Source organism: Methylophaga thalassica MP (assembly GCF_000214595.1).
Classification (GTDB): Bacteria; Pseudomonadota; Gammaproteobacteria; order Nitrosococcales; family Methylophagaceae; genus Methylophaga; species Methylophaga thalassica.
The window spans coordinates 634,386-692,056 of the sequence record NZ_AFIG01000003.1; the positions used below are offsets into that span (position 1 = coordinate 634,386).

The 57,671-nt window shown below is 42.9% G+C and carries 62 protein-coding genes (2 of these 62 cut by a window edge); 37 read left to right on the forward strand and 25 right to left on the reverse strand.

What is annotated here, in order from left to right; all coding sequences use genetic code 11:
• The 3 genes from alkB to MAMP_RS14640 all read left to right on the forward strand — a co-directional run.
• Positions 1-339: the 3' portion of a DNA oxidative demethylase AlkB gene (alkB, locus tag MAMP_RS14630; RefSeq protein WP_007146873.1), read on the forward strand. It extends 294 nt beyond the left edge of the window; 339 of the gene's 633 nt are visible here — the last part of the coding sequence; its start codon lies off the left edge, out of view; it ends in the stop codon at positions 337-339.
• 169 nt (positions 340-508) lie between these two features.
• Positions 509-1,642: an HD domain-containing phosphohydrolase gene (locus MAMP_RS14635; protein WP_007146874.1), complete on the forward strand. Its 1,134-nt coding sequence runs from the start codon at positions 509-511 to the stop codon at positions 1,640-1,642.
• The gene (locus MAMP_RS14640) at positions 1,626-4,199 is read left to right on the forward strand and encodes an ATP-binding protein (protein ID WP_007146875.1); all 2,574 of its coding nucleotides are present in this window, start codon (positions 1,626-1,628) and stop codon (positions 4,197-4,199) included. The genes MAMP_RS14635 and MAMP_RS14640 overlap by 17 nt, the downstream gene beginning before the upstream one ends.
• Here MAMP_RS14640 and MAMP_RS14645 read toward each other — a convergent pair.
• The 3 genes from MAMP_RS14645 to MAMP_RS14655 all read right to left on the reverse strand — a co-directional run bounded on the left by MAMP_RS14645 (position 4,189) and on the right by MAMP_RS14655 (position 8,804).
• Positions 4,189-5,079 (reverse strand): crotonase/enoyl-CoA hydratase family protein, encoded by an 891-nt coding sequence (locus tag MAMP_RS14645; protein WP_007146876.1) that lies wholly within the window; start codon positions 5,077-5,079, stop codon positions 4,189-4,191. The two genes, MAMP_RS14640 and MAMP_RS14645, sit on opposite strands and share 11 nt — an antisense overlap.
• A gap of 222 nt (positions 5,080-5,301) precedes the next feature.
• A complete protein-coding gene (locus tag MAMP_RS14650; RefSeq protein WP_007146877.1) occupies positions 5,302-7,695 on the reverse strand; it encodes an EAL domain-containing protein in 2,394 nt (797 codons plus the stop codon).
• Positions 7,696-7,859: 164 nt separating this feature from the next.
• Positions 7,860-8,804, reverse strand: a complete 945-nt coding sequence (locus MAMP_RS14655) for a YbgA family protein (protein WP_007146878.1) — start codon at positions 8,802-8,804, stop codon at positions 7,860-7,862.
• Positions 8,805-8,897: 93 nt separating this feature from the next.
• On the opposite strand from MAMP_RS14655, the gene MAMP_RS14660 reads away from it, so the two are divergent.
• Both MAMP_RS14660 and hemH read left to right on the forward strand, forming a co-directional pair.
• Positions 8,898-9,797, forward strand: a complete 900-nt coding sequence (locus tag MAMP_RS14660; RefSeq protein ID WP_007146879.1) for a TIGR01777 family oxidoreductase — start codon at positions 8,898-8,900, stop codon at positions 9,795-9,797.
• Between the two features lie 9 nt (positions 9,798-9,806).
• Positions 9,807-10,817: a ferrochelatase gene (gene hemH, locus MAMP_RS14665; RefSeq protein ID WP_040576634.1), complete on the forward strand. Its 1,011-nt coding sequence runs from the start codon at positions 9,807-9,809 to the stop codon at positions 10,815-10,817.
• On the opposite strand, the gene MAMP_RS14670 is transcribed toward hemH, so the two are convergent.
• The 3 genes from MAMP_RS14670 to flgA all read right to left on the reverse strand — a co-directional run bounded on the left by MAMP_RS14670 (position 10,814) and on the right by flgA (position 12,382).
• Entirely contained in the window at positions 10,814-11,302 is a 489-nt protein-coding gene (locus MAMP_RS14670) for a flagella synthesis protein FlgN (protein WP_007146881.1), read from the reverse strand. The genes hemH and MAMP_RS14670 overlap by 4 nt on opposite strands.
• Before the next feature lie 13 nt (positions 11,303-11,315).
• Positions 11,316-11,618 carry a flagellar biosynthesis anti-sigma factor FlgM gene (gene flgM, locus MAMP_RS14675; protein ID WP_007146882.1) on the reverse strand — a complete coding sequence of 101 codons (303 nt, stop codon included), beginning with the start codon at positions 11,616-11,618 and terminating at the stop codon, positions 11,316-11,318.
• A gap of 65 nt (positions 11,619-11,683) precedes the next feature.
• Entirely contained in the window at positions 11,684-12,382 is a 699-nt protein-coding gene (flgA, locus tag MAMP_RS14680; RefSeq protein WP_007146883.1) for a flagellar basal body P-ring formation chaperone FlgA, read from the reverse strand.
• A 134-nt stretch (positions 12,383-12,516) separates the two neighbouring features.
• Between flgA and MAMP_RS14685 the strand changes: the two genes are divergently transcribed.
• Positions 12,517-13,437 (forward strand): chemotaxis protein CheV, encoded by a 921-nt coding sequence (locus MAMP_RS14685; protein ID WP_007146884.1) that lies wholly within the window; start codon positions 12,517-12,519, stop codon positions 13,435-13,437.
• A gap of 31 nt (positions 13,438-13,468) precedes the next feature.
• Here MAMP_RS14685 and MAMP_RS14690 read toward each other — a convergent pair whose 3' ends face one another.
• From MAMP_RS14690 to MAMP_RS14705, 4 genes are read right to left on the reverse strand one after another with little or no spacing between them, the layout of a single operon-like run.
• Positions 13,469-14,602, reverse strand: a complete 1,134-nt coding sequence (locus MAMP_RS14690) for a DUF4340 domain-containing protein (RefSeq protein ID WP_007146885.1) — start codon at positions 14,600-14,602, stop codon at positions 13,469-13,471.
• Positions 14,603-14,640: 38 nt separating this feature from the next.
• Positions 14,641-16,554, reverse strand: a complete 1,914-nt coding sequence (locus tag MAMP_RS14695; protein ID WP_007146886.1) for a Gldg family protein — start codon at positions 16,552-16,554, stop codon at positions 14,641-14,643.
• Positions 16,555-16,569: 15 nt separating this feature from the next.
• Entirely contained in the window at positions 16,570-17,310 is a 741-nt protein-coding gene (locus MAMP_RS14700; protein ID WP_007146887.1) for an ABC transporter permease subunit, read from the reverse strand.
• Entirely contained in the window at positions 17,310-18,257 is a 948-nt protein-coding gene (locus MAMP_RS14705; RefSeq protein WP_007146888.1) for an ABC transporter ATP-binding protein, read from the reverse strand. The genes MAMP_RS14700 and MAMP_RS14705 overlap by 1 nt, the downstream gene beginning before the upstream one ends.
• A gap of 168 nt (positions 18,258-18,425) precedes the next feature.
• Between MAMP_RS14705 and MAMP_RS14710 the strand changes: the two genes are divergently transcribed.
• A complete protein-coding gene (locus MAMP_RS14710) occupies positions 18,426-19,481 on the forward strand; it encodes a DUF2333 family protein (protein ID WP_007146889.1) in 1,056 nt (351 codons plus the stop codon).
• 133 nt (positions 19,482-19,614) lie between these two features.
• A complete protein-coding gene (locus MAMP_RS14715; RefSeq protein ID WP_007146890.1) occupies positions 19,615-20,022 on the forward strand; it encodes a c-type cytochrome in 408 nt (135 codons plus the stop codon).
• A 51-nt stretch (positions 20,023-20,073) separates the two neighbouring features.
• Here MAMP_RS14715 and MAMP_RS14720 read toward each other — a convergent pair whose 3' ends face one another.
• On the reverse strand, positions 20,074-21,414 hold the full coding sequence (locus MAMP_RS14720; protein ID WP_007146891.1) for an OprO/OprP family phosphate-selective porin: 1,341 nt from the start codon (positions 21,412-21,414) through the stop codon (positions 20,074-20,076).
• Positions 21,415-21,534: 120 nt separating this feature from the next.
• Between MAMP_RS14720 and MAMP_RS14725 the strand changes: the two genes are divergently transcribed.
• Complete coding sequence (locus MAMP_RS14725) at positions 21,535-22,605, forward strand: substrate-binding domain-containing protein (RefSeq protein WP_007146892.1); 1,071 nt, start codon at positions 21,535-21,537, stop codon at positions 22,603-22,605.
• Here the strand turns inward: MAMP_RS14725 and moaC are convergent.
• Positions 22,602-23,078 carry a cyclic pyranopterin monophosphate synthase MoaC gene (gene moaC / locus MAMP_RS14730; RefSeq protein WP_007146893.1) on the reverse strand — a complete coding sequence of 159 codons (477 nt, stop codon included), beginning with the start codon at positions 23,076-23,078 and terminating at the stop codon, positions 22,602-22,604. The genes MAMP_RS14725 and moaC overlap by 4 nt on opposite strands.
• Positions 23,079-23,125: 47 nt before the next feature.
• Here moaC and moaD point away from each other — a divergent pair, with 47 nt between their 5' ends.
• From moaD to MAMP_RS14745, 3 genes are read left to right on the forward strand one after another with little or no spacing between them, the layout of a single operon-like run.
• Positions 23,126-23,353, forward strand: a complete 228-nt coding sequence (gene moaD, locus MAMP_RS14735; protein WP_007146894.1) for a molybdopterin converting factor subunit 1 — start codon at positions 23,126-23,128, stop codon at positions 23,351-23,353.
• 1 nt (position 23,354) lies between these two features.
• Positions 23,355-23,792, forward strand: coding sequence for a molybdenum cofactor biosynthesis protein MoaE (locus MAMP_RS14740; RefSeq protein ID WP_007146895.1), 438 nt, complete (start codon positions 23,355-23,357; stop codon positions 23,790-23,792).
• An 18-nt stretch (positions 23,793-23,810) separates the two neighbouring features.
• Positions 23,811-24,206 carry an MAPEG family protein gene (locus MAMP_RS14745; RefSeq protein WP_007146896.1) on the forward strand — a complete coding sequence of 132 codons (396 nt, stop codon included), beginning with the start codon at positions 23,811-23,813 and terminating at the stop codon, positions 24,204-24,206.
• Between the two features lie 2 nt (positions 24,207-24,208).
• On the opposite strand, the gene ubiD is transcribed toward MAMP_RS14745, so the two are convergent.
• Positions 24,209-25,681, reverse strand: coding sequence for a 4-hydroxy-3-polyprenylbenzoate decarboxylase (gene ubiD / locus MAMP_RS14750; RefSeq protein WP_007146897.1), 1,473 nt, complete (start codon positions 25,679-25,681; stop codon positions 24,209-24,211).
• Between the two features lie 215 nt (positions 25,682-25,896).
• Here ubiD and MAMP_RS16330 point away from each other — a divergent pair, with 215 nt between their 5' ends.
• The 5 genes from MAMP_RS16330 to MAMP_RS14770 all read left to right on the forward strand — a co-directional run bounded on the left by MAMP_RS16330 (position 25,897) and on the right by MAMP_RS14770 (position 28,648).
• Positions 25,897-26,436, forward strand: a complete 540-nt coding sequence (locus tag MAMP_RS16330; protein WP_007146898.1) for a hypothetical protein — start codon at positions 25,897-25,899, stop codon at positions 26,434-26,436.
• On the forward strand, positions 26,391-27,059 hold the full coding sequence (locus MAMP_RS16335) for a sterol desaturase family protein (protein ID WP_007146899.1): 669 nt from the start codon (positions 26,391-26,393) through the stop codon (positions 27,057-27,059). Before MAMP_RS16330 ends, MAMP_RS16335 begins: the two co-directional genes overlap by 46 nt.
• A 73-nt stretch (positions 27,060-27,132) precedes the next feature.
• Positions 27,133-27,399, forward strand: coding sequence for a DksA/TraR family C4-type zinc finger protein (locus MAMP_RS14760; RefSeq protein WP_007146900.1), 267 nt, complete (start codon positions 27,133-27,135; stop codon positions 27,397-27,399).
• A 174-nt stretch (positions 27,400-27,573) separates the two neighbouring features.
• Positions 27,574-28,011: a helix-turn-helix domain-containing protein gene (locus MAMP_RS14765; protein WP_007146901.1), complete on the forward strand. Its 438-nt coding sequence runs from the start codon at positions 27,574-27,576 to the stop codon at positions 28,009-28,011.
• 220 nt (positions 28,012-28,231) lie between these two features.
• Complete coding sequence (locus MAMP_RS14770; protein WP_007146902.1) at positions 28,232-28,648, forward strand: hypothetical protein; 417 nt, start codon at positions 28,232-28,234, stop codon at positions 28,646-28,648.
• A gap of 49 nt (positions 28,649-28,697) precedes the next feature.
• Here MAMP_RS14770 and prlC read toward each other — a convergent pair whose 3' ends face one another.
• Positions 28,698-30,737, reverse strand: a complete 2,040-nt coding sequence (prlC, locus tag MAMP_RS14775; protein ID WP_007146903.1) for an oligopeptidase A — start codon at positions 30,735-30,737, stop codon at positions 28,698-28,700.
• A gap of 142 nt (positions 30,738-30,879) precedes the next feature.
• Between prlC and MAMP_RS14780 the strand changes: the two genes are divergently transcribed.
• From MAMP_RS14780 to MAMP_RS14825, 10 genes are all read left to right on the forward strand, one after another.
• Complete coding sequence (locus tag MAMP_RS14780; RefSeq protein WP_007146904.1) at positions 30,880-31,674, forward strand: UDP-2,3-diacylglucosamine diphosphatase; 795 nt, start codon at positions 30,880-30,882, stop codon at positions 31,672-31,674.
• Positions 31,674-32,726 (forward strand): glycosyltransferase family 4 protein, encoded by a 1,053-nt coding sequence (locus MAMP_RS14785; protein ID WP_007146905.1) that lies wholly within the window; start codon positions 31,674-31,676, stop codon positions 32,724-32,726. The genes MAMP_RS14780 and MAMP_RS14785 overlap by 1 nt, the downstream gene beginning before the upstream one ends.
• 136 nt (positions 32,727-32,862) lie before the next feature.
• The gene (locus MAMP_RS14790) at positions 32,863-33,588 is read left to right on the forward strand and encodes an MlaA family lipoprotein (protein WP_007146906.1); all 726 of its coding nucleotides are present in this window, start codon (positions 32,863-32,865) and stop codon (positions 33,586-33,588) included.
• 97 nt (positions 33,589-33,685) lie between these two features.
• Positions 33,686-34,672: a calcium/sodium antiporter gene (locus MAMP_RS14795; RefSeq protein WP_007146907.1), complete on the forward strand. Its 987-nt coding sequence runs from the start codon at positions 33,686-33,688 to the stop codon at positions 34,670-34,672.
• A gap of 2 nt (positions 34,673-34,674) precedes the next feature.
• Positions 34,675-35,649 carry a KpsF/GutQ family sugar-phosphate isomerase gene (locus MAMP_RS14800; RefSeq protein ID WP_007146908.1) on the forward strand — a complete coding sequence of 325 codons (975 nt, stop codon included), beginning with the start codon at positions 34,675-34,677 and terminating at the stop codon, positions 35,647-35,649.
• A 9-nt stretch (positions 35,650-35,658) separates the two neighbouring features.
• Positions 35,659-36,180: a 3-deoxy-manno-octulosonate-8-phosphatase KdsC gene (kdsC, locus tag MAMP_RS14805; protein WP_007146909.1), complete on the forward strand. Its 522-nt coding sequence runs from the start codon at positions 35,659-35,661 to the stop codon at positions 36,178-36,180.
• Positions 36,164-36,736 carry an LPS export ABC transporter periplasmic protein LptC gene (gene lptC / locus MAMP_RS14810; RefSeq protein WP_040576635.1) on the forward strand — a complete coding sequence of 191 codons (573 nt, stop codon included), beginning with the start codon at positions 36,164-36,166 and terminating at the stop codon, positions 36,734-36,736. The genes kdsC and lptC overlap by 17 nt, the downstream gene beginning before the upstream one ends.
• Complete coding sequence (gene lptA / locus MAMP_RS14815; protein ID WP_139031945.1) at positions 36,720-37,586, forward strand: lipopolysaccharide transport periplasmic protein LptA; 867 nt, start codon at positions 36,720-36,722, stop codon at positions 37,584-37,586. The genes lptC and lptA overlap by 17 nt, the downstream gene beginning before the upstream one ends.
• On the forward strand, positions 37,586-38,311 hold the full coding sequence (gene lptB / locus MAMP_RS14820; RefSeq protein WP_007146912.1) for an LPS export ABC transporter ATP-binding protein: 726 nt from the start codon (positions 37,586-37,588) through the stop codon (positions 38,309-38,311). Before lptA ends, lptB begins: the two co-directional genes overlap by 1 nt.
• A 63-nt stretch (positions 38,312-38,374) precedes the next feature.
• Entirely contained in the window at positions 38,375-41,065 is a 2,691-nt protein-coding gene (locus MAMP_RS14825; RefSeq protein WP_007146913.1) for an ABC transporter substrate-binding protein, read from the forward strand.
• Position 41,066: 1 nt separating this feature from the next.
• On the opposite strand, the gene MAMP_RS14830 is transcribed toward MAMP_RS14825, so the two are convergent.
• Complete coding sequence (locus tag MAMP_RS14830; RefSeq protein ID WP_007146914.1) at positions 41,067-41,903, reverse strand: peptidoglycan DD-metalloendopeptidase family protein; 837 nt, start codon at positions 41,901-41,903, stop codon at positions 41,067-41,069.
• Positions 41,893-43,401, reverse strand: coding sequence for an exodeoxyribonuclease VII large subunit (gene xseA, locus MAMP_RS14835; RefSeq protein WP_007146915.1), 1,509 nt, complete (start codon positions 43,399-43,401; stop codon positions 41,893-41,895). The genes MAMP_RS14830 and xseA overlap by 11 nt, the downstream gene beginning before the upstream one ends.
• Positions 43,402-43,464: 63 nt before the next feature.
• Between xseA and guaB the strand changes: the two genes are divergently transcribed.
• From guaB to MAMP_RS14880, 10 genes are all read left to right on the forward strand, one after another.
• Positions 43,465-44,928 (forward strand): IMP dehydrogenase, encoded by a 1,464-nt coding sequence (guaB, locus tag MAMP_RS14840; protein ID WP_007146916.1) that lies wholly within the window; start codon positions 43,465-43,467, stop codon positions 44,926-44,928.
• Positions 44,929-44,988: 60 nt separating this feature from the next.
• The gene (gene guaA, locus MAMP_RS14845) at positions 44,989-46,566 is read left to right on the forward strand and encodes a glutamine-hydrolyzing GMP synthase (RefSeq protein ID WP_007146917.1); all 1,578 of its coding nucleotides are present in this window, start codon (positions 44,989-44,991) and stop codon (positions 46,564-46,566) included.
• Positions 46,557-46,832: an acylphosphatase gene (locus MAMP_RS14850; protein ID WP_007146918.1), complete on the forward strand. Its 276-nt coding sequence runs from the start codon at positions 46,557-46,559 to the stop codon at positions 46,830-46,832. Before guaA ends, MAMP_RS14850 begins: the two co-directional genes overlap by 10 nt.
• 105 nt (positions 46,833-46,937) lie before the next feature.
• Entirely contained in the window at positions 46,938-47,369 is a 432-nt protein-coding gene (locus MAMP_RS14855; RefSeq protein WP_007146919.1) for a DUF6524 family protein, read from the forward strand.
• A 33-nt stretch (positions 47,370-47,402) separates the two neighbouring features.
• Entirely contained in the window at positions 47,403-48,719 is a 1,317-nt protein-coding gene (locus MAMP_RS14860; RefSeq protein WP_007146920.1) for an MFS transporter, read from the forward strand.
• Between the two features lie 121 nt (positions 48,720-48,840).
• Positions 48,841-49,149, forward strand: a complete 309-nt coding sequence (locus MAMP_RS14865; RefSeq protein ID WP_007146921.1) for a DUF3144 domain-containing protein — start codon at positions 48,841-48,843, stop codon at positions 49,147-49,149.
• A 349-nt stretch (positions 49,150-49,498) separates the two neighbouring features.
• Entirely contained in the window at positions 49,499-49,648 is a 150-nt protein-coding gene (locus MAMP_RS16225) for a hypothetical protein (protein WP_007146922.1), read from the forward strand.
• A 12-nt stretch (positions 49,649-49,660) separates the two neighbouring features.
• Entirely contained in the window at positions 49,661-49,885 is a 225-nt protein-coding gene (locus MAMP_RS14870) for a hypothetical protein (protein ID WP_007146923.1), read from the forward strand.
• Between the two features lie 259 nt (positions 49,886-50,144).
• On the forward strand, positions 50,145-50,540 hold the full coding sequence (locus tag MAMP_RS14875; protein WP_007146924.1) for a phosphate-starvation-inducible protein PsiE: 396 nt from the start codon (positions 50,145-50,147) through the stop codon (positions 50,538-50,540).
• Positions 50,541-50,711: 171 nt separating this feature from the next.
• On the forward strand, positions 50,712-51,590 hold the full coding sequence (locus MAMP_RS14880; protein ID WP_007146925.1) for an SdiA-regulated domain-containing protein: 879 nt from the start codon (positions 50,712-50,714) through the stop codon (positions 51,588-51,590).
• 42 nt (positions 51,591-51,632) lie between these two features.
• Here the strand turns inward: MAMP_RS14880 and gnd are convergent, their stop codons facing one another.
• The 9 genes from gnd to MAMP_RS14925 form a co-directional block, all read right to left on the reverse strand.
• On the reverse strand, positions 51,633-53,099 hold the full coding sequence (gnd, locus tag MAMP_RS14885; RefSeq protein WP_007146926.1) for a decarboxylating NADP(+)-dependent phosphogluconate dehydrogenase: 1,467 nt from the start codon (positions 53,097-53,099) through the stop codon (positions 51,633-51,635).
• On the reverse strand, positions 53,096-54,055 hold the full coding sequence (locus MAMP_RS14890; RefSeq protein ID WP_007146927.1) for a nucleotidyltransferase domain-containing protein: 960 nt from the start codon (positions 54,053-54,055) through the stop codon (positions 53,096-53,098). The genes gnd and MAMP_RS14890 overlap by 4 nt, the downstream gene beginning before the upstream one ends.
• A 41-nt stretch (positions 54,056-54,096) precedes the next feature.
• Positions 54,097-54,816, reverse strand: coding sequence for a PepSY-associated TM helix domain-containing protein (locus MAMP_RS14895; protein WP_007146928.1), 720 nt, complete (start codon positions 54,814-54,816; stop codon positions 54,097-54,099).
• 3 nt (positions 54,817-54,819) lie between these two features.
• On the reverse strand, positions 54,820-55,350 hold the full coding sequence (locus MAMP_RS14900) for an FMN-binding protein (RefSeq protein ID WP_007146929.1): 531 nt from the start codon (positions 55,348-55,350) through the stop codon (positions 54,820-54,822).
• Positions 55,351-55,387: 37 nt separating this feature from the next.
• The gene (locus MAMP_RS14905; RefSeq protein WP_007146930.1) at positions 55,388-56,650 is read right to left on the reverse strand and encodes a porin; all 1,263 of its coding nucleotides are present in this window, start codon (positions 56,648-56,650) and stop codon (positions 55,388-55,390) included.
• A 124-nt stretch (positions 56,651-56,774) separates the two neighbouring features.
• On the reverse strand, positions 56,775-56,990 hold the full coding sequence (locus MAMP_RS14910) for a hypothetical protein (protein ID WP_007146931.1): 216 nt from the start codon (positions 56,988-56,990) through the stop codon (positions 56,775-56,777).
• Positions 56,991-57,011: 21 nt separating this feature from the next.
• Positions 57,012-57,266, reverse strand: a complete 255-nt coding sequence (locus MAMP_RS14915) for a hypothetical protein (protein ID WP_007146932.1) — start codon at positions 57,264-57,266, stop codon at positions 57,012-57,014.
• Complete coding sequence (locus tag MAMP_RS14920) at positions 57,263-57,451, reverse strand: hypothetical protein (protein ID WP_007146933.1); 189 nt, start codon at positions 57,449-57,451, stop codon at positions 57,263-57,265. Before MAMP_RS14920 ends, MAMP_RS14915 begins: the two co-directional genes overlap by 4 nt.
• A gap of 100 nt (positions 57,452-57,551) precedes the next feature.
• Positions 57,552-57,671, reverse strand: the 3' end of a protein-coding gene (locus MAMP_RS14925) for a Slp family lipoprotein (RefSeq protein WP_007146934.1). 402 nt of this gene lie beyond the right edge of the window; 120 of the gene's 522 nt are visible here — the last part of the coding sequence; the start codon falls outside the window, past its right edge; it ends in the stop codon at positions 57,552-57,554.

Sequence of the window (57,671 nt, forward strand, 5' to 3'; positions counted from 1 at the left end):
TTGGTAGAGTTTCAACATTTCCAGCCTAATGCTTGTCTTATCAATCAGTACACTCCCGGTGTCGGTATGGGCTTGCACCAGGATAAGGACGAAAAAGACTTCACTCAGCCTATTGTTTCCGTCTCTCTCGGCGTACCGGCCATATTTCAATTTGGTAGTAATAAACGCAATGAAACACCTAATTACCATTTACTTGAGCATGGTGATATCGTCATCTGGGGAGGCGTTGACCGTTTACGCTTTCATGGTATAAAACCGATCAAACTCGCTCATCACCCTCTAACCGGTCAATTTAGATATAACCTGACATTTCGCAATACAGGGACGACTATCGACTAGACTAAAAAAAACGTTATACGCATAATGATTAGATTTAGAGTCTGAAAGCCAAGTTTAATTGAGGCATTTTGATACTTTTAACTAGCAGCCTACAGGTTTCGTAAGCTGTCTTTAGTGGCTTTATTGCAGGATGCGCGGTCAGAAGTGCCACATAATCAGGTAAACCATCTTGATTCGCGAAGACAAACTAATCACTCAGAGTCCCTATGCAAAAGCCAGGAGGCAAAGCATTCTGAAAAAATCAAAACACGTATTGATCATTGATGACCAATCTACAGGGCGCACAATTCTAGAACGCATTATTCAACAAATTGCTGACAATATTGTTGTTACGTCGTTAAGTAGTCCGGGAGAAGGTCTAATATGGCTTAACGATAATGAACCGGATCTCATCGTCACCGACTATCGTATGCCGAATATGAATGGTGTGGAATTTATTCAAAAAATTCGCGTCATGCCTCATTGTCAGACTGTACCTATTGTGATGATCACTGTTGTTAGTGAAAAATCTGTTCGCTACGATGCTCTTGAAGCAGGTACTACCGCATTCCTAACCCGACCAATAGATCAGATTGAATGCCGAACCACTTGCCGAAATCTACTTCAAATGCAGGAACAGCACCTGATTATTCAAGACCGTGCAGACTGGCTGGCAAGGCAAGTTGAGATTGCCACAAAGAAAGTGGTCGATCGCGAAAAAGAAACCTTATTACGATTAGCTCGTGCTGGCGAATATCGAGATGAAGGCACAGGAAATCATGTTATTCGTATGGCGAAGTATGCACGCGTGATTGCTGAGTCGCTTAATACTTTCAGTCAGAGAGAGTGTGAGGAATTAGAATATACCGCTCCCATGCATGATATTGGGAAAATTGGTATTCCTGACGGTATATTGCTTAAAGCAGGCCCGCTAAGTGAACATGAGTGGGGAATCATGCAAACCCATACGACTATTGGACATGCCATTTTATCGGACAGCCAGTCTCGCTACATGCAAACGGGCGCTATCATCGCCTTGAATCATCATGAACGTTTCGATGGAAAAGGTTATCCGAATGGATTAAAGGGTGATGAAATTCCCCTCATCGCACGTGTTGTTGCTGTAGCCGATGTATTTGATGCCCTTGTCTCTGAAAGACCATACAAAGTGGCATGGCCATTTCAAGACGCCATTGACTATATAAGAAAACAATCTGGCAGCCATTTTGACCCTGAATGTGTTGATGCGTTTATCGAAAGTCTCGATAAGATAAAAGCAATTCAGGCTGAGTATGCGGATGAACCTAATGAACGATTCAGATAACGCTAAGCCCAATCGTAAACACCGTTTTTTAGCTCGCTTAGAACACTTTCGTTCCATCCTAAATAACACCGGTGACAGTGAGCCTGAGCAAGCCATCAAAGTACGCTTAACTATTGGTCTTGGTATTCTTTTCTATTTCGCCTTGCCATGGAATGATGGTGAGCAGCTACAAGATACGTTGCTTTCTCATCCCACCTTAGTCACTTTAATTTATTATGCTGGCGCTATGGCCATTGCCATAGCGATATTGCGCCATCCTCATCCCTCTCCTTTCAGACGCTTTGCCGGTATCCTCTTAGATCTGGGCTCTTTGTCGATTCTGATGTTTTATTCAGGCGATGAGAGTGTGTTTCTGTTTATTCTCTATCTCTGGGTAATTTTGGGTAATGGCTTCCGCTATGGCACTCGATACCTTTATCTTTCACTCTGCGTGGGATTGATTGGCTTTAGTATCGCGGTGGTTTACGGTCCTTATTGGCAGGATCTCCAGCACAAACCCATTGGGTTTAGCTTACTGTTGTTATTGCTGGTCATCCCTGTCTACTCGGCATTTTTAATCAATAAACTGCATGTCGCTATAAAAACGGCAAAACTTGCCAATGAAGCTAAAAGCCGTTTTCTAGCGAATATGTCCCATGAATTAAGGACACCCCTAAACGGTGTAATAGGCATTGCAGACTTGCTAGGTGAAACCAAGCTAAGCCCACAACAGTACGAATTCGTTAATATCATGCGTAATTCAGCGCAGACCTTATCGGGTTTAATTGAAAATGTGCTGGATATTTCAAAAATCGAAGCTGGCAAGATACATATTGCTAAAGAGAGTTTTGATTTACATTCTTTGATTAATAACATTATCGAATTACAGGCCGTAATGGGTGAGTCTAAGGACCTCCGCGTCAGTTATCATATCGACTCAAATATTGATTATCGACTGATAGGCGATCCACAACATTTACGTCAAGTTCTAATTAATCTATTGGGAAATGCCATTAAATTTACGGACTCTGGTTCGGTAAAATTACTGTTAGAAAAATTAGCGACTGATACAATAAGTCAAAAAATAACGATACGGTTCGAAGTACGTGATACTGGCATCGGCATAGCTGAAGAATATCTGGATAAGATATTTGATAACTTCACGCAAGCCAATATGTCAAACACGTCGAAATACCAGGGTACAGGGCTCGGAACCACGATCTCTAAACAGCTCGTAGAACTCATGGGAGGAGAGATAGGTGTAAAAAGTGAACTCGGCAGAGGAACAACGTTCTGGTTTGAACTGCCTTTTGACACCCACTCTGAATATGAATTGGAATTAAACGAACATAAAGTACTCGTTCTCGCTACAGAAAAAATCACTTCATCTTTATGCCAAAGCTTTGACACATGGAATTTGGAATATCAATGTGTACAGTCTTCAGCTCAGGCAATGTCAGCCTTAATGACCGCAGCAGAAAATGAACAACCTTTTTCTACTTTAGTCATCGATAGTGATTGTATGGCTGGAATCAGCCCCGTTCAATATGCACAACTTTTAACTCAAGAAGACAGTCTTCAACATTTGTCGTTAGTGTTAGTCAATCATAATGAAGATGTGCTTCAGGACGAAGAGCTTAACCAGTTTTATCGTTCTTCAGTAAAAGATGTGTTGGATAAAAGAGCTTTATTTAATGCGCTGCATTCAGCTGAGTCTACATTCTATAACGCTGATAAGGTGGTTAAGCTCAATGAATACTATCAATCCGAAGCTAACTCCCAGACTCAATTAACTATTCTTATCGCAGAAGATAATGTTGTTAATCAGCGGGTATTATCAGGCATCTTGAGTCAAATAGGACACAAGCTTATCTTAGCCAATACCGGTGAAGAAGCGATGAGTCTTATCAGCGAGCATTACGACGAGATTGATTTAATGCTACTGGATATGAATATGCCCGGTTATTCTGGAATTGATATCATCAAAGCAACTCAATTCATGGACACATCAAGAAAAATACCGTCCATAATCCTTACCGCTGATGCCACACCTGAAGCTAGACAAAACAGCATTGACGCCGGTGCTGATATTTTTCTGACAAAACCTATCAATTCAAAAGCACTATTGTCAGAGATAGCAAGTTTCACAAAACAATCAAAACAAAAGCAGTCATCGCCTCCGTTCAGTGAGAGTATTTCAACACCAGACAATGAACAATTACTCGATTACAGCCTCATCTCCGAATTAGAACAACTTGGCGGAGGTGAACAATTTATCAATAGCCTCGTCAGTGGCTTTGAGTACGATGGCCGCAAGCACATTGATATTATCAACAGTGCCGTCTTCGATGACTATTATCAATATCGTGAAAGTTTACATGCCCTTAAGGGCTCTTCCACTGAAATTGGCGCCATCAAACTTGCCGGGTTAACACGTCAGGCTGAACAGATAAAACCCGATCAAATCAACAGTCACGAGATCAAACAAATCGCCCGAGATATCAGCCAGGTATTTAATGACTCATTAGTTGCCCTCAAAAAAACCATTACCGACCATAATTATGAAACTAAACATTAGCCGATGCTAAGACATCTGTTTTACTGGATTGACGATGGACTAGACGTTGCATCATACGTAAATCACGAGGTTGCAATTTCAATGCTGACTCAGCCCAAATTTTAGTGATCGTCAATAATTCGTCATAACTAACCGCACTACAGGCATCCTTAACCTGTCTCATAGCCCGATGGCTATTCGCATTTTTGTTCGATTTTTCAATATAACGATAAACTTCCCATTCGCCTTGTCCAGGCTCAGCGAGAATATCGACAACGCCCATCTCGTAAAGCTCTTCAGCAGAATATAACTTACCGGCCAGAATCATTTTTTCTGCTTTTGATGCGCCAATTTTTCTTGATAAAAGTGAGAATGCACCCATACCAGGGAATAAATTAAATAAGACCTCGGGAAGCCCGAGTTTGGCGCCCTTTTCAGCAATCAATACATTACTTGATAGCGCTGACTCGAAGCCCCCTCCCAGTGCATCACCTTTGACTAAAGCGATAGTGGTCAGATCGCTATCGAGATGGGACATATTGGCATATAAAACGTCAATGCAGCTCACTGCATACGCCAGCAAACCATCGGCATCTTGCTGCTCAATAAGATTTGCAAACAGCCCCAGATCACCTCCCAAATTAAAGATGCCATCAACATCTGAGGCTAGCACCAGGTAATCGTATTTTTGCCCCTGAGATAATCGCATGTCTTGTTTAACACTCGAAAAATAGCTAGCAATTTCACTCAGTAAGGTCGGTGTAAAACAAGGTCTGGGCTCTCCATGCATACGAAACCAGCCTGTACGATATTTTTTATCATAATGTGTAGATAGTTGTGAAAACTGATTTTGCTCCTGTTGTAATTGAGCGGCGTCATCCATTTTTGCCAGGGCATTCATACATCATCTCCTATACAGACTTAATTACCAAAAAAGTAAAACATGCTGGATAGTTAAGCTTTTGCAGGAACCATGCCCAAACAACAAGATAGCAATAAAATATATTTTTATATAATTATCAATAACTTAAATTAAAAATAAAGCGATAGCAATCGATTATGTAACTGTCAATTATCTGACTAGAAATATCACGCGCAACTTTCTTGCTAGAGTCTTATCAAATTATGCTACAGGCTCAATGGTTTGAGTATGATGAAGAATGCCATCAATAGGTTCAGGTTTTCCTAAATGATATCCCTGACCATAATCAACGCCAATGGCTTTTAACTTTTGCCAGATTTTTTCATCCTCAACAAATTCAGCAATAGTTACCAATCCCATAACATGACCGATATCATTAATCGATTTAACCATTTCATAATCAAGTGGGTCGATGTGCATATCTTTCACAAACATTCCATCAATTTTAATACTTTGTACGGGTAAATTTTTCAGATAGGCAAACGATGACAAGCCACTACCAAAGTCATCCAAAGAGAATTTGCAGCCTAACTCCAATAAGCTTTTAATGAAGTAGTGAGCTTGTTTCAAATTACCAATAGCGGCGGTTTCAGTAATTTCAAACTTAATCATTTCCCGACGAAAAGACGCTGAGGATAATTTTGTCTTGATAAAGTCCAACATATCCTCATTACCTAGGCTCGTACCTGAAAGGTTAATAGCTAAGTATTTTAAATGGGGTACGGAAGTGTAATGTTCCTCCAACCATTCAAATACATGGCTTACAACCCATTTATCAATTCGTTCAGACAAATTGTAACGCTCTGCCGAGGATAGAAATGCGCCCGGTGGGAATAATCGACCCGCTCTGTTTCTCAGTCGGACGAGTACTTCATACATGTCCAGTGAGCCTGTTGCAGTGCTAACAATAGGTTGTGCATACAACTCGAATCTATTCTCGGTCAATGCATCCTTTATCTCATTGACCCATTTAAACTCTCCCTTCTGAGTGGTTAACTGCTGATCTTGTTCCTGATAAATGTAAACGCGGTTTCTGCCAGAATTTTTGGCCGCATAGCATGCACTGTCGGCCTGTTTAAGCGCCTCAGTTCTATCTCGAGTGTGGGAGGTCACCATCGTGACACCAATACTGACACCGACAGTAAAAACTTGAGACTCCCAGATAAACTGGAATTGCGATATCAATTCTTTAATTTCATTTGCAATAAACTCGGCTTTTTCCAGCTCACAATCTTCCACAAGAATCGCAAACTCATCACCGCCAAGTCTTGCTAACGTGTCGCTTTTTCGTGTGGAATTACCGAGTAACGATCCTAACTGCCGAAGCAGTTCATCTCCTGCAATATGACCACAGGTATCGTTAATGACTTTAAATTGGTCCAAATCAAGGAAACATAAGGCATGTTCAGTTCCTATTCGCTGAGCATCATTCACCAGCATCGACAATCGTCGCTCAAATTCAGTACGATTAATCAAACCAGTCAAATCATCATGTGTTGCTTGAAATGACAATTTCTTCGCTAGTTTTCTTGACTCGGTGATATCCTCATAAATAGCGACATAGTGACTAATCTGTTGTTTGTCATCATAAACTGCTGCGAGATAAAGCTTAACCCAGTAGAGACTGCCATCTTTCCGGCGGTTTTCGATTTCTCCTGACCATTGCCCATCAGAAGCAACCTGATGCCAGATTTCGTCAAAAAATGCTGAAACCATTTTGTTCGATTTGTAGCTCTCGAGTCTCTGGCCAATCATATCGGTGGCAGAATAACCTGATACCTGTTCGCATTTTTTGTTGACATACTCAATCGTACCCTTTGCATCCATAATCAGAATAGAATTTGGACTTGACTCTACCGCCCGAGATAACTTGAGCATGTGCGCCTGACTGGCTTGTAATTTTTCATTACTCAGTTGTAACGCTTTGGTTCGCTCTTCAATAAGCTCTTCGCGTTTTATCATTTCATCATTAAGTTGATCTACTAAATACTGATTTTTCTCTTGCAGGTTCAAGCTTCTGATCAGATTGTGGTTCGCCCGCTTCGCCATAGAAAACATCAAGGCATAAAAAGCAATAAAACCAAACATTAGGATGTAAACCAATTTATCCGCTGACGTAGTCTCGATCTGATAAATTGACATACTGGTAAGTAATACTAATTGGGGAAGGGTGTACGCCAGAAAAGTAGCGAAATAAGCACTTAGTACAGGCACAGCAGCAGCTATCACAGTGCTGATTAGAATATAGAATAAGGTATTGATTTGAACATCGTCGATAATGACATAAAAAATACTTGCCAACCCCCAAACGATCCCAACACACCCCGTCAGAAAGGTATAGAGAATAATCCATTTTTTTGGCGTAAAACCAAAAATATCATTATGTTTTTTATATAGAAACAGAACTATCAGCCGTATTGAAGACAATAGGCAAATAGTAAGACTCCAGCTAAATAATAATATTGAGTGGGACTGGACATGATCAAAAAACACGATAAAAACCAGTATGGAGACGCCCATTACTGTGAGGTTAGAAAACAACACTTCGTCGTATAAGCGATCAGCTTGTTTTCTTAGTATAACTTGAGCATCCATATCTAGCTTATCTATCCGTAACGTTATGAATACATGAGAATATCATTGATTAGAATCTCATTACTAACCCCATGTCACCGGAATAAACTAAGCAGCAGAAGTTTTTGCTAAATTCTCCATCACTAAACGGAACTCACCCTCATCATAATTCATCATTAATAACGTCAAATAGCATTCCTTAAGCTTAAATCATCTGGATAAGGCTGCAAGTATGCCTGTTTGTTTATGTATGGATCTGGATGATTGTTAAAATGATGCCGTAACAGTGTCACAGGCACTATCAAAGGAATTTGCGCAGTTCTGTATTGTTCAATTATCGTCGCCAGCTCTTGTTTTTCAGAGCTCGAAATTTTTTTCTTCAAGTACCCCTGTAAATGCATCAATACATTTGTGTGGGTTTTTCTTGATGCTAATGTTTTCAGTGTCGTCATTAACTCTGCAAAATAACGCTCACCCAATGCATCTGGTTCATGATTACCCGCATCCGCTAACATACGGCCCAACTCGGCATACTTCGATGGAGAATGTGCCATCAAGGTATATTTATAACGGACATGGAAATCTAAAATGGCTTTTACCGTTAAGCCCTGCTTTTTGAGCTGAAGCCAGTTCGCATAAGCAAAAACACGTGTTACAAAGTTCTCTCTTAGTAAAGGCTCACATAATCGCCCCGACTCTTCCACCGGTAATAAAGGATGTAAATTGGTAAACGCTTTGGCATACAAGCCTCGTCCAGGAGTAGCAGAAGGATAACCATTTTCCTGATAAACCTTTACCCTGAACAAACCACAGCTCGGTGAATTTTTCATAAAGATATATCCACACAAGTCTTGATGTTCTGCTGCTTTTTTTTCTCCAAAAGCCGTCAGTGCATGACTGTAATCTAACGTCTCATCATGAACGGCAACCGCATCCGGGCTCTCAGGGTTACCCACCAAACGTATTGGTTTGCGTGGAATAGTCATGCCTATTCCCACCTCTGGACACTCAGGTACAAAATCAAAATAACGCGACAAACTCTCTGTAGCCAGACGCAAATGTTTATGCGTACCGTCATAACGTACTTCATGACCTAGCAAACAACTACTGATGCCGACTTTAATTTTCATCTCTTCACGTCCATCTCATCTTGTGTAAATTATATTAGCATTGGAATTACTAAAAAATGTGAAGGTCTGGCGAAGATTATTAAGGACATCAATATGCATTATCTAATTACTGGTGGTACAGGACTCATTGGCTCATCACTCTGCCAGCATCTCTTAACATCGGGTAATGATGTCACTGTTCTAAGCCGAGACAGACAAAAAGTCTACAACCTCTTTAGTGACAAGGTAAAAACCGTAGAATCTCTTGATGAAATCGATCAGAAACATGCTGTAGATATTGTCATTAATCTTGCCGGTGAACCTATTGCGAATAAGAGATGGAGTGAAAAACAAAAAACAATTTTGGAAAAAAGCCGAATCGACTTGACCAGAAATTTAGTCAACTGGATAAAAAGTCTTCAGCATAAGCCACATACATTAATCAGCGGCTCAGCCGTTGGCTGGTATGGCGATCAGGGGGCTCAACCGTTGACTGAGGATAGCGCTTACAAAAGTGACTATGCTCACGAACTTTGTGAGAAGTGGGAGCAAGCCGCATTAGCCGCTGCGGATGATATCAGAGTCTGTATCATTCGTACCGGACTCGTTCTGAGCATGGATGGTGGTGTTCTTCAACGTATGCTATTACCCTTTAGACTCGGGTTTGGCTGCACGCTCGGAGATGGACACCAGTTTATGCCATGGATTCATATTACTGACATCGTTCAACTTATTATTTATATCAGCCAGAATCCTTCAGCAACAGGGGTATTCAATGCTACAGCTCCTCATCCGGTCACAAATAAAACGTTTACCCACACTCTGGCCGAGCAGCTACATCGCCCCACATTCCTAAAAGCACCCGAATCAATTTTAAAATTGGCATTAGGTGAAATGTCTCAACTTTTATTAGGGGGGCAAAGAGCGTATCCGGAAAAAGCCAAGGAAATTGGTTATCAATTCCAATATACTGAGCTAGATAATGCTCTCTACAATCTTTTGAATAAACCGTAAACTAATCCTATGACAAAACGTGCCATCTTATTAGCTAACCTTGGTTCTCCTGACGCACCTACGACAACAGCCGTACGCCGATATCTTAATCAGTTTTTAATGGATCCATATGTGATTCAACTGCCCTGGATACTACGCAGGATGATTGTCAGCCTGTTTGTCTTGCCCACTCGGCCAAAGGCATCAGCAGAAGCCTATCAAAGTGTATGGATGCCTGAAGGTTCTCCGCTAATCGTTTTATCAGAAAAGTTGAAAAATGCACTTCAGGCTAGACTAACAATGCCTGTAGAAATGGCAATGCGTTATGGCAATCCTAGTATTGAACAGCAGCTATTAAAAATTACCGCAGATAAATCGATAGAAGAAGTACTCTATATCCCACTTTACCCGCATTACGCAGACAGCACGGTGACCACATCTATAGAGGAAGCTAAGCGTGTTATCAAAAAACATGGATTAGATATTACGCTGACGATCATCCCTCCCTTTTACGATCACCCTCAATACATAGAAGCTTTAGTGACAAGTGCTCAGCCTTATCTCGAACAACCTTATGACCACGTGGTATTTAGTTATCATGGGCTGCCCGAGTCACATATCACTAAATTGGATAGTTCGGGTTCACACTGTCTAAAACAGAATAATTGCTGCCAGGGGAGTCATCCCGCTCATAAAACCTGCTATCGACATCAGGTTATGAGAACCACTGAATGTTTCGCCACGCAAGCCGGTTTAGAAAGACAGCGTTATTCCGTCGCATTCCAGTCTAGATTAGGCCGGGCAAAATGGTTAGGACCAAATACAGAAGACACCTTGCGAGATTTAGCTCAACAAGGTGCAAAACATGTCATGGTTTTATGTCCGGCATTTGTCACCGATTGTCTCGAAACATTAGAAGAAATTGCCATTCGTGGCGAAGAAGTCTTTAAAGAAGCCGGCGGCGAGAAATTGACGCTCATTCCATGTATGAATGATGATCCGGCATGGGTAAATGTGCTAGCAGATTGGTGTCAAAATTAGACGCGACCAATTAAAGGTTGTCTGACAACTTGGCTGGTATATTCACCACCGGGTCCGTAAGCGCCAGTTTCGGGATCGCGTCCACGGAGAATAGATAAAGCCCTGACCAAATATTGCCGGTTTACATTGATAATGCCACCGTTTATTTGATTAAACTCCCGGCAAGTTTTTGCCACTTCACGAAGCCGCGATACCTGCATAGACATACGAGTTGCGTCGGCTTCTTCCTGGTTTGCAATAAAGGCCTCTAAACCAGACTTTCCTGCTGGGAAACCGACAGCAGACAGTAACTGCTCACGCTGTCGGGCAAGTTGCTCCAGCTTTAACAGGTACGGCTGTTTGAGTTTGGTTATTTCAGAGACTTTATCAACATCTGAAATTTTTAACGCATCACGTTCCTGCTTTAACAGGCTTGCAAGTGCAGTACTATTGCTGATTTCAGATTGTAAAATCGTACTCAGCTGCTGCATGGCATTCATTGACATGAGGATGTCCTTTCTACAAGTTACCCTCAAAATCAATCATTTTTCGTGCCAACTGTTGACTGTCCACCTGATAAGTGCCGTTATCAATTGCCGCTTTAATACTATCGACTTTAGTCTGATTTACAGTAGGGACATCAGCTAAGCTTTTTTCTACCTGCGACAGTGTATCGCTTAAACTCACTTTATCACTTTCCGTGTTTGGGCTTGATGTTGTCACTGACGGTGATTTTTCTGCCGTCTCATTGCGTTCACCTACATTTCGTGACGGGTTATATTCCGTCTGAGATGGTGGTTTAATACTATTAATATCAGACATATAAGCTGTCTCCGTTTATCTTATGTTTGTTGTATCGGCAGCAAAGAAAGAAAGTTGAGAATTTTTTACATTGTCACCTGAACAATGCCTGGCGCCTGTACGACACCTTCTACCACCCGGTTTGAAGAATTATTTTTTACTTTAATTTTATCACCTAAAACGGCATCTTCCATCGCCATGCCATTCATCCTCACTTCCATGGATCCTGCTTGCGCAACAAGTATGACTTGTTCACCTCGCTGAACGACTTTCTGTTGCTTGAGACTACGTGGAGTCAGCGCTGTTCCCAAAGCAACGGGATACTTTAACTGTTGACCCAATACCTTGTTAGTTGAAAGTAAAAAACCTTGCCGTAAGTCACTAATATCCTGCATAACAATTTTAACATCGGATGCTTTCAAAGTCTGATTTGCTGACAACGCTTTCGCTGCCACAACGACAGGGCGCATGACTTTGACTTGAACAGCTACGTATACAGTCCACTCTATTGGCGCAAGACAGCGGATGCCGATAGTTCTTTTTCCGACTGTATTAGCATTGGATGTAGAAAAAGCTTCTAAATCACCAGAACAGGCTTGCAGTCGTAAGCGTTTATCCATAGCATCAACAATCACTTGAGGATTGTCGTAATAGGCTTGTGCATCGTTCATGGCAAAAACGTAAGCAGTTTGCTCAATTCCGGCTAAAGCTTGTAAAGATTCGGCATTTACAGAAGGCGTCAAAAAAACGACACTTAGAAAGCATAAAAAAAATCTACGAATCATGCGAGTTTACCTAATATGTGAGGTTAAAAAACTTCTTGATTTCAATGCTGCAAGTTATATGCCTAGACTCAATCGCAAAAACTCAAGACTTGTTAAGCATTGCCGATAGCATCATTAAGTATAGAGGAGTCAACATGAGCAGCATTATTGATGGTGTAGACCAACGTACCAACCTTGCCGGTACGAATCGTCTGGAGTTATTGTTATTTCGTCTAGGCACCGCTCAGCTTTACGGCATTAACGTTTTTAAAGTTCGTGAAGCGATTGCTTGTCCGGCCTTAACCAAGCTTCCACAGTCTCATCCTAATATTAAAGGTATGGCCTCTATACGTGGACAGACCGTCAGCATTGTTGATTTATCACAAAGCATCGGACGTCGACCTATACAAGATATGGCAGAGAGTTTTGTCATCCTCGCCGAATATAACCGTTCTGTTCAAGGATTTTTAGTCACCTCTGTTGAACGTATTATTAATATCAGTTGGTCTGATGTATTACCGCCACCAGCAGCATCGGGTGCCAGCAGTTATCTGACTGCTATTACCAAATTTGAAGACAAGTTAGTCCAGATTATTGATGTTGAGCAAGTTTTAGCCGAGGTGATGGGTATTCAGGCTGACGTATCTTCTGAGTTGGTCAATAATTATTCTGAACATAACCAAGAGATACGACAACATATTCTGGTGGTTGATGACTCCAGTGTGGCCAGAAATCAGATTAAACGCACGCTTGAGCAAATTGGTTTAGAAATTACCTTAGCTAAAAATGGTAAGGAAGCTCTGGATATGCTCAAGGCGTGGAAAGCGAATGGTGAAGATATCTATGAAAAAATCGCCTTAATGATATCCGATATCGAAATGCCAGAGATGGATGGTTATACACTGACATCTGAAGTTAGAAATGACCCGGCAATGAAGAGCTTGCCCATTCTATTACATACCTCAATGAGCGGCACATTTAATCAGGCACTGGTTTCAAAAGTCGGTGCAGATAAATTTATCCCTAAATTTTCTGCTGATGAACTAGCGGCAGCAGTACAGTCAATGCTGAAATAAAAAAAGGCTCTTTTCAGAGCCTTTTTTATGCCTAGCGGAGTGGTCCAAAACCATTTAAATCAGCCGGCATTGGGATAACATTATTTTTTTCTGTAACAATATCGGCTTTCGCTCTCATCAGATTAGTCCCTGTAAAACCACTTACACGATATACCCAGTCAGACAGTTTTTTATTTAAGGCTTCCGCTTCAGTTTTGACTTGTTCTTCTGATTTCAGTACATCAAGCGCTTTAATATCATCAGATGCTTCGCTGATCAGTTCCGGCTGATAATCCGCAGATAACGTTGAATAGTAGAAACCATCAATAAATGACGTTTTGGTGGTTATCACCAAACCATCAAATGTAATAAACCGCGCAATGACCACGTCCGCGTCGCCCCGATTAAAATCTTTTTTCGGTAACACGTCTTCCATACGCAACTGGTGTAATGATCCCGCTATGTCGTACCCCAACTGAGGATATTTAAATACGGTTTTTTCACCCGACTCAGGTGTGCCAAATTTGTCTTTTTTGCCTAAATTTACCAGCGTAGCAATATCACCATTAGGCTGAATAATTTCCACCCGAGCAATACGTTCACGCGCTAAATCAATAACCTGACTATCAATCCAGTTCAACATCACTGGACTAATCAGCAAGTAGCCTTCGGCTAACCAGCTTTGCTCGTCACCTACACGCCTGACATAAAACTGTTTAGGGCCAGCACTGGCGACAGTCACGTCACGTTGCTTACCTAATAGTAAGCCTGCAATGTCATTATCTCCATGCTTTAACAACACTTTGATCGAATCACCATCAGGCGTTTCAGGCTTAGCACCATCCACGCCCAGCACAGCATATTGCTCTGGATTAGAGGTCTTTTTCTCCATCAGCTTTGCTTCTGATAGATCAATCAACATACGCTTCACTTCATCAAAGTTTGCTGGATAGTTGTAGTGATCAGGAATAAACCAGTCTTCCCCTTCTCGATGCAGTGAAAACTGATCTTCACCACTGCTGAATTGAATATTATCTACCTGACTCAATTCACTGAATAAATCAGGAAACAACAATCCATAATCATCATCATTATCATCAGTTCGATAAATGGTTACTAACATCAGCAATACCATCACGACCGTAATAATGAAAAGAATAGTCAAACTGTTGAATTTTTTTGTCATGTTATAAACCTATTATCGAGTCGACTAAAACAGCATCGTTATTGCTGGCTACGTGCTTTATTGCGTTTCCGGATACGCATCCAGCCAGTGAAAACCGCTAATAATCCGACTAATATCGGTACCAAACCTATATTGAAAAACTTCAGCTGTGCATCAAGTTTATCAATATCTTTACGCAAGTTAGCCTGTACATCACGAAGTTGTTGCTGAGTCTTATTGGCGGTAAGACGGAATTCAGCAATTTCCTTTTGTTGCTCAGGAGATAATATTTGTTGTCCTGAACCACTACGCTGGACTTGCATACGGGCGATACGTTGCTGCGTTTCTTTCAGCTTGTTCTGTAATTCACGCTCTTTGGTACGGAAGCGTTTTTCGGCATCACGTTGCAGCTCAATTACCTTGTAAAAAGGTCTGGAAAAACCTGCTCGGGAACGGATACTGATTAACCCTTCACTGCCAGTCATATCCTCAATAGCATTAATCAGAAAATCAATGTTATTTGATGTATTAAAGGCTAATTGCTTGCCATAAAAGTCCTGAGTTTCGACCCAAAAACGATCATCCAGCATATCGACATCAGCAATGGCGATAACATCAATATCACTCTTAGCTTTATCTAAATGGCCTGGCATTTTTTTCAACTCACCAGACACCGTTTTCGCGCCATCAGGGAACGCTGTTTTTACCTCGCCTTGGGCGCGAATAGCCATTGGATAACTAATTGTCCCCGGTTGATATTTGGTCAACAGGGCAACAGGATCATTACGGAATTGAACCACCCGCTTATCCACCAGCATCGCTTCGTTGCTTGATGAGAATAAAGGCGTAATTTTTGTGGTATGACCATCCAGAATCTCAAAACGCCCTGGAGTGGCAACATTCAATTGACGTAAAGCTGAGGTGATACGCTCATCTTTATTAAAGTTGCCTTTGGTCAACTTCTGCCAGAGTACATAATCGATGGGCTGATAATCTGTCTTAGCACCAAAATCCACTTTCGTTGCGGTTTTACGATCCGCTACGACATCAGTATTGGAACGCTTAAAGCCCCATGCCTCAAATAATTCATCCATATTTGAGCTGCGAGGCGCCAACATGGCACTCATTGGATTGTCCGGATCCTTTTTCGGCTTATCGACTTCTGCGTAAGGATCAACAAAGGTAATCAACTTACCACCAGCCAACACGTACTGATCGATCGCATAGAGTGTACTTTCAGACAGCTCTTTGGGATGAATCACCACTAAAGCATCCATACTTGAGGGAATACGGCGAACGTCGGTAGGTAGCATAGAGACATTAAACATCTGACGTAACTCAGCCATCATAGCCCAAGGTTTGGCACCATCAGCAGAGGCGACTTCACCTTTTAAAGGATCGTACTGCTCACCATCAACTTCCAGAGAGCTAATCACACCCACCGTTTTTCTGTTGTTGTTAGACAGTTTGTATATCAATTTTGTCAGATCATATTCCAGCGTATCTTCTTTTTCTGGCTGAAAGAAAGGAATCGTCTCAACACCATCTACTTCATTGGTACCAGCCAAACCAAAATATAATGGATCTGATTCGCCATCAATCGGCACAGACTGCAAACCATATTGATCAGCACGCTGTTCATCGGATGAAAAAGGTTCAGGGTTCATCACAAACAAACGAATCTTGCCATTCGAAGCTCGTTGATATTCAAGCAATAGTTCCTGCACACGTTGTGCATAGGATTTCAAACTAGGCAACGCCTGAGCTGCTTTTTCTGTGTAGTAAAAACGCAGACTAATCGGCTCTTTCATCGATTTGAGAATGTTAACCGTGCCATCGGATAAGGTGTAAAGATTATCCTCAGTCAAATCAACACGTGCTGATTTGAAGTTGCCATTGACCACAATATTGAATGATACAAACAGAATGATGGCCAGAATCAGACCTGTTGCAGATAATAGTTGTTTATTCATCGTCGCAATTCTCTCCTAGTCAGCCTTACGAGCATTGACGATAAGGGCGTTAGCAAACAGCCAGATAACGATTAATGAAATGAAATACATCATATCTCGCATATCAATTACGCCTTTGCTGATAGCGTCAAAATGGGTCAAGAAACTAAACGAGCTCACTGTTTCCACTAATGTCTTAGGTGCCCAGCCGCTGAAAAAGTCAATGACGATACCATAGCCGCTCAGTACAAATACCAAGCTAATAATCAGGCTAATCACAAAGGCAATCACCTGATTTTTGGTAATCGCTGAGATACATGAGCCAATGGCCAGAAAACCGCCCGCCATTAATAAACTGCCTAAGAAACTCGCCACAATGACACCATTATCAGGATTACCCAGATAATTCACGGTAATCCACAATGGAAAATTCAAAAACAACGCTAAGCCAGTAAACGCCCAGGCCGCGAGGAATTTACCAATAACGGCTTCAAAAACAGAAACAGGTAAGGTCATCAATAACTCAATTGAGCCACTCTTACGTTCTTCGGCCCATAAACGCATTGATATGGCCGGAATCAACAAGATGTACAACCATGGATGCATGGAGAAGAAAGGATAAAGGTCGGCTTCACCGCGTTCGAAAAAGTTACCAACATAGAATGTTGAAAAGCCGGTTAACAACAAGAAAATGATAATGAAAACATAAGCCACCGGTGTAGCAAAATAGCCATTAAACTCACGTTTCATAATGAACCAGATATTACGCATATTCATCAGTTTTTGGCTCCCGTACTAGGCATGGTAATACTACGGAAAACTTCATCCAGGCGACCTGCTTCCGCATGCAAGGCATCAATGCTCCAGCCATTCTCACGAATTTTCTCTGATAAGTCGGCGGTAATTTGCTGTCCATCTTTTGGATAGACTCTGAAGCCAGCCCCTTCCACAGGTTCAACTTGAGCAACAAACGGCAATGAGTTCAAGAAGGTCTCGAATGCCTTTTGTTCGACATTAGCGACATTGACCACAACTGCATGGTAATAGCGTGATTTTGATTCCAGTTGTTGAGGTGTGCCGTCAAACTTCACTTTACCGTTAGCAATAACGACGTTACGCGTACACAGAGCGTGTACTTCTTCGAGAATATGGGTAGAGATGATAATGGCTTTATCTTCCGCCATTTCGTTAATTAATGTTCTGACTTCGTGTTTTTGATTCGGATCGAGACCATCTGTAGGTTCATCAAGAATTAACACCGGCGGATTATGCAAAATAGACTGAGCCAGACCAACACGACGCTTGTACCCTTTCGACAGGGTTTCAATCGGTTGATACATGACATTGGTAATTCTTGCCCGCTCAGCTGCACTGTCTACAGCACGACGTCTGTCAGCCCCTTTAATACCTCGAATTTCAGCAATAAACTTCAGGAAACTATCCGGCGTCATATCCGCGTAAGCCGGTGCCCCCTCAGGAAGATATCCTAAATGTGCTTTCACCGAAATAGGGTCTGTCAGCACGTCATAACCACAAACTCTTACCGTACCTCTTGTTGGTGTCAAAAACCCGGTAATCATTTTCATCGTCGTTGATTTGCCGGCACCATTCGGGCCTAAAAACCCTAGCACTTCGCCTTTACTGACAGAAAATGACACACCATCAACGGCTTTGATCGCACCAAAATATTTGGCCAGATCATCGATCTCAATTCTCAATGTCATAACAAAAGCGTCCCCCGCTTCCTAATCATTTTTGCAAACCTGTCATTATTCTGAGGTGAAGCAATTTAAGTCAAGCTTGAATTGTCTTTCATCAACCCCATTGTCTTAAAGATTCATAGCGCATAAGCTGTCACATAACACTCCCACTTATTCAGATATGAGATGTCAATGAAACGCTTAACACATAAAATCCGTGATTTCGGCTGGTCAGTCAGCGACAGTTTTGCCGATACCACAACTCGTCAACGTATCATTAAGACCACCGGCGTCATCATAGGTGTGATTGCATCCATTATGGTCATTCTGATGGTGTGGTGGAGCATCGCCCCCAGTGAATTTGACCCCACTGAAAATGCCCGAATTATGGCATCTCAACAGCAACAACAACTGGTAACCGGTTATACATCCACAGCGACACTCATCACACTCGCTGAAAAGCTACTGGATAAACCGGGTGGCTACTTGAGCAATGATGTCATGCCACCATCCGTGTGGATGGACAATATCCCTCGCTGGGAGTTCGGTGTGCTGGTGCAGATTCGTGATTTTGCTCGGGTCTTGCGCAATGACATCAGTCGTTCACAATCACAATCACGTGAAGATGAGGATCTGGCGATTGCTGAACCTCAGTTTAACTTTAATTCCAACTCCTGGTTATTCCCGCCCACTGAACGTGAATACCGTGCAGGCATTAAGTCTCTTAAATCCTACTTAGCGAGATTGAGCAGTAATCAGGATGATGCTCAATTTTATGCCAGGGCCGATAACTTAGTCGCCTGGTTATCCGTGGCAGAAAAACGTCTTGGTAGCTTGTCACAGCGCTTAACCGCCAGTGTGGGTCAGGTCCGGATTAATACTGACTTAGCCGGTGATGCTGAGGCGCTGCAATCAACCCCTTTAGCAGATGAAGTGGTGACAAAAACGCCTTGGAATAAAATCGACGACGTATTCTACGAAGCGCGAGGAACAACCTATGCCCTCATCCATTTATTGAAAGCCGTCGAATATGATTTTTCTGATGTCTTAAGGAAGAAAAACGCTCTAGTCAGCCTTCGTCAGATCATTCGCGAACTGGAAGCCACACAGGAGCCGGTGTTAAGCCCGGTCATTTTGAATGGGAATGGTTTTGGCTTATTCGCTAATCATTCATTAGTGATGGCTTCTTACGTGTCTCGGGCCAATGCGGCTTTGATTGATTTAAGAGATCTGTTAAATCGAGGATAAAATCCTACAAAAGAAAGGTATTTGACCTATACATCATGGCAAATCACCCAACCAGGTCAAAAAATAACATCTTATTATTGAATTATCCGGCCCCGAAACAGGGGCTGGAAGTTCAGATTTAATGGAGATGTTCATGTTGTTTCAACTTAAATCAATTAAGCCAGTTTTGCTTTCAGCAACACTGCTGCTTATTTCAGCACCATCAGTTTTTGCTGATGACAAACCTTACACCGTAACGAATGGCAATGAACTTGATGCCTCAAGTTATGCTGGCTTCAAACTGTATAGAAACTTCTGCGCCCGCTGTCATGGCACCTATGGTCAAGGTATGGTTGGGCCTAACTTAGCGGAAAGCCTGAAGGTAATTTCCAAAGACGAATTTTTTAATACGGTAGAGCATGGGAAAACGGGCACTATCGGCAGCATGCCGGCCTGGTCATCAAATGCAAAAGTCATGAAAGGCAGAGAAGACATTTATAACTATCTTAAAGCCAGAGCAGACGGCGCAATTGGCGAAGTAAAACCTAAAAAAGCCAATTAAAACCAGAAACAGCATTGAGGGCTGTAAACAGCCCTCAATAGTTAAGTTATCTTAGAACGCCCATTGGCTTCGAACCTGAAATACGGATGGTTCATCATTATCATTCGGCCCACCATCGACTTCCAGCACGTCCACATAGTTAGCAGAGAAACGTAATGTTGGTGTTGGATACCAGTTCACACCATACGTCATTGCATCCGCTTCCCCACCATCAATACCGGCATCACTTAAATCAAGCGAGCTATAGCGCAAGGCCAACTCCCAAGCACCATAACCACCTTCACCGACAATCGAGCTTGGTTTCACGCCACCCATCACACCATTTTTGTATTGGCGGGTCTCGCCGGTCAGGATATAACCCGCTTGCAGATACCAGCCATCAAAGTCGGCATCTTTACCGTTATTGCGATTCACCTTTGTGGTGATATATTCACCTTGTACAGAGTATGGCCCGTGACCAGCAGCCAGTTCAGCACCGATATTGTAATAATCTGCAACTGAAGTAATATCTCCGGTATCAATAATGCTCACACCAGATACATGTGATTCAGCCTCACTATCGAAGCCCACTTTTCCACTATCGCCAGTATCACGGTAGTTAAGGCCAAGACCTAAATGCACAAAATGCACACCATCGTTAATGGGAGCCCAGGTGCCACGAGCCGTTGCCCCCCAGCCTTCATCATTTTGACCACCTTTATTAGTGATGGAGTCACCGAAGATGCCTGTCGCCCATGACCAGTGCGTTGTTTCATTACTCGCCATGATTCCCATCTTTCTTCCTGAAGAAAAAGCGTTAGGCAGCGCGCGTTCCATAAATAATGTGTTATTTGCACTGGTCAGATAATCTAAGCTGAACGGTGTTTTAAAATTACCGACAGTGATATCCATTGGCTCAAAGCCTGTATAGGCCAGGTAAGCATCCGTTATCCCCCTGCCATTTGACCCGGTACTGGCAAAATCATATTCGAGCTTAAAGTCCCACACGTTATACATTGTGCCCGAATAGGAAATCCTGGCACGGCGAAATTCTGAACCATCCCCCATTTCAGGTTGACCACTATAGCTTGCCGCATCGGCTTGTAAGCGACCACCTAACTTACTTTCAAACTTACCGTCACGGGTCTTAACACCAATCCCTCCCTTGACGGTGACTTCAACATCTGAAGGCTTGGTCGCTTCAGCGAGTTTGGCATCGACTTGTTGTTTTTCTTGTTTTGCCTGAGCCTGATTTTGTTTTAATTCTGCCATCAAGCGACCATACTGGTCATCATTGACCATACCGTTTTCATGCAGCATATTAATCAGAGTTTCAATTTCAGATCCCGCATAGGCAGGACCCGATAATGCCGCCAGAACACCGGCAGCCAGCAGGCTTCTCTTTATCGTCATGTTCTTCTCCTTGTCTGAATTTTTAACACTACATAGCTGCAAAACAGCTTGTAATCTTAGTTAGCGGTTAAAAGGCGCTTATCATGACAGTTTTGTTACAACAATTACCCGATGTAAATCATGGAAATTAAAATAGACTTTCACTGGCAACTGACCCAGCACGGAAAACCGCATCACATTGATGACATTCTGTTTCAGATGCTGGAAGCCATTCAGCAGGAAGGATCGTTAAAACAAGCCACCGACAAACTTGGCGTGTCATATCGCTTTGCCTGGGGCTTATTGAATAAATGGGAAGCGTTACTTGGCCAGCCTTTAGTTATTCTTGAGCGAGGCCGAGGTGCGCGATTAGCTGTTGTCGGGGAGAAACTAATGCATGCGAACCGGCATCTCAGCGCCTCATTTTCTCCGGAATTGGATAACTTTTCCACCGAATTGAAACGTGAATTTGAAGCCATCTTGGATCATAGCCCCCGCGATACATTTAAAATTTTTACCAGTCATGGTCTAGCCGTTGGTGCACTAAAAGAATTACTCGATCAGCAATCTGACTTTTTATTGGATTTACATTTTCACGGCAGTCAGGAAAGTCTGAAAGCATTAAAAGCTGGTGATTGTCATATTGCAGGCTTCCATCTTCCGATTGGCGAGTTAAGACGTCACTTAATGAGCGACTATTTAAAACTACTTGATGAAAAACAACATCAATTGATCTATGTGGTTCGTCGGAATCAAGGTCTGATGGTTACCAGGGATAACCCGAAACACATCAACGATCTCAGCTCGCTGACTCAGGATGGGGTCACTTTTATCAACCGGCAAACGGGGTCGGCCACCCGCACATTATTTGATCAACTTCTTGTAGCGAATGCTATTTCCAGTGACCATATTAAAGGCTACTCACATGAAGAGTTCACACACATGGCAGTGGCAGCCATGGTGGCTAGTGGTGCTGCCGATATTGGCTTTGGTATCGCTCCCATTGCCGATAAATTCAATCTGGAGTTTATCCCCTTGGTATGGGAACACTACTGCTTGGCAGTACCGCAGCTATTAGTGGATGACCCAAGAGTACAGGCCATTATCAGTTTATTGAAAAGCCCGTCTTTCCATCGAAAAGTGAAAGATTTTAAAGGCTATGACACAACACGTTCTGGTCAGCTTGTGAGCTTTGATGAAATCTTCGCTTAACTACGCTGCCAGTGCCCGCTTTTCCCACCTGCTTTTTCCAATAGACGAATATTGGTCATCGTCATACCTTTATCAACCGCTTTACACATATCGTAAATGGTCAGAAGCGTGACTTGTACCGCGGTAAGCGCTTCCATTTCTACGCCCGTTTGACCACTGGTTCCCACTGTTGCCCGGCAATGTATAGAAGCTGTTTCACTGTCTAATACAAAATCGACTGACACCTTGGTCAACGCCAATGGATGACATAATGGCACTAAATCCGCTGTTTTTTTCGCCGCCATAATCCCAGCAATCCGGGCAATCCCTAATACATCGCCTTTTTTATGTCCGCCCTGTTCTACTAAATTAAATGTCTCCGGTAACATAACGATGGTGCCCTCAGCAATGGCAACACGGTCTGTCGTGGCTTTACCGCCAACATCAACCATATGTGCTTCACCTGCTTGATTAAAATGGGTCAAATCCGTCATCGCAAATGTTATCCTCTAACTTTAAATTAGCTGAAACGATCAACCAGATGAGTATTCAAGTCAAATTTTTTGCCAGTCTTCGAGAAAAACTCGGTCAAGCCGATATGGAACTGACTACTGCCAGTACCGCTCTAGATGCATGGAATCAGGCCACCCAAAATAAGCCTGTGCCGGATAATCTGCTTGTCGCTATCAATTTAGACTACGCAAAACTCAACACACCAGTACAAGACGGCGATGAAGTCGCCTTTTTCCCACCGGTAACCGGAGGCTAATATGGCGAGTTGGGTAAGTGACCATCTTATTGAGCCGTGGCAAATCATTGCTGAGCAACAGTCAGCGCAGAACTTAGCAGGTCAGTATGGCGCGACGGCCAGCTTTATCGGTTCTATGCGAGACTTTAGTGATCGTACTGATATAAAAAAGATGGTGCTTGAACATTACCCAGCGATGACCGCCCGCTACCTGGAAAAGTTAGAAGATATGGCGAGGCAAAAATGGCCATTACTCGATTGTCTGATAGTTCATCGTGTCGGGGAAGTCCATCCCGGAGATGCCATTGTCGTCATTGCTTGCTGGTCAGCGCATCGTCGTGCCGCGCTGGATGCTTGTGACTGGTTAATTGAAGAGCTGAAGTACAAAGCACCGTTCTGGAAAAAAGAGTTTACGAATGAAGGTGGACATTGGGTCACAGGGAACACTGATGGCCACTAACAAACAAGGAAAGTCATTATGATTACAGCATTGTATGCCAGCCTCTGCGCCTTACTGATTGTTAAATTATCACTGGGCGTTATCGCCGTCCGTCGCAAGCATAAAATCGGCTTGGGCGACGGTGGTAATGATGAATTACAAGCCGCTGTCCGTGCCCAGGGAAATGCTACCGAATATATTCCGATCACCTTAATTTTGATGTTTCTACTGGAAAATATTGTGGTGTATAACTGGATAATTCACCTTGCTGGCATCACATTGCTAACCGGTCGGATCATTCATGCTATTGGCATCAAAAACCAGGATATAAAGAAGCGTGTTCTTGGCATGAAAATCACGCTTTATCTGATTATTGCCTTATCGATATTAAATATCGTCTATTTTGCTTTAGCCTATTTGATGCCGATCAATTGACTTTAATCGCTACTTAAACCGAGCTCATCCCATATAGCATCAATGCGTTTGACCACTTCAGCATCTCGCACGATCGGCCGTCCCCATTCTCTATCGGTTTCACCAGGCAGTTTATTGGTGGCATCCATACCCATTTTAGAACCCAGTCCTGAGACCGGCGAAGCAAAGTCTAAATAATCGATGGGTGTATTTTCTACCAGCGTGGTATCCCGGGCAGGATCCATCCGCGTGGTGATCGCCCAAATCACATCTTTCCAGTCTCTTACATTGACATCATCATCCACCACAATCACAAACTTGGTGTACATAAACTGACGCAGGAAAGACCATACGCCCATCATCACGCGTTTGGCATGGCCGGGATACTGTTTTTTCATACTCACCACCGCCATTCGGTAAGAACAGCCTTCTGGTGGTAGATAGAAATCAACAATTTCTGGAAATTGTTTTTGTAATATCGGCACAAACACTTCATTCAGGGCAACACCAAGAATAGCCGGTTCATCTGGTGGGCGACCGGTATAGGTACTGTGGTAAATCGGATTCTGGCGTTGTGTTATTCGTTCGATAGTAAAGACAGGAAAGCTATCCACTTCATTGTAATAACCCGTATGATCGCCATACGGCCCTTCTGGTGCCATATCATCGGGATAAATAAAGCCTTCCAGTACAATTTCCGCATTAGCCGGTACTTGTAAATCATTACCCATACATTTGACTAATTCGGTTTTACTGCCACGCAGTAACCCTGCAAAAGCATATTCGGACAAAGTATCAGGCACAGGTGTGACAGCACCTAAAATGGTGGCTGGATCGCAACCCAAAACCACGCTAATAGGAAACGGCTCTCCCGGATGGGTCTGTTGCCACTCTTTAAAATCCAGTGCACCGCCACGATGTGATAACCAGCGCATAATCACTCGATTTTTGCCGATGACTTGTTGGCGATAAATGCCCAAGTTCTGCCGTTCCTTGTGCGGGCCTTTGGTCACCACCAGCCCCCAGGTAATTAAAGGCGCGGCATCTTCCGGCCAACATAGTTGGATTGGATACTTTGCCAAATCAATATCATCGCCTTGAAGCACCAACTCCTGACACGCTGCCTTTTTGACTAGCTTGGGTGACATGGTCAGCACTTTTTTAAAGATGGGGAGTTTCTCCCACGCATCTTTCATGCCCTTGGGTGGTTCAGGTTCTTTCAGAAAAGCGAGTAACTTACCGATTTCACGTAAAGCCTCGACAGAGTCTTCTCCCATTCCCATCGCCACTCGTTTGGGTGTACCAAACAGATTCACTAACGCAGGAATATTAGATCCTTTCGGATTTTCAAACAGTAATGCCGGACCACCGGCTCGTAATACGCGATCAGCAATTTCCGTCATTTCCAGTGCTGGATCGACTTCGGTTTTAATCCGTTTTAATTCACCCTGCTGCTCCAGGCCATTGATAAAGTCACGTAAATCGGTGTATTTCATTCAGATACTCAGTTAACTACAGATTCAAGCTCTGATGAGCTTACGTCAGAATCTTACTGGATAACAAAGATCGGCTAAAGCCATAATACTAAAGTATCTATCTAAAACACGCCTTTTTGCTACTCAACTCATATTAGAGTCGTCGCTAAGCATATTGAAGAAATTCAGTAATACCGACATTATGTCTGCCAAGTTTAATAATCTCAGCTCAAATCATGACAGAACATTACCAATATCAATCGAGACAGATTGAAAAAAATCCAGCGAAAGAATTCCGTTTTGGCGAGGGTCGAATTAGCTGTTATTTATCGTTTACACTCAGTGTATTAAGCCTTTTGGCCGTACTGGCCTATCTATATCCAGCTTATTTAACAACCGCCGCTCTGCGCGAGGTCTATGATGCTGAGCAGTTACAACAAGTTTTGAAATACGCTATGTATTTCTCATTATTTTTTGCTGTATTGACCTTTGTCTTAAACAAGGGCAAATACAAAGCGTATGGTTTAGGCGCTATCACTTTAACCTTAATCGGCTTTGCTTTAGGTGGTTACAGCATCCCTATCGGTAATGTAGAGCCAAAAGAATTATCTTTGGGCATCGATTGGTTAATCCTGGCCTTTTTGGGTTCCGTTGCTATTTTCATGACAATGGAAAAGCTGTTTCCCAAATATCGAGATCAAGTTATCACCCGCCTGAGTGGGGAATCGATATGTTTTATTTCTGCTTTAACCATCTGGCTATCTCCGCGATTTTGATTTTTGCCAACTATCATGCCAGCCATTTTGATTGGGCCGTGAGTCCATCGGTGCAGTCTGCCGTTCAAGCTATGCCCGTTTGGTTGCAAGTCATATTAATCGTCCTGGCAGCAGACTTTGTATTGTATTGGGAGCATCGGGCCTATCATGAAGTTAAAAGTCTCTGGCCTATTCATGCAGTTCATCACTCTGTTGAACATCTGGACTGGTTAGCAGGATCTCGTGGTCATTTTGTGCAGGTATTTTCCGAACGTGCCATGGTAATGATCCCACTCTATTTACTGGGTGCGGATGAGTCGGCATTAAATATATACGTCACCTTTGCTGCTCTTCAGGCCATTCTGATTCACTGTAATGTGGATATTCCTTTTGGCCCCCTCAAGTATCTTTTTGTCACACCACAATTCCATCATTGGCATCACAGCTCAGAGAAACCGGCTATTGATACCAACTACTCAGCTCACACAGTGTTGTTTGATCGCTTATTCGGTACCTATCATCTCTCAGGAAATTACTGGCCTGCCGAATACGGCACAACAGTTCGGCTACCACGACATATTCTCGGACAGACTTGGTACCCGATCTATCGCTGGAAACAACGGCTAGGCAAAAAAGTCTCTTGAATAATGACTATTGGGTCTAAGATAACTTAGGCCTATAATGAAAAATAATTAAATCAGTCAGTTGGAGGTTGTTATGGCTGGAGGATGGTCCCGAGATGGGGCAGTACAAGATCAAATAGATGCCAGTGTTGATGACGCGATTCAACAAGCGCGCTCACGTTTACCACAAGGCGAAAGTCTGACGCATTGTGAAGAATGCGATGCTGAAATACCTGAAGGTCGCCGTAAAGCCATTCCAGGCGTTTACCTGTGTGTAAAATGCCAGCAGGAAATAGATAACGAAAATAAAGCCGCTAGTATGTTTAACCGGCGAGGCAGTAAAGACAGTCAACTACGCTGAGTAGAAATGTACTCAAATAAAAAAGGGCAAATAGCCCTTTTTTAATGCCAGTAAACAATTAAGTTTTTCTCACCATTTCATTTGTCACAAAAATGTCATACGCTTCATTCATAATCGTAATATTTTGATATAGCCGCTATTTAGTTCTTTTTCGGTCACTTTATGGAGTTGACAATGACAAGCACAGAACAGGTAAGCAGTCCCCGCAAAAAATTACTCACCCCAGCCCAGGTTAAACGCTGTAAAACGATAGCTGCTTCCACCAATGACTATAGTGCTCGAGCCAATGTTTTACTTGCTCTCCATAGCGGTGCCAGTCAAATGCAGGCAGCAACACAAACTGGACTGACTATCGGTCAGGTACGTTATTGGGCTGCTCGGTTTCGTCAACTCGGTATGGATGCCTTCCCTTCCAGCTCAAATGAAAATCCAGCCCAAAGTGCTCAAACAGCAGATGCCTTAACTGAAGAAAAACCTAAAAAAGTCAAAAGCAAAGATAAGAAAAAATCAAAAGCCGACAAAACCAAAAATAAAGATAAAAAATCTAAAAAAGATAAGTCCGCTAAAAAAGACAAGAAAAAAGCCAAAGATAAAAAGAAAACTAAAAAATAGTCGCATTTTTCAGTACCGTAATTACTACGGAGAAACAAACTCAGTTGGGCGAAATCTTCGACGTCTGTTTTTCAAAGACGCTGACGATCATAGTATTTGGTTTTCATTATTGATATCACTTGAGCTTGAGCATGCAAATATAAATTGACTGTGAGCGATTTATTGTTCAGCCTGATCAGTCTCTAGCTGAAAATGACCTATATTTAAGAGAGAATAGATAATGAAAAAATACCTTGCTTTAATCCCTCTGCTTTTTCTTGCACAACAGGCGTTTGCTGTAGATGCAGAGCATGAAGAAGCCTACAAAAAACACTACAGTGAGCAACTCCGTCCCATGGTGATCAAAAAGCTCGGTATGGACAGACCCGATCTGAGTGCAGCGGCAATTAAAAGAGAAGCCGATGCTTATGTGCAGAAAATGGCAGGATGTCAGCTGGAAGGCTTAGGCATCTTCCCTGAAAAATATCGCGAAAAAGCGATTATGCCTGTTGCGAAAGGCGGTGATGTCGCACAAGCCACACAAGCCCTGAATGAAGAACTTAAAAAAGATATTGATGCTGGCAAAATTTCTAAAGATGAAGTGATGACCATTATCCAGTCAGCACAACAAACTGTGCAGATTTGTGCAAACTCTTAATAAAAATAACGCGATAGAATAAAAAAGGGCCTTTCGGCCCTTTTTTTATTTATGCAGCAATACCAGAATGTCTTAATAAGGCATCTATTTCAGGCTCGCGGCCACGGAATGCAATAAATAATTCCATCGGTTCTTTTGAACCGCCCTGCTCCAGAATATTATTCAAAAATTCCAGCCCCGTTTCGCGATCAAAAATGCCTTTTTCTTCAAACTTAGAAAATGCATCGGCTGATAATACTTCTGCCCACTTATAGCTGTAATAACCAGCGGCATAACCACCAGCAAAGATATGACCAAAGCTATGAGCAAAGCGATTAAATTTTGGTGGCTGTACCACGGCAACCTGATCGCGTACTTCGGCCAGAATTTTATCCACTTGATTTCCACCTTCTGGATCAAATTCCAGATGCAAACGGAAATCAAAAATAGAGAATTCGAGCTGACGCACCATCATCATCGCTGACTGGAAATTACGCGCCGCAATCATTTTTTCATACAGTTCTTCAGGCAGTTTTTCACCGGTTTCATAATGACCAGAAATGAGATCTAAGGCTTCTCTTTCCCAACACCAGTTTTCCATAAACTGACTAGGTAACTCGACCGCATCCCAAGCCACACCATTAATTCCTGACACACCCGCATAATCAATTTTTGTCAGCATATGATGCAGACCATGACCAAATTCATGGAATAAGGTCGTAACTTCATCATGGGTAAATAAGGCTGGTTTATCACCGACAGGCTCAGAGAAATTACAGGTCAGGAAAGCCACTGGCGTTTGCAGCCCCTTGGCCGTTTTCCGACGCACCAGACATTCATCCATCCAAGCGCCACCACGTTTGTGCTGGCGAGCATATAAATCCAGATAAAACTGACCACGTAAGTTGCCGTTTGATTCGCGAATTTCAAAGAAGCGGACATCTTTATGCCAGGTATCAATATCGGTACGTTCACTGATAACCAAACCATATAGGCGGTTGACGACAGCAAATAAGCCACTGACGACTTTATCTTCGGGAAAGTATGGCTTTAACTCTTCCTGAGAAATGCTGTAGCGCTGCTGGCGTAATTTCTCAGCAAAGTAAGTGACATCCCAAGCTTGTAATTCATCCATGCCTGCTGTTTCTTTTGCGAAGACTTTCAGTTCTTCAAATTCTTTAACCGCAATCGGTTTACTACGCTCGGCCAGATCAGTCAGAAAGTCCATGACTTGTTCCGGACTTTGTGCCATTTTTGTTGCCAGTGATCGCTCAGCATGGTTAGCAAAGCCAAGTAAGTTAGCTAAACGATGACGAAGTTTGAGAATATCCGCCATGACCTGCGTATTGTCCCACTGTCCGGCATTCGGTCCCTGGTCAGAGGCTTTGGTCGCAAATGCGGTGTACATTTCTTCGCGGAATTCACGATTATCCGCATAAGACATGACCGGCATATAAGACGGGAAATCCAGTGTGAACACCCAGCCATCAACATTATCACGTTTGGCGAATTGCTCTGCCATGGCAATGGTGGATTCGGGTAATCCAGATAACAATTCTTTATCCGTAACATGCTTTTTCCAACCGTGTGTCGCATCCATCAGATTTTCTTCAAACTTAGCACTCAATTCGGTCAGTTTTTGCGTGATATTTTTATATTCATCGCGATCGGCCTGATTTAGCTCAACCCCGGATAAACGGAAATCCCTGACCGCATTATCAATGACTTTTTTCTGAGCCGTATCGAGTGACTGATAAGCCTCACTCTCAGCCAATTGTTTATATGCGCGATACAGGTCTTCATTCTGACCCAGCTCGGTACCGAACTCACTCAGCATAGGCAAACACGCATTGTAGGCTTTTCTTAACTCATCAGAATTCACCACTGAATTCATGTGACTCACCGGCGACCAGACACGATCAATTGATACATCGATATCTTCCATCGGCTCGACAAGGGTTTCCCATGTCGGATGACTGACTTGAGTGAGTAGTTTATCTACTGCTTGCCGAGCCTGACTGATGGCTTGCGTCACCGCAGGCTCAACATGCTCAGGTTTAATCTCAGAGAAAGGCGGTAATACATAATTTTCTAATAATGGATTGCTCATTGGGCGTCTCAATTTTGGCTGTTGTTTAATGATACGACAATTAATTCAATAAGTTATCGTCATCATTCTGCAACATAATATTCATCATGCTGCAATATTTATTCGATAGTGTGCCCTCAAAATACTAAGGAAACGACACATTATGCAAACACAAGTGAGTCATAAAGAGAAGTTAAAAGTTCGCAGCGTCTGGATTTCTGATATCCATCTGGGATTTCGTGGTTGCAGCGCAGACTTTTTACTGGATTTTTTGCATAAGGTCGAATGCGATTATTTATACCTGGTAGGAGATATTGTTGACGTCTGGGAAATGAAAAAACGTATGTTTTGGCCTCAGGCACATAACAACGTTGTCCGTACCTTATTAGGTAAAGCAAAACATAACACCAAAGTCATCTACGTACCTGGCAATCATGATGAGTTATTGCGTGATTTCAATGGCGCGGTATTCGGTAATATCGAAATTCAAAATGAAATGATTCACACCACGGCGGATGGTAAAAAACTGCTCATTCTGCATGGTGATCAATTCGACAGTGTGGTCAAAATTTCTCCCTTACTGGCAAAATTAGGCGGACGACTCTATGACTATCTGCTGAGAGCGAACCGGCTTGTTAATTATGTTCGCCGTAAAATGGGTTTCTCTTACTGGTCACTGGCAGCATTCTTAAAACATAAAGTGAAAAATGCGGTGCAGTACATCAGTAATTTTGAAGAAGCGGTGGCCCATGAAGCAGCCAAACAAGGAGTTGATGGTGTTGTTTGTGGTCATATTCATCGCGCAGAAATCACTCGTATTAATAATGTCGATTACTTCAACTGTGGTGACTGGGTAGAAAGCTGTACAGCTTTAGTTGAACACCCTAATGGCAAAATGGAAATTTTGTACTGGGCCGACATCATCGAACAACCACAAGCCATCGCTCAGGCAGCCTAATGAAAATCGTCATCATCACCGATGCCTGGGAACCTCAGGTAAATGGGGTGGTACGCACCCTGAAGCAGACCCGTAAACATTTAATCGAGCTGGGTCACGATGTTCATCTAATTACCCCTGAACAGTTTAAGACTGTCCCCTGCCCGACTTATCCGAGCATTCCATTATCGTTATTTCCAGGCAGAAAGGTTAGTAAATTACTCGATTCCTATCAGGCTAATGCCGTCCATATTGCTACTGAAGGTCCTTTAGGGATGGCAGCAAGAAGATGGTGTATTAAAAACGATGTGCAATTTACCACCTCTTATCATACGCAGTTCCCTGAATATGTCCGTTTGCGCCTTCCCATTCCATTGAGATGGAGTTATGCCTGGTTTCGACGTTTTCATGGCAAAGCCGTGCATACACTGGTTCCAACAGCCTCTCAAAAGCAACGTCTGATTTCTCATGGTTTCAAGAATGTTGAAGTATGGGGACGAGGTGTGGACACAGATATATTCTCACCTGATAATCCAAAACAGCTTGGTTTAACCGGTCCTGTGTTTATGAATATGGGACGCGTAGCTATTGAGAAAAATATTGAAGCCTTTCTGCAGTTAGACATTGACGGTAATAAGGTGGTGGTGGGTGATGGCCCGGATCTCGAACACCTGCAGCAAAAATATCCTGACGTTACCTTTACTGGAGCTAAATTTGGCAGAGAGCTCGCCTCTTATGTCGCTGCAGCAGATGTCTTTGTTTTCCCAAGTAAGACAGATACTTTCGGTCTGGTATTACTGGAAGCGATGGCCTGCGGAGTTCCCATCGCAGCCTACCCTGTCACAGGACCGGCTGACATCGTACAACAGGGGGTGACCGGATTTCTTGATGACGATCTCACAACAGCTGCGAAAAAAGCCTTAACACTGTCTGCTGACGATTGTATTGAGTATGCAAAAAATCATAGCTGGATGGCCTGTACAAGAGTATTTTCAGACTTCATGTTCAATAATCAGCAGAGCAGTAAACTGGAAGATACCGATATCACAAATCACTCATTTTGGTGTCTTTAAAATCCGTCCTGTTGTTTTTTTGCAACTCAGTTCACATTACCATGTCATAAACGCAACAGATGACTTGCATTGCTATAAGTCCGCGTGCGATTATTTCTCGGGTCGATAAGAATAAAATTTAAAGGATCATAATTCGATGTCTACCCTGAGCTCAGTTTTCAAACTCGGTTTTTTGGCAACAGTATTGCTGCTCACTGGCTGTGCCACAAGCAACAATCCCAAAGACCCTCTTGAGGGATATAACCGTGCAATGTACAAGTTTAACGACACAGTGGATAAAGCCATCCTGAAACCTGTAGCTAAGGGATACGACACGGTAATGCCTGCCCCACTTAGCCAAGGCGTGAGCAACTTTTTTAGTAACCTCAACGACATCACTGTGATTATCAACGATTTATTACAGTTCAAATTTAAACAAGCGGCTAACGATACTGGCCGTTTTGTATTGAATACAACGGTTGGTGTCGCCGGTATTTTTGATGTGGCTAGCCTCAGTGGTAACTACAAAAATAATGAAGATTTTGGCCAAACGTTAGGAGCTTGGGGAGTAGAACCAGGTGCTTATATCGTGCTGCCATTTTTCGGACCAAGAACGGTACGTGACTCATTTGGTCTGGTAGGTGATTACTACACTGATCCCGTGACCTATGTTGAGGGTCCTGGTGCTCGTAATGCATTCCGTGGTGTTCGCATAGTTGATAACCGTGCCAATTTATTAAAAGCTGAAAAAGTACTTGATGAAGCAGCAGCTTCAGATGAATACAGCTATGTAAGAGATGCCTATCTTCAGCATCGAGAATATCTTGTCCATGACGGTCATCCTCCAACTAGTGATGATGATTTTGATTTGTTTGACGAATGATCTAACGACAAGTCGCAAGCGAGTCCTTATAATGATTAGCCGGGTATATCCCGGCTTTTTCATATCTAAAATTAACATTTAATCCACATGGAAACTCATGACAACTATTCTGTTTATATCAGCCATTATCGCTGGATTCGTGATTTTGATTTGGGGAGCAGATCGATTTGTTGATGGAGCCGCAAACATCGCCACCAATTTTGGTGTATCACCGCTAATCGTTGGTCTTACCATTGTTGGTTTTGGCACATCCGCCCCAGAAATGTTGGTTTCAGCACTGGCTGCTATCGACGGTGCTCCGGCTTTGGGTATTGGTAATGCCATTGGCTCTAACATTACCAATATTGGTCTGGTACTGGCTATCACCTTACTTATTGCCCCTTTGACCGTGCATTCTGACACTTTAAAACGTGAATTTCCCGTCTTATTGTTCGTGATGGCATTGTCATTAGTATTATTACTCGATGGTGAATTGAATAGGATGGACGGCATTATCCTATTCAGCGGATTTATTATTACCTTGGCCGGAATGGCTTGGTTAGCTATCAAAGGGAGTAATAAGCAGGATCCGTTGGAAGCAGAGTTTGAAGCAGAATACGGCACCACTAAAATGACCGGGAAACAGGCGACATTTTATTTTGTGATTGGCCTTATCGCGTTGTTAATCGGATCTAAATCCCTAGTATGGGGTGCAACAGGTATTGCTCACCTGCTTGGCGTCAGTGACTTAATCATTGGTCTGACAGTGGTCGCTATTGGTACCAGCTTACCTGAGCTGGCCGCATCTGTTGTGTCGGCATTGAAAAATGAACATGACATCGCCGTCGGTAACATTCTGGGTTCTAATATATTTAATATTCTCGCGGTATTGGCCATGCCTGGATTGATTGCGCCTTCCCACATTGATCCTATGTTACTTTACAGAGATATTCCTTTCATGATTGGATTATCCGTCGGCCTATACTGCTTCGCCCGTTTCAGCCAGAATGGGCGAATTGGCCGTGTTGCCGGTGTACTGATGTTAGTCGTTTATGTCACATACAATGGCTTGCTTGTTTATCAAAACACACCAGGATTAAGTTAAACGTGATCGATAAAGAAAAACTCAGCACACTTGCCAAAGCTGTGATTGATACGGAAATTGAGGCTATTCAGGCATTACATGAACGTATCAATGAAGACTTCATGCGTGCCTGTGAGTTTATGCTCAACTGCCAGGGACGCGTAGTCGTCATTGGTATGGGCAAATCAGGTCATATTGGCAGTAAATTAGCTGCGACGCTTGCTAGCACCGGCACTCCCGCGTTTTTTGTTCATCCCGGCGAAGCCAGCCATGGTGATTTGGGGATGATTACCGATAAAGACGTCGTCCTTGCTCTATCCAACTCTGGTGAAACCAGTGAAATTCTGACCATCCTGCCATTGATTAAACGCCTGGGCATTCCATTTATCGCCATGACAGGCAGACCTGAATCGACTTTAGCGACCTGTGCGACAGCGCATATAGATGTGAGTGTTGCGCGAGAAGCCTGTCCACTAGGTCTTGCCCCAACCTCAAGCACCACAGCAGCTTTGGTAATGGGAGATGCCCTGGCAGTAGCTTTACTCGAAACCCGTGGTTTTACAGCTGAAGATTTTGCCCGCTCTCACCCGGGCGGCTTGTTAGGACGTCGTTTATTACTTCGCGTTTCTGACATTATGCATACTGGAGATGCTATCCCCGAAATCAATGAACATGCTCTCATCAGTGAAGCATTGATTGAAATGACCAACAAAGGTCTGGGCATGACGGCAGTGGTCGATGAAAAACAACACATTCTGGGCGTATTCACTGATGGCGACTTACGCCGGGTGTTATCTCAGGAAATAAACATTCATACAGAAAAATTGTCAGACTATATGACGCGGCAGTGTAAAACGGGGACGGCTGAGATGCTGGCCGCCGAAGCATTAGAATTAATGCAGCGGTTTAAAATTAATGCCTTACTGATAGTGGATAAACAGCAGCAATTATGTGGTGCGATTAATATGCACGATCTGCTTCGGGCAGGCGTCGTTTAAGAGAAACTCATGCAAGATATTTTAGAAAAAGCAAAAAAGGTAAAACTCGTCGTATTCGATGTGGACGGTGTGTTAACCAATGGTCAAATCATCATTGGTGATAATGGTGAAGAATACAAAGCCTTCCATTCACGCGACGGACATGGGATGAAACTGTTGCAATATACTGGTGTTGAAATTGCCATTATTACTGGCCGCACCTCCCGTACAGTTGAACATCGAATGCAAAGTTTAGGTATAAAATACGTTTATCAGGGCCAACGAGTAAAACTGCCGGTTTTCCAGCAACTGATAAAAGAACTTAAATTATCGCCGGAAGAATGTGCCTATGTTGGCGATGATTGGGTAGACTTATCTATCATGAGTCGTGTTGGACTCGCCATAGCGGTTCAAGATGCTGACCCGATTGTAAAAAAACATGCTCACTTTATTACCACCTCAAAAGGGGGGCACGGTGCTGCTCGTGAAGTGTGTGAGTTGATAATGGAAGGACAGGGAAACCTGCAAGACCAAATTGAACGCCATTTTTAATCTACCTCGTTATCTACGCATCTTATTGCCTCTGGTAGCCATCCTGAGCATCTGGCTCCTATTGTCAGGCGAAAACGAACCTGTTGAAGCTGAAAAGAACGATATTCATCGCAGCAGTGATTACGCAATGACTGATTTTACAATGACGATCATGGATATCAATGGCACACCGGCCAGGGTTATCAAAGGTAAAGAAATGGCTCATTATCCAGCCGATGACAGTACTGAAATCATTGATCCCATTGCAGAATTCTTAAAACCGGGTAAAGACTCGTGGGTCATCACCTCAGATCATGGTCACACCCAGGGTGATAACAAAACTATCCTGTTAACAGGAAATGTTATTATCACTAATGAGAACGATCCGGCATTTAAAATGCTGACCGATAAGTTAACTTTAGACACACAATACAATACTGCATATACCGACCATGCTGTCACCATCAAAACCCCAAATGGCGATACTGACTCAGTAGGTTTACATGCAGATATGAATGATGAAACCATTAACCTGCATTCCAGGGTGAAAGGACAATATGATGCACCTGCTAACTAAGTTATTAACGGTATGTTTGATGTTACCAGCAATCAGTTGGGCGTTGCCGAGTGACCGTGAAAAGCCGATTAATATCGAAGCCGACCATGCTCAGATGGATGATCAGGAAGGTGTAACCCAATACAAAGGGGATGCTATCCTCACGCAGGGTACATTAAAAATCACTGGTGATATCATCACGTTTTACTACAATGAAAATAAACAGCTGACCAAGGCTGTCGCAGTAGGGAAACTGGCCACCTATCAACAAGTTCACAAGCCAGGCGAATCACCTGTCAAAGCGAAAGCGATTCGTATGGAATATTATGCAGATAAGCAAAAAATTTATCTGATTGGTGAAGGTCACGTCTGGCAAAATGGTGATGAATTCATCGGTAATCGTATAGAGTATGACATCGCTAAAAATGTTGTTAGTGCTAACTCTGCACCTGTGAATGTGGGTGGCGAAACGCATGATTCAGGTCGTATCCACATGATCATCCAACCCATGACGCAGCAGAAAAAAGCTAAGCCAACCACGCCTAATCCTAAACCGGTTGACACGCCTGAAGTAGCCGCGCCTGCTGAAAAAGCACCCGTTCAAGCTGAAGATGCCACACCGACAACACCCAAACCTGCTGCTGAAGCACCATTGTCAGTTAAGGAATACCCTGAAGTTATTACCACCAGCCGTTTGAATGTCCGCACAGGTCCAGGAACAGGTTATCAACGTCTGGGCACTCTCGACCAAAATCTTCGTGTGATCGTTTTAAGCCGCCAACAAGGCTGGGCCCAAGTCAGAGGTACGCTCAATGGAGAGACCGTGATTGGTTGGGTGAATGATTATTATCTAGAAGCGATTGACAACTAATGAGTATCCTTTCAGCCCATCAGCTTGCTAAGCAATATGGCGATAGGCAAGTCGTTAAAGATATATCACTGGACGTTAATAGTGGTGAAATTGTAGGTTTGTTGGGCCCTAATGGCGCCGGTAAAACAACCAGCTTTTATATGATTGTTGGTTTAGTGCCCGTTGATCACGGTTATATTTATCTCGATCAACAAGAACTTACCCATTATGCCATCCATGATCGAGCTAAACTGGGCATTGGTTATTTGCCTCAGGAAGCCTCGGTTTTTCGTAAGCTCAGTGTGGAAGATAACCTTTATGGCATCATTGAGACCCGCACTGAACTGAATGATCTCTCCAAACAACAACTACTCGAACAGTTACTAAAAGACTTCCATATTGAACATATCCGTCACTCAAAAGGCATGGCTTTATCAGGGGGTGAACGAAGACGTGTAGAGATTGCCCGTGCACTCGCGATGGATCCTCAATTCATTTTATTAGACGAACCTTTTGCTGGCGTAGACCCGATTTCAGTTCTGGATATTCAAGGTATCATTCAAGAATTGGCAGCACGAGGGATTGGTATATTAATCACTGATCATAACGTCCGTGAAACGCTCAAAGTTTGTCAACGAGCTTATATCTTTAACGAAGGTGAAGTAATTGCCCGTGGAACGCCTGAAGACATTCTTAAAGATAAAAATGTGTTAAGTGTCTATCTGGGCCGTGATTTCAGGATGTGACATTACTAGCGGAAGAGTAATCTGTTCAGTTACCATAGAAACAGATCTACTTTGGCTATGTCTATGAATTTAAAATGGCTTTTCATTATTTCTGTATTTTTTTACAGTAGTGCAGCATACGCTGAAGAAAATACAAAAAATAACGATCTTAAGCATGTCACGATAAAACTTCACTGGGAACATCAGTTTCAGTTCGCAGGAATCTATGCTGCCAAAGAGAAAGGATTTTACCGTCAGGCAGGGTTGGATGTAGAGATACTTAGCGGTTATAACCATCCCTACGATGAAGTGGAAAATGGAAATGTCGACTTTGGCATATCCGGCACCGGAATAGTGATGGAATATATGAAAGGCCGTCCCTTTGTCGCATTGGGAGCCACCTTTCAAAGTAGTCCATATGTATGGTTAGTTAAAGCTGACTCTGGTATTTATTCTGCAGCAGATTTTATCGGCAGAACCATCACCCGGCAATCTGAAGCTGATGATTTAACAGCTATTTTTCTGCAGCAGCATGTTGATACGTCTAAGATAAATTTTGTTCCCCCCAGTAAAAACTACCTCAATGATCTGATCAGTGGTCGCATCGATGGTGTCACAGCCTATATTTCCAATGAACCCTTTTACATGCAAGAACAGAATGAACCCTATAGGGTTATTTCACCAAGGGATTATGGCATTAATTTCTACAGTGACATCCTCTTTACAACTGAACAATATATTGATGACAACCCAGATCTGGTAGATGCGTTTCGAAACGCGACCTATCAAGGGTGGACATACACCGCCGAACACACTGATGAAATCATCGATTTGGTTCTGGAGAAATATAATCCTCAACATAAAACACCTGCTCATGTTCACTATGAAGCAGAACAATTATTAAAGCTTAGTCTTTATCCAACGGTCGAGTTTGGTCATATCACGGTCAGTCGCTGGAAACAAATTGCTGACGTTTACGAGAGCTTGGGAATTAACAAGAAACAACGAGATCTGGATGAGTTTATCTACACAGAACCTGACAATGAAGTTCTGATGTTTAAATGGCTGGTGATGATCCTTGGCAGTCTTAGCCTTGTCATCATTATTTTCTATTTGTTCAAACGCCACCATAACCGGATATTAACAGAAGAGATCCAAACCAAAACTGAATCAATAAAACAAGAGTTGGAGAACCGTTCTGCTTTAGAAGCGACCGCGAAACAGGAAAGTCTCAAACTGCAGACATTACTCGACAATACTATTGATAGTGTCATTACTATCGATGGTAATGGCATTATTGTCAGCTTCAATAAAGCATCGGTACAGCTCTATGGTTACGAAGCCGATGAAATTATCGGCCAGAACATAACGGCATTAATGCCTGCCAGTTATCGAGATATGCATCAATTGGGAATGTCACGGTTTTTATCCACCGATGAAAGCCGGATTATTGGCAAACCGATAGAATTAGAAGCACTTCATAAAAGTGGCACCATTTTTCCCATTGAATTAACCATCAGCCATTTCAAATGGGATGAAAAACATTTTTTTACCGGTATTGCTCGGGATATTTCCAGACAAAAAGCGGAACAAAAGGCCTTAATCCAAGCCAAATTAGAAGCTGAACGTGCTAATAAAGCTAAATCTGAATTTTTATCCGCCATGAGTCATGAACTCAGAACCCCTTTAAACGGTATTTTAGGTTTTTCTCAACTGCTTCTGACAGATAATGATACGCCAGCTTCAGAACAACAACGCCATCAAATCAAACAGATCATTGAAAGTGGCGAACACTTGTTAAATCTGATTAATGACGTACTCGAACTATCAAAAATCGAGTCAGGTAATATTCAGTTATCTACTGAGCATATTCCGATCAAACATATTTTTGATGCTTGTTTACCAATGTTGGAAACGATGGCAAAAAAATATAATGTAGACATCACCCTGCCAGAACACAATGACACCGTGGTAGTTGCCGATCTGACCAAACTAAAGCAAGTCTTCATCAATTTAGTCAGTAACGCCATTAAATACAATAAAGCCGGTGGGCAGGTCATTATCAGCACACGACTGCTGCCACAAAATGGCTGTTTAAAAATGACAATCACCGATACCGGTCATGGCATTCCAATCAGCAAACAAGCCCATGTATTCACCGCCTTTGAACGATTGGGGCAAGAATATGCCAATATTGAAGGTAGTGGCGTGGGCCTCAGTATCAGTAAACGCCTCATCGAAGCGATGGGGGGTAAAATTGACTTTGCCAGTACGGAAAGTCAAGGCAGTAGCTTCTGGATCGAGCTTCCTTTATCCACACAGCAACCAGCCTGGCAATCAGATCAGCGTCCAGCTTTAGAGCCCGTCAAAAAGCCAGTTTCATCACGCCGAAAAGATACAAACATTAATACAAAACCCCGGCACGTGCTTTACATCGAAGACAATCCGGCAAACATTCGTCTGATAGAAGTCTTCTTCTCACGCTACCCTAATGTAACCTTTCATAATTGTATATCCGCTGAAGAAGGCCTCGACTTCATCAAACAACAGCGCCCTGATCTCATATTAATGGATATTAATTTACCTGGAATGTCAGGTATTGAAGCAACAAAAATACTCAAAAATTCAGCTGAATTTAAAGATATCGCTGTTATTGCCCTAACGGCTGCGGCTATGCAAGAAAATAAAGACTCTGCACAAGGTCTATTTACAGCCTATGTGACCAAACCGATCGACTTCGCTCAGCTAACCCAACTATTGCTCCCTTATCTCTGATCTATTTTTTCAGTTCAGACTCCGGCGGGAAAAATAGCCGTGGCTCAACACGCTCGTCATTAAGGCTAACACCAAGATGTAAGTGAGGCCCTGTTACTCGGCCGGTTGCCCCTACGGCACCGATAATATCGCCCTGTTTAACTGTCTCACCATCTTTCACATTAATACGGCTTAAGTGACAAAACATAGTTATCAACCCTTGGCCGTGATCAATAAATACCGTATTACCATTAAAAAAGTAATTGCCCGTTCCTCTGACAATTCCCGCAGCAGGTGCATGAATTGGGGTTCCGGTTTTAGCAGCGATATCCATTCCACGATGCGGATTTCTGGGTTCGCCATTAAAGACCCGACGACGACCAAATAAGCCACTTACCCGGCCTTTTATTGGCCAGACAAAGTTAACAGGTTCATTATTGGTCTCAGTCCATGCTGTTAACGCTTGATGAATACGGCTGGATTCCTGATTAATACGTTTCATATCTAATGAATTCGGATTTACTTTCCGCTCATCCTTCACCGTAATGTATTGCGTCGGATACTGTTTATCCTTAATCGAAAATAACTGAGTACTTCTCTCTTCTCCACGCTTTACTACGATACGTAAAGTACCTGCTTTGGCCGATAATGGAATGCCAACAACGGCATGCCAGAGTCCATCCGCTTTCACGACCATGACCGGCTTATCTTCAAAATACACATCTGGTTTTGTTTGTTGACTATTCCCTACAGATAAAATCATTACTCCGCCCGGCACGGCAGATTGCTCGGGTAATTTAGCCAAAACGTCCGAGCAGATTAATAATAAAACTGAAAATAACCATGCTCTACTTTTCATCAACTTTCTTCACCTCACAACTCAGCAGTCCTTTATGTAAACGTATTAACACTTCATCACCGGGGCTGACGGCCGCCGCCGTTGTAATGACTTCGCCGGAATCACGCTTGCTCGTAATGCTATATCCACGATCCAAGGTATTTAATGGACTAACAGCGGCCAATGTTCGCATCTGCTGTGCCAGAAACTGTTTTGCTTGCTGAAGTTGTTGCAGGATCAAGCGTTGATTCTGTTTCGCCAACGTTTGCACCAACTTCTGTTGTTCATCTATCTGTGGTAGTGGCACTTGTCTCTGCAATCTGAATTGCAAAGACTGAAATTGTTGGTAGACGCTTTTTTGTTGTGTTCTGAAGGCAGTCTGTAAACGGTGAGACAGACTGTTGAGTGCAGATCGCTGTTTATCAATCTGCGCTTTGGGATGTTTTAATCTGACGGATAAATAGTCCAGCTTCTGCTGATAGTTGAGCAGGTACCGGCGCCAGGCAGAATCCAGCATGCGCTTTTGTTGCGTTAGCCACTGAGTTTGTTGACGTAATATCAGCTCAGGTCTGGGTAATGCTCTATGCAAATGTTGTAAATGACGTTGATCAGTGATCAGGCGTTGGCGAATAATATGCGTTAATTGCTGCTGATAGCGCTGAAAACTCAACACATATTGTTGCGCATCCGGCACGGCTAACTCTGCAGCAGCTGATGGTGTTGGCGCCCTGACATCTGCGACAAAATCACAAATCGTAAAATCAATCTCATGTCCAACAGCAGAAATAATGGGCAACTCACAAGCAAAAATGGCCCTTGCTAACTGCTCATCATTAAAGCTCCATAGATCTTCCAGCGAGCCACCACCCCGACCAATAATGATGACATCACAATCACGTCGCTGGTCCGCGAGTTTAACGGCGGCCACTAATTGTCCTGCTGCATTTTCGCCTTGAACTGCGACGGGATATAACACCACATCAACGGCTGGAAAACGGCGTTTCAGCACACTGACGATATCATGCACAGCCGCGCCGTCTGGCGATGAAATAATGCCTATGGATTTAGGTAATATTGGTAATGTTTTTTTGTGCGCCTGATCAAACAGACCTTCTTGCCCAAGCCGATGTTTTAGAGCTTCATAAGCTCGCTGTAAAGCACCACTCCCCGCCTCTTCCATATGCTCAATAATGAGCTGAAACTCACCACGCCCCTCGTATAAGCTAACCCGCACCCGCAACAAAACCTGCATGCCATTTTCAGGCGTGAAGCGCAGTTGATTATTACGATTACGAAACATGGCACAACGAACTTGCGCGGCTTCGTCTTTTAAAGTGAAGTAAATGTGTCCTGAGGCGGGCATGGCCAAATTTGATATCTCGCCTTCAACCCAAATCAATGGAAATGAGCCTTCCAGCAGCACACGGGCTTCTCTGACTAAACGTGAAACCGGGTACACATCTTTCACTGCGCGATTTGCTAATGCGCTTGTTTGATTAGATGTAGATTGTACTGCCATAACACTAGATATTCCTGATATAATTGCACGATCATATTACAGGTAATTTCAGGAACGTGCCCGATGAGAATTGCTCAAGAAGCCCTGACGTTTGATGACGTATTACTCCTACCTGCGTACTCAAACGTTCTCCCACGTGATGTCAATTTAACCACCAAGTTAACACGTGATATCACTATTAACATCCCCTTGCTCTCTGCAGCTATGGATACCGTCACCGAAAGTCGTTTAGCTATCGCTATGGCTCAGGAAGGTGGTTTGGGGATTCTGCATAAAAACATGACTATCGAACAACAGGCTAATGAAGTCCGTAAGGTCAAAAAATTTGAAAGCGGTGTTGTTCGTAATCCCATCACTGTGTCACCAAACACTACCATTGGTGAAGTGGTTGAACTGACCCGTTCACATAATATCTCTGGTGTACCTGTTGTTGATGGTGATGATCTGGTTGGTATTGTTACAAGTCGTGATCTGCGTTTTGAAACGCATTACGACAACCCTGTTTCTGAAATCATGACTAAAAAAGACAAACTGGTCACCGTAAAAGAAGACGCTTCGCGTGAAGAAGTATTAAGTCTTTTACATACCAACCGTATAGAGAAAGTGCTGGTTACTGATGATAACTTCCATCTGACTGGCATGATTACTGTCAAAGATATCCAAAAACAAACAGATAACCCACTGGCGTCTAAAGATGATCAGGAGCGTTTACGTGTAGGTGCTGCTGTCGGTATTGGTGCGGAAAGTAATACACGCGTTGAAGCCTTAGCCGCTGCTGGTGTTGATGTTATCGTTGTCGATACCGCTCATGGCCATTCACAAGGTGTTCTGGATCAGGTCAAATGGGTAAAACAAAATTTCCCTCAGGTTCAGGTCATTGGTGGCAACATTGCTACTGCTGAAGCGGCTTTGGCCTTGGTTGAAGCGGGTGCCGATGCAGTTAAAGTGGGTATTGGTCCTGGCTCAATTTGTACAACACGTATTGTTGCGGGTGTCGGCGTTCCTCAAATCAGCGCCATCAGTAATGTAGCAAAAGCGTTAGAAGGTACAGGTATTCCAGTTATCGCTGACGGTGGTATTCGTTTCTCAGGTGATATAGCAAAAGCACTGGTTGCCGGTGCACACACCATCATGATCGGCGGTATGTTTGCCGGTACTGAAGAAGCACCGGGTGAAGTCGAACTTTATCAAGGTCGTTCATACAAGTCCTACCGCGGTATGGGTTCGATGGGCGCTATGCAGCAAAAACAAGGCTCAAGTGATCGTTACTTCCAGGAATCCAGCGAAGCAGACAAACTTGTCCCAGAAGGTATTGAAGGCCGCGTACCGTTTAAAGGCAGCCTGAGCGCCGTCATTCATCAGCTTATCGGTGGCATCCGTGCCAGCATGGGTTACACCGGTTCAGCGACGATTGAAGATATGCGCACCAAACCGCAATTCGTTAAAGTCACTTCTGCCGGAATGAGTGAAAGTCATGTTCATGACGTCACCATCATCAAAGAAGCACCGAACTACCGCGTTAACTAAACCATTCACAACTGCCCCTTTCTGGGGCTGTTGTTATTTAACAGAGTTGAAAATACCTCAATGACCAGCAATATTCACGACCATCGTATTCTTATCCTTGATTTTGGCTCGCAGTACACGCAATTAATCGCGCGTCGTATTCGTGAAGCCGGCGTGTATTGTGAACTTCGTAATCCGGAAATCACCGAAGCCGAGATTCGTGAATTCAATCCTAAAGGCATTATTCTGTCGGGTGGCCCGGACTCAACCATCGGCGAAGCCGCGCCAAGTGCCCCACAAATCGTCTTTGAAATGGGACTGCCGGTATTCGGCATTTGTTATGGCATGCAAACCATGGCTGCCCAGCTGGGCGGCGCTGTAGAGTCATCAAATCATCGTGAATTCGGTTATGCACAGATTCGTGCTCGAGGCCATTCTGAATTACTTCGCGATATTGAAGATCATACTACTGCTGAAGGCTGGGGCATGTTGGATGTCTGGATGAGTCATGGTGATCGCGTTTCTGAATTACCTGAAGGTTTTAAAGTCATCGCCAGCACCGATAGCGCACCTATCGCCGGTATGGCCGATGAAGATCGTCGCTTTTATGGTGTTCAATTCCATCCCGAAGTCACGCATACCACACAAGGTCAGCGTATGATTGAGCGTTTCCTTGTCGATATCTGTGGCTGTGAATGTTTATGGACTTCAGCCAATATCATCGAAGACAGCATCAAAGCTATCCGCGAACAGGTCGGTGATGACGAAGTATTGCTTGGATTATCAGGTGGCGTCGACTCATCCGTTGTGGCTGCTCTTCTGCATAAAGCCATTGGTGACCAGTTAACCTGTGTCTTCGTTGATAATGGTCTGCTTCGTGAAAACGAAGGTGATCAGGTTATGGCGATGTTTGCTAAACACATGGGTATTCGAGTGATTCGTGTCGATGCCGAAGATCGTTTCCTGAATGAGTTAGCGGGTGAAGCAGATCCGGAGAAGAAACGTAAAATTATTGGCCGTGTCTTTGTTGAAGTATTTGATGAAGAATCAGCAAAATTAAAAAATGTGAAATGGCTGGCTCAAGGCACTATCTATCCAGATGTCATTGAGTCTGCAGCAGCCAAAACCGGTAAAGCTCACGTTATCAAGACTCACCATAATGTCGGTGGCCTGCCTGAACATATGAAACTCAAACTGGTTGAACCGTTACGTGAGTTGTTCAAAGATGAAGTACGTAAACTGGGTGTGGAACTTGGTCTGCCTTCAGATATGGTTTACCGTCACCCCTTCCCAGGTCCGGGGTTAGGTGTACGTATTCTTGGTGAAGTGAAAAAAGAATTTGCGGATTTATTACGTAAAGCAGACAACATCTTTATCGAAGAACTACGTAAACACGACCTGTACGATAAGACCAGCCAGGCATTTGCTGTATTCCTTCCTGTGAAATCAGTCGGTGTGATGGGTGATGGTCGCCGTTACGACTATGTCGTATCACTACGCGCTGTAGAAACGATTGATTTCATGACAGCCCGCTGGGCCAATCTGCCTTATGATTTTCTGGATCTTGTTTCACGTCGTATCATTAATGAAACAGCCGGTATTTCTAGGGTTGTTTATGATATCTCAGGCAAGCCACCCGCCACGATTGAATGGGAATAAAGCAAAAACATTGTTTAATCAGTGGCCGGGTTCAAGGCGTCAGTTACCGCTACTCGGCCCAGCAACAAGCGCATAAACTCGGTGTAACCGGCTGGGTCAGAAATCTAGCTGATGGTCGGGTAGAATTACTCATTCAAGGTGAAACTCAGCAACTGGAAGACATGCTCAACTGGGCCAATCAAGGCCCGCGGTTTGCTGAGGTCACATTAATTGAAGTCACAGAACAATCTGCTGACCTGACATTCACTGATTTTGAGATTCACTGATCTTTACGTTTCACTCTTATATTGCTTAGCTCAGGATTGCTAAACATAAAACAAACGCTATGATGTATTCCCAATCACCAAAACGATAAATAAAAAGGAAATCACATGGCTCAACGCTTTAACTTCCAGAGCTTTTTACTTCGTTTTCTATTTGCTTTGCTTTTAGTTTTTGTCAGTTATAACCCAAGCGGCTATAGCTATTACCACTGGGCACAAGACGCTTTCTTTGGTCAGGGCACATTTAAAACTCCACCGTTTGCGATGACAACAGTGTTATTGCTAATTGGCTGGACGATTTACCTTAGAGCGACCTTCCGTTCTTTAGGCGGACTTGGCTTGTTACTGGCTTTAGCCTTTTTTGCCATTATCATCTGGTGGCTGGTTGATCTGGGTTTATTAGGTATCAACGATTTCTCGATTCTTAGCTATATCGCCTTATTCCTGATTGCCGCGGTTTTAGCAGTAGGAATGTCTTGGTCACATATTCGTCGTCGTATCTCAGGTCAAATTGATACAGATGACGTCGATGAAGATTAAAACTTGCCCTTAAAACAGGAACGCCTCTTAACCGTGTCAAAACAAGAACAAGATTTCACTGAAACGGCTGCACAGCTAGCATGGAATACACTCACCTCTGAGGATGATGGGCGAGCATGCAAAGATATACCAGAACAAGCATGTGATGAGCAGCCCAGAAATTTCTCAACTCATATTATCTCTCTGTCATTAACAAAATCTGCGGATGCCTTTGTTAATCCAAAACTAATTTTGAGTTGGATTCTGACGACGCTAGGTGCACCTGCTTATTTTATCGGTTTATTAGTTCCGATTCGCGAAGCAGGTTCCCTGTTACCACAGTTGTTTATCGCCAATACCATTCGCTCTTTGCCTTTGCGTAAATATGCCTGGGTCTTAGGGAGTTTTATTCAGGGTATGTGTGCAGCAGGCATGGGCATTGCCGTTCTCAGTCTGGAAGGAACCCTGCTCGGTATTACAATTGTGTGTTTATTAGGTCTTTTGGCCCTGTCACGCAGTATGTGTTCAGTCTCTTATAAAGACGTATTGGGTAAAACAGTCAGTAAATCTAAACGTGGCACAGCAACCGGAACGGCTTCTTCTTTGTCAGCCGGACTGGTTATTGCCTATGCCGTACTGATTTCTCTCAACCTCGTTGATAAATTAACGTTGGTCACCATCGGTCTTTTTTTTGCAGCAGGATTTTGGGTCATTGCCAGCGCCTTATTTTCTACATTGGAAGAGCAAAAAGGTGCAACAGAGGGTGGGGGTAGTCTGTTTATTATCGCTAAACAAAATTTTTCTTATCTCTATAAAGACAGGGAGTTAAGACTTTTTATTGTGACACGAGCGTTGCTTATCGCCACAGCATTGGCGCCACCGTTTATGCTGGCATTAAACGCTGAACACTTGAATAACAATATCGGCGGCTTAGGAAGCTTATTACTCGCCTCCTCCCTGGCCAGTCTGGTCAGTGGCTATGTCTGGGGACGTATTGCTGATATTTCCAGCAGGAAGGTTTTACTCTTGTCAGGTTTCAGTGCTGGTTTGGCCTTGTTACTTACCGTTATTGCAGCCAGTTATCACTTATTAGAAGTTTACTGGGCATTACCGACCTTATTATTTGCGCTTATGGTCTCTTATGAAGGTGTTCGAATGGGCCGCTCAATTCACTTAGTCGATATTGCCGATCAGGATAAACGGGCGATTTATACTGCGCTGTCGAATAGCATTATTGGCATTTTTCTATTATTAGGCGGTTTATTCAGTATTGTTTCACACAGGTATGGTGAACAAGTCGTTTTATTAGTGTTTGCTTTAATGAGTTTTAGCTCAATGATTTCAGCCTATCTAATGAAAGAAGCGCAATAAATAGTCATTATCACATGGATATATAGGTTGGATTCCTTAACCGTAATTTCACATATTGTTTATGCTTATAAATCGTCTTTCTGGCCTTTAAAGCCAACTATAAAATAAAAAGCGAAACCTTATGAGTGAGAGAGATACTGCCTTTTTTGACCGTGCCGATGCGTTTATTCGCATAGCTAATGAACAAATGGAAAAGGGGGCTGCCGCAGGTGAAGTAAGTGCTTCATTTATGTATGGCCTGGCACGCTATACGGCATGGTTCAGTGCTTCAGGTTGGACCCAAAGCAAAGATATGGCAGACGCGAAACAGGAAACTATCGACTTTTTTGTGAAAGAATATCGTCAAATGTTGGAAATGAATATGGATGACTATATTCAAAACTTTGACCAGTATATTCAAGTATCAGAAGAGCTAAAGCAAAAAGGTTAGCTGCAAAATAACCCTCTGTATCAGAATCGGTTTGCGTTGCTGGTAACAAAATTATCGGAAAAACTAGCTGAATTCATATAGCATCTAATCATTAATGGTGATTGGATTTGTCTCTATGTCAGCTCGTTTTTTTAAACCCGTTAGCGGGATAATATTTACCTGTCTGCTTCTTGCCTTGAATGGTTGCGCCACCCGATATCTGATGCAATCAGATCGCTATCAAGAGATACCTTCCTCTGAAGCTGGATCAGCCCAGCACATTGATACAATCAGTCATTAACCATATTTTTCACAAGCAGATGACAGTCAGTCATGTTAGTCTTTAAGCGTGTTTATCACGGAGAAACCTATGTTTATTCACGTTTTAAAGTTGCTTAGTCTTTCTGCATTATTATTTCTCAGTGCCTGTCATCACTACCATCCGCATAAAGTAGTTCCACCAGGCCACGATCCCAATGGGCCGGGTAATAGTGAAAATGCACCAGGTCATAACAAGTAAACAGGAATAAAAATGTTACTTAAATTTCTCGGTATTTTATTGATTGCTGCCGGAACAACAGGGTTGGTCATGGATGATATACCATTTACCAAAACAACCCATGAAGCGGATCTGGGCGTTATTGAACTTCAGATTGATGAAAAAGATAACTTCCATATTCCAGATTGGCTCGGTGCAAGTAGTATTGGCTTAGGTACACTTCTGCTACTTATTCCAGCAGGAAATCGTCGTCGTTAAACGCCTATCAATAACGCTTCATGGCCTTATGTCTGAAGCGTTATTGCTTAATCCCTTATACTCTTTTTCGTTTTTTACTTGTCTCTCAGTCCCAAGCCCACATAAATTTACGGAAAGTCAGACAAACATTCTCCCTATTAGCACTGCTAGTATTTAATCCCTACACAATTTTGGATCTCTGCTTCTTAAACAACTTGCAAAAGCATGTTTAAAAAACAGTCATTCTTGTGTGGTGTGTTTTTTTAATGGAGAAAAAACAATGCAGCACCCAATTAAAAATTCGGTAAGCCGATCTCTTCTTTTCGCTCAGGACATAGGGTTGGTATTAGTCGCCATAGCCACGATGGTAGCTATAGGCATCGAAGTGAAAGTAATGATTGATAACAGCTATGTGTCATTGACAGATTTGCTGTTGATGTTCATCTACCTAGAAGTACTGACTATGGTTGCCGTTTATTATGAGTCAGGCGAGTTGCCAATAAAAATACCGTTATATATTGCGATTGTTGCCTTAGCACGCTATTTGATTCTGGATATGAAAAACATCGATACATGGCGCATCCTAGGAATAGCCTCATCGATTTTCTTGCTTGGCGCCTCGATTATCGTTATCTACTACTGCAAAAAACTCATGCAGGAGAAGGTTGAAAGCTGATCATAAATAACGCGATGAGCAGCTTGTTTGGCGGAACTGATAACAGTTCCGCCTTTTTTTTATTTAATCCCGGTTATCTCTACAATAAATTCAGTTCCCAGCGTGTTTTCAGCTTTGATTAAGTTTGTCGACATAGTCTAATCTACGTCTATAGTGTTATCTGGGAAAAACATGCAAAATCTAAAATACATTTTAAGTCACTGGTTAACGATTACCGTCTTATGCTCCAGTACCCTATTATTGCTCAGTCATACCCATACTGAAGCAGAAATAAAAAATGTACCAAAGTGGGACATAAACTCTCATTACGATGTTGGTAAACCCGTCAAAATTTCAGGTATTGAAGACAACTTGTCAGGTCTGACCTATCATCCTGAAAGCGATCATCTATTCGCCATAATCAATCACCCTACCCAGCTTATCGAACTGACCAAACAAGGTGATATTGTTCGCCGTATTCATCTTGATGGTTTTGTTGATACAGAAAGTGTGGATTATCTTGGAAAAAACACCTTTGTTGTGTCAGAAGAACGAAGGCAGCAACTGGTGTTCTTTTCCATTAATGACACGACAAAAAAAGTCAGTTATGACAAGAGTGAACGCTTACCCATGAATTGGGCAGAAAACAGCAATAGAGGTATGGAGGGGGTGGCATGGTCAGCCCAATATGGCTTTTTTGTCTTGCAGGAAGATCCCCCTAAGATTTTGAATCATATCTTACACCACACTGAGACGAGTATTGATGTCGAAAAGCTTAATCACTCCTTACCCGATCATGTTGATGATTTTGCCGGTATCAGTCTGTTTTACTCAGAACAACAGCCTATCCTTCTTGTGTTAAGCGAAGCATCCAATGCACTGCATATGATCAATTTAAGCGGTGACAAAGTCGCCAGCCTGTCATTAAAAAGCGGACCATTTAATCTTTGGCCGATTATGAAACAACCCGAAGGGGTGGCGGTTGATAACGATGGTCATATTTATATTGTTGGAGAACCAAACCAAATGCTCAAGTTAAAACGAAAAATAACACTTAAACAATCATTCTGATAGACATAAAAAAAGCGGTCCGATGACCGCTTTTTTATTGGTTTAAACGTCATAATTGGACGCTGAAACATCACCACCTTGCCCTGTCCAATTCGTATGAAAAAACTCACCCCGAGGTTTATCAATACGCTCATAAGTATGCGCACCAAAATAATCACGTTGTGCCTGTAATAAATTAGCGGGTAAGCGTTCACTTCTATAACCATCATAAAAGGAAAGCGCGCTACTGAATGTTGGCACAGGAACGCCAAGACTGACCGCTGTCGCTACAGCCTTACGCCAGCCCGGCAACGATTCCGTGATAGCGTCAATAAAAAAGTCGTCCAGTAACAGATTATGCAGATCAGGATTGAGATCAAAGGCATCACGAATTTTGCCCAAGAACTGACTCCGAATAATACAGCCACCACGCCACATTAAAGCGATACCACCATAATTAAGCTCCCAACCATAAATTTTGGCTGCTTCACGCATCAACATATAACCTTGCGCGTAGGAGATAATTTTTGATGCGTATAAAGCATCACGGATCGCATTGACCATTTCCGCTTTATCACCTTCAAACGATGAAGTAATAGCAGGTAACACTTTTGAGGCTTTTACCCGTTCATCTTTTAACGATGATAAACATCTTGAGAACACAGCTTCACCAATCAGGGTTAATGGTATACCCAAATCAAGTGCATTCATGCCTGTCCATTTACCCGTGCCTTTCTGTCCGGCAGTATCGAGAATGTGATCGACCAGCAACTCACCATTCTCATCACGTTTGGCCAGAATATCGCGGGTAATTTCAATCAGATATGAGTCAAGCACACCTTCATTCCACTCAGCAAAAACCTGGTGAATTTCGTCACCACTCATGCCAAGCCCTTCCCTCATCATCTGATACGCTTCGCATATAAGCTGCATATCACCATACTCAATGCCGTTATGTACCATTTTGACGTAATGTCCAGCACCATCATTACCGACCCAGTCACAACACGGCTCACCATCAACCTGTGCAGCGATAGCCTGAAAAATAGGTTTAATTGCTGACCAGCCTGCATGATTCCCACCCGGCATTAACGAAGGACCATGGCGAGCGCCTTCTTCCCCTCCGGAAACACCACTGCCGATAAATAAAATCCCTTTCTGACGTAATTCTTGTGTTCTTCTATCACTATCATTGAATAAGGAGTTTCCGCCATCAATGATGATGTCGCCTTTCTCAAGGTACGGCACCAATTGCTCAATAAAAGTATCCACCACGGGACCGGCTTTAACCATTAACATAACCCGCCGCGGTAATTTCAGGCTGTTCACAAAACTTTTCAGATCATGAAATCCAATGATATTGGTATCTTTCGCTGGCCCATTAATAAAGTCATCGACTTTACTCGTTGTGCGGTTAAATACCGATACTTTGAAGCCCTTGTCATTCATATTTAAAACAAGGTTCTGCCCCATCACGGCAAGTCCGACGACACCAATATCTGCTACTGCAGGATTATCTACTTCTCTCATAAGTCTCTACACACCTTTATATATTCACCAATAGCTTCACGGGTTGATCCAACAACTAAACGACGTTGTCCTGATGCCGAATCACACTCTACCGCTCCTGCTACCTCAATGGTCTCTCCCGCTTGTGCCTGACCAACATAGGTATGGGTAAATGAAATGACTTCCGGCGTCATTTCATTATCGATAAGATAGCGGGCGGGAAAATCAAATGCTTGCTGATCATCAATCACCACTGCTTTTAAGGTAGAAATTCCTTGCTTAATATAGTGGTGATGATCGACGACTAACTCTTCCGGCAAACTGACCATACCAATATCAAATTTGGTACCATCAATCGCCGCCTTGTTATATTTACGGGCTTCATGCCAGGCAAACTCTTCAAAATTAAGTTCACCACCGCGTCGTTGGAAATTATCTTTCATGAGTGACAGGTCAAGCGCCGTGAGTTGCTGCTCCGCAACAGCTTGTTTAACTGCCTCACGGGTTTGACGAAAAGCCTCGCGCCCATATACCACCAAATCAATATCCGAACCTTTCTTTTGCTGACCAATCAGCATTGATCCTGTCAATCCTAGAGAAGCCGTATTCACACCATATTTAGTGAGGATAGCGATTAAACGGTGGCATTTTTCTTCAATTTCATCATTTGGAGAACGAGCAAGAACAGACGTTAGATGTTGTTCTGGTTGATGATGAACCTCAACATCCTCGGGTTTTACCGCATGAAACTCAGCATCAAACTGCAGTGATTTAAAAAGATATTTAGGGTAATGGCGGGCTAATAAACGATTGGCCTGCTCAGTATCAATTTTCTGCCATTGACCTTCATTTTCGATATAACGTAGAAAACAACCAATTTTTTGTTGATGGGGATGATAACTGACCACAGCAAAGATAAGACCTTCAGCCGTCTGAATAAAGTCTTTTGGCAAATAAGGGAAATCTGCCTGTCTCATCGTGTATTACGCTCCTTTGTTAAAGGCATCATGACAAGAAATTACCCCAGACGTCTACCCCACATCCATAATCCAGATAAAGATAAGAAAATAATCAGAACGCTCAGTACATCAATCAACCAAATACCTAATGGACCGAGAATATGGCCATTATGTATATCAAGAAGCAGTTGCTGAATACTGATACCTTTACCATAAAAAAACTGTTTTAGCTCTGTATTTACCGACTGTGGCAAAGGATGCGGCACACTCCATGAGACGCCTTGTAATGAAATCGGTTCCCATTTATCCAACATAAAATTACTGCGCCACATTGATTGGCGGGTCTGTAAAACCGGCTCACCATGATAAAGACCAATATTTTGGATAGGCGCAGGGATACCGGCTTCTGCCCCCATTTTTTCAATAAATTCACCCTCGCGGGTTAATAGAATTAAGGCATCATCCGTTGTTAGAACAATAAGATCTTCAAGGGTGATCCCGCCTAATAAGGGACGCTCAGTATGTATTAACGGCGTGGCATCAAGAAAAAGTTGATTGCCAAATTGAGAAAAAATTTTGTTATCAATCAAAAATGCAGCGTCGGGCTTAACCTCCCCTATACCGTACTGAGACATAAGCCAGTCCCAACTGACATAACGCTTATCAAGTTTAAGCTGGCTGGAATGGTTAAGTGCTATTCCGGTAATAGCAAACATTAATAAAAAACTGGCTAAGATGGCGCCGATAACACGATGAAAACTGCGCAATTTGCGGTTCATGGATCAACTCTGGCTAATAGATGAATCCAGATATAATGCCAGCCTAACGACATTCGTCATAGCCCTGACGGATAATGTTGCGCCAGTAATGCCATCAATGTGTTTGTCTAACCGATTAGACACCAATCCAACATTCTGAAATTGCTGTGTGAATGCCGGGTATTTCACTTCTCCCCCCCGACTCTCACGATAAGCCAGTACTTTGACCTGTTCGACGCGGTCGCCATTGATAACCACACCAAAAGTAATTGGCTCCTCTTTACCGATTTCCTCAAGTATCCAGGCGCTGCGTTGCCCCTCTCGCCAATAACGAATTCGAAGACCGGCATAGGGATGACCAAGAATATCCGCAACCGTCTGTCGGACATCACCTTTCATCCAGACAACATCACTTTGCGGAAGCGTACCGTTAAACACTTCAGCTAAGAAAGCATCATTGGTTTGGTAGACGCCACGAGCATGAGATGTCGTCGTGGTGAGCAGTAAGATTAAACATAACAAAGCTAATTTGAAACCAGAAATGACATTATTCATCTTAATAACCACTCACCACGCCTATATTACTCATCGATTAAAACTGATAACCCACACCAACATTGAAGCCATCAAATTCATCATCTTCATTTTCAGCATCCTGATCCTGATAATCAAATTTGACGACAACTTGTGGGTCTAACCACCAGTTCACACCTAAGTCCCATGAGCGCACCTCTGAATCAACAGAGCTACCCGCCTGGTTATCCCATAAGCTATAACGTGTGAAGATTCCAATCGCATCAGTCAATTTATAAGAAGGTTCCAGATACCAGCCCATTTGCTTATCTGCACCGACTGATTGTGGTCCATCACCTTCTAAATGCCATGTTGCATATAAAGCTCGGAAACCAAAGTTGCCTTGCTGAATAGCGGTATGGGCTTCCCATAACACTGCACTACCCGCATCATGGTCATTACCTTGAGTTATATCTTCCTGATATTGCAATGATGTAGCGACTTCAATACCTGGAATTGCGGTCCATTTGAGTCGCCCGGTGTAAGCAAAGTCACTGGCATCGGCTTCAGAGACTTTTTGACGACCACTACGAACTGAGTAATCGTTGCTGGCTGAAGTATTTAAACCAGAGGTCATCGCGGCATCATAAGAAAAACCAGGTGCCAGTTCTCCACTAAACATCACACCACCTTCCCACCAGGTCGTAGGAATAATGTTTTTCTCAACATTATTACGTTCTACCCCATAAAAGGTATTTGGCTCATGGGTTTCATTCAATAAACCAACCGGCACCAGGAATAAACCCGCATTAACACGGTGCTTGTCATTGAAATCGTATTGGATATAAGCCTGTTCCAGCTCAACCTCGCCATTTTGACCATCACCGGAAATAGAGTGTTCTAACTCCAACTCTGAAAAGAGTCGAAGTCGGTCATTGAACTCATGGTTAAAAAATAAGACAAAGCGATGAAAGTCAATTTCATCCTTATCAGCACCACTACCTTGATTTTGTAGATTGTTGTAGTGCAGTTCTCCGTAACCACCGATAGACGTTTTGCTTTCCTGAGCGGCAGAGGCTTTTACTGCTTCTTCTGTTGCCACAGCTAATGCCTCAGCGGTTTCATTTGCCTGTTCGGCTTTAGCTTGTGTGGCAACGACTTGTTGTTTCAGTGTTTGATTTTCTGTTTTCAGTTGTTCGTTCTGTTGCTTAACTTCGTTCAACTGTTGCTTCATTTCTTGCAGAAGCTGCCAGATTTCTTCATTCGTGGGCGAAGCTGCCTGAGCTGAAGACATGGCGACCATCAATGTACTCGCCAGCAGTGTTTTCTTGAATTTGTACATGCTCTCTCATCCTGTTTTCAATAGTAAAAACAAGAGAAAGTATACCTATATTGCGAATCACTATCACTTAGTTTTAGGAATATTTCATATAATTAATGGGAAATAATCATACCTACAACCAGGATTACATCATGACACGGAGACTAGGTTGAGCATATGCCGCATTAAATTCGAATAAACCTTTACTCATGTCTTGGGCAAATTGAGTGAAGTGATGCTCACTCATTCTCACAGTAATCGATCCCATTGTGAGATGAATCATTTTACAATCAGGGCAATGTTGAATATCCACAGTATTAGATTCATAAATTGTTTCTGGTTTACATGCTCTACTCGCCATGTGGGCTCCATTAAATAAAGATTAGGAAAAGGAAAATGCTGTGCGTTGTTTGAGGTTTCGATGCCGGCAGTAAACATCCCACCAACCTCTCGCGTACGACTGCCATAATGTTTTGATAGAAACACGGTCGTCTTGGGTGAGTAATAAGCGATAGTTGCGACTTATCTGTAGTGCCAAACAAGCTGATGGGCTAACTTGATAATACGCCACTAACTCTTTGATGGATGCCAGCAAACAATCACGCTGCCAGTCAGGTCGACTAAGTGGCATATTCATGATTTTAACTTCCTTGCCGCTGCAGAAAGCAGCATATTCCAGACCGTTTTTTTAGAACTTTTATTCAGACAGTTAAAGTCAGCCGCATGCAGCTTACCTTCGTGAATTAAGGTCTCTAGCGTATTTTCATCAAATGCCAGATGAATGCTATGTCTTCCCTGTGTATTAAATTGTGCTGTTTTCATAACTCACCTCGTCCTGACAATGTGGAGATGAGTATAAATTCATTTAAATCTAAATGCAAATCATTCTTATTTAAAGAATGTAAAGTTTCGGTAAAAGTCTTTACGGAGAATAAGACCCTGTACCGTAGTAACCGTAGCCTACAAAGGGCCAGTCATGTTTAGGGTTGTATGGCAGACCTGAAACAGGATTATTTGCCGGCCAACGCTGTTCTTTGCTCTG

Coding starts and splice junctions, on each gene's coding strand:
- MAMP_RS14745 (WP_007146896.1), top strand. CDS start 23,811: ATGATTACAGCATTGTATGCCAGCCTCTGCGCCTTACTGATTGTTAAA.
- MAMP_RS14780 (WP_007146904.1), top strand. CDS start 30,880: ATGCAAACACAAGTGAGTCATAAAGAGAAGTTAAAAGTTCGCAGCGTC.
- MAMP_RS14725 (WP_007146892.1), top strand. CDS start 21,535: ATGGAAATTAAAATAGACTTTCACTGGCAACTGACCCAGCACGGAAAA.
- MAMP_RS14690 (WP_007146885.1), bottom strand. CDS start 14,602: ATGACAAAAAAATTCAACAGTTTGACTATTCTTTTCATTATTACGGTC.
- MAMP_RS14790 (WP_007146906.1), top strand. CDS start 32,863: ATGTCTACCCTGAGCTCAGTTTTCAAACTCGGTTTTTTGGCAACAGTA.
- MAMP_RS14645 (WP_007146876.1), bottom strand. CDS start 5,079: ATGAATGCCCTGGCAAAAATGGATGACGCCGCTCAATTACAACAGGAG.
- MAMP_RS14650 (WP_007146877.1), bottom strand. CDS start 7,695: ATGGATGCTCAAGTTATACTAAGAAAACAAGCTGATCGCTTATACGAC.
- MAMP_RS14710 (WP_007146889.1), top strand. CDS start 18,426: ATGAAACGCTTAACACATAAAATCCGTGATTTCGGCTGGTCAGTCAGC.
- MAMP_RS14770 (WP_007146902.1), top strand. CDS start 28,232: ATGAAAAAATACCTTGCTTTAATCCCTCTGCTTTTTCTTGCACAACAG.
- MAMP_RS14765 (WP_007146901.1), top strand. CDS start 27,574: ATGACAAGCACAGAACAGGTAAGCAGTCCCCGCAAAAAATTACTCACC.
- prlC (WP_007146903.1), bottom strand. CDS start 30,737: ATGAGCAATCCATTATTAGAAAATTATGTATTACCGCCTTTCTCTGAG.
- gnd (WP_007146926.1), bottom strand. CDS start 53,099: ATGAGAGAAGTAGATAATCCTGCAGTAGCAGATATTGGTGTCGTCGGA.
- MAMP_RS14685 (WP_007146884.1), top strand. CDS start 12,517: ATGAGCAGCATTATTGATGGTGTAGACCAACGTACCAACCTTGCCGGT.
- lptB (WP_007146912.1), top strand. CDS start 37,586: ATGAGTATCCTTTCAGCCCATCAGCTTGCTAAGCAATATGGCGATAGG.
- moaC (WP_007146893.1), bottom strand. CDS start 23,078: ATGACGGATTTGACCCATTTTAATCAAGCAGGTGAAGCACATATGGTT.
- kdsC (WP_007146909.1), top strand. CDS start 35,659: ATGCAAGATATTTTAGAAAAAGCAAAAAAGGTAAAACTCGTCGTATTC.
- lptA (WP_139031945.1), top strand. CDS start 36,720: ATGCACCTGCTAACTAAGTTATTAACGGTATGTTTGATGTTACCAGCA.
- MAMP_RS14655 (WP_007146878.1), bottom strand. CDS start 8,804: ATGAAAATTAAAGTCGGCATCAGTAGTTGTTTGCTAGGTCATGAAGTA.
- MAMP_RS14910 (WP_007146931.1), bottom strand. CDS start 56,990: ATGGCGAGTAGAGCATGTAAACCAGAAACAATTTATGAATCTAATACT.
- MAMP_RS16225 (WP_007146922.1), top strand. CDS start 49,499: ATGTTTATTCACGTTTTAAAGTTGCTTAGTCTTTCTGCATTATTATTT.
- xseA (WP_007146915.1), bottom strand. CDS start 43,401: ATGGCAGTACAATCTACATCTAATCAAACAAGCGCATTAGCAAATCGC.
- MAMP_RS14760 (WP_007146900.1), top strand. CDS start 27,133: ATGGCTGGAGGATGGTCCCGAGATGGGGCAGTACAAGATCAAATAGAT.
- MAMP_RS14700 (WP_007146887.1), bottom strand. CDS start 17,310: ATGAATATGCGTAATATCTGGTTCATTATGAAACGTGAGTTTAATGGC.
- MAMP_RS14825 (WP_007146913.1), top strand. CDS start 38,375: ATGAATTTAAAATGGCTTTTCATTATTTCTGTATTTTTTTACAGTAGT.
- MAMP_RS14795 (WP_007146907.1), top strand. CDS start 33,686: ATGACAACTATTCTGTTTATATCAGCCATTATCGCTGGATTCGTGATT.
- MAMP_RS14905 (WP_007146930.1), bottom strand. CDS start 56,650: ATGTACAAATTCAAGAAAACACTGCTGGCGAGTACATTGATGGTCGCC.
- MAMP_RS14740 (WP_007146895.1), top strand. CDS start 23,355: ATGGCGAGTTGGGTAAGTGACCATCTTATTGAGCCGTGGCAAATCATT.
- MAMP_RS14875 (WP_007146924.1), top strand. CDS start 50,145: ATGCAGCACCCAATTAAAAATTCGGTAAGCCGATCTCTTCTTTTCGCT.
- MAMP_RS14670 (WP_007146881.1), bottom strand. CDS start 11,302: ATGTCAATGAATGCCATGCAGCAGCTGAGTACGATTTTACAATCTGAA.
- MAMP_RS14865 (WP_007146921.1), top strand. CDS start 48,841: ATGAGTGAGAGAGATACTGCCTTTTTTGACCGTGCCGATGCGTTTATT.
- MAMP_RS16335 (WP_007146899.1), top strand. CDS start 26,391: ATGTTTTATTTCTGCTTTAACCATCTGGCTATCTCCGCGATTTTGATT.
- MAMP_RS14830 (WP_007146914.1), bottom strand. CDS start 41,903: ATGAAAAGTAGAGCATGGTTATTTTCAGTTTTATTATTAATCTGCTCG.
- hemH (WP_040576634.1), top strand. CDS start 9,807: ATGACAAAACGTGCCATCTTATTAGCTAACCTTGGTTCTCCTGACGCA.
- MAMP_RS14660 (WP_007146879.1), top strand. CDS start 8,898: ATGCATTATCTAATTACTGGTGGTACAGGACTCATTGGCTCATCACTC.
- MAMP_RS14695 (WP_007146886.1), bottom strand. CDS start 16,554: ATGAATAAACAACTATTATCTGCAACAGGTCTGATTCTGGCCATCATT.
- MAMP_RS14720 (WP_007146891.1), bottom strand. CDS start 21,414: ATGACGATAAAGAGAAGCCTGCTGGCTGCCGGTGTTCTGGCGGCATTA.
- MAMP_RS14850 (WP_007146918.1), top strand. CDS start 46,557: ATGGGAATAAAGCAAAAACATTGTTTAATCAGTGGCCGGGTTCAAGGC.
- MAMP_RS14920 (WP_007146933.1), bottom strand. CDS start 57,451: ATGAAAACAGCACAATTTAATACACAGGGAAGACATAGCATTCATCTG.
- MAMP_RS14640 (WP_007146875.1), top strand. CDS start 1,626: ATGAACGATTCAGATAACGCTAAGCCCAATCGTAAACACCGTTTTTTA.
- guaA (WP_007146917.1), top strand. CDS start 44,989: ATGACCAGCAATATTCACGACCATCGTATTCTTATCCTTGATTTTGGC.
- MAMP_RS14895 (WP_007146928.1), bottom strand. CDS start 54,816: ATGAACCGCAAATTGCGCAGTTTTCATCGTGTTATCGGCGCCATCTTA.
- MAMP_RS14900 (WP_007146929.1), bottom strand. CDS start 55,350: ATGAATAATGTCATTTCTGGTTTCAAATTAGCTTTGTTATGTTTAATC.
- MAMP_RS14715 (WP_007146890.1), top strand. CDS start 19,615: ATGTTGTTTCAACTTAAATCAATTAAGCCAGTTTTGCTTTCAGCAACA.
- MAMP_RS14785 (WP_007146905.1), top strand. CDS start 31,674: ATGAAAATCGTCATCATCACCGATGCCTGGGAACCTCAGGTAAATGGG.
- moaD (WP_007146894.1), top strand. CDS start 23,126: ATGAGTATTCAAGTCAAATTTTTTGCCAGTCTTCGAGAAAAACTCGGT.
- MAMP_RS14890 (WP_007146927.1), bottom strand. CDS start 54,055: ATGAGACAGGCAGATTTCCCTTATTTGCCAAAAGACTTTATTCAGACG.
- MAMP_RS14880 (WP_007146925.1), top strand. CDS start 50,712: ATGCAAAATCTAAAATACATTTTAAGTCACTGGTTAACGATTACCGTC.
- flgM (WP_007146882.1), bottom strand. CDS start 11,618: ATGTCTGATATTAATAGTATTAAACCACCATCTCAGACGGAATATAAC.
- MAMP_RS14705 (WP_007146888.1), bottom strand. CDS start 18,257: ATGACATTGAGAATTGAGATCGATGATCTGGCCAAATATTTTGGTGCG.
- MAMP_RS14870 (WP_007146923.1), top strand. CDS start 49,661: ATGTTACTTAAATTTCTCGGTATTTTATTGATTGCTGCCGGAACAACA.
- MAMP_RS14855 (WP_007146919.1), top strand. CDS start 46,938: ATGGCTCAACGCTTTAACTTCCAGAGCTTTTTACTTCGTTTTCTATTT.
- MAMP_RS14915 (WP_007146932.1), bottom strand. CDS start 57,266: ATGAATATGCCACTTAGTCGACCTGACTGGCAGCGTGATTGTTTGCTG.
- guaB (WP_007146916.1), top strand. CDS start 43,465: ATGAGAATTGCTCAAGAAGCCCTGACGTTTGATGACGTATTACTCCTA.
- flgA (WP_007146883.1), bottom strand. CDS start 12,382: ATGATTCGTAGATTTTTTTTATGCTTTCTAAGTGTCGTTTTTTTGACG.
- ubiD (WP_007146897.1), bottom strand. CDS start 25,681: ATGAAATACACCGATTTACGTGACTTTATCAATGGCCTGGAGCAGCAG.
- MAMP_RS16330 (WP_007146898.1), top strand. CDS start 25,897: ATGACAGAACATTACCAATATCAATCGAGACAGATTGAAAAAAATCCA.